57 protein-coding genes, 1 pseudogene and 1 other annotated feature (1 of these 59 cut by a window edge) are annotated in these 57,265 nt (G+C 51.5%); of the genes and pseudogenes, 26 read left to right on the forward strand and 32 right to left on the reverse strand.

Annotation, left to right across the window (positions count from 1 at the left end):
* The coding region (gene adhE / locus ABVN36_RS20725; RefSeq protein WP_393921135.1) for a bifunctional acetaldehyde-CoA/alcohol dehydrogenase at window positions 1-2,546 on the reverse strand (2,546 nt) is incomplete at its 3' end.
* A 476-nt stretch (window positions 2,547-3,022) separates the two neighbouring features.
* Between adhE and ABVN36_RS20730 the strand changes: the two genes are divergently transcribed.
* The 7 genes from ABVN36_RS20730 to ABVN36_RS20760 all read left to right on the forward strand — a co-directional run bounded on the left by ABVN36_RS20730 (window position 3,023) and on the right by ABVN36_RS20760 (window position 10,946).
* On the forward strand, window positions 3,023-3,670 hold the full coding sequence (locus ABVN36_RS20730; RefSeq protein ID WP_000615840.1) for a YchE family NAAT transporter: 648 nt from the start codon (window positions 3,023-3,025) through the stop codon (window positions 3,668-3,670).
* Between the two features lie 775 nt (window positions 3,671-4,445).
* Window positions 4,446-6,077, forward strand: a complete 1,632-nt coding sequence (gene oppA, locus ABVN36_RS20735) for an oligopeptide ABC transporter substrate-binding protein OppA (protein ID WP_001521098.1) — start codon at window positions 4,446-4,448, stop codon at window positions 6,075-6,077.
* A gap of 121 nt (window positions 6,078-6,198) precedes the next feature.
* A complete protein-coding gene (gene oppB, locus ABVN36_RS20740; RefSeq protein ID WP_000911097.1) occupies window positions 6,199-7,119 on the forward strand; it encodes an oligopeptide ABC transporter permease OppB in 921 nt (306 codons plus the stop codon).
* Window positions 7,120-7,133: 14 nt separating this feature from the next.
* Window positions 7,134-8,042, forward strand: coding sequence for an oligopeptide ABC transporter permease OppC (gene oppC, locus ABVN36_RS20745; RefSeq protein WP_000979653.1), 909 nt, complete (start codon window positions 7,134-7,136; stop codon window positions 8,040-8,042).
* An 11-nt stretch (window positions 8,043-8,053) separates the two neighbouring features.
* Window positions 8,054-9,061: an ABC transporter ATP-binding protein gene (locus tag ABVN36_RS20750; RefSeq protein ID WP_000058857.1), complete on the forward strand. Its 1,008-nt coding sequence runs from the start codon at window positions 8,054-8,056 to the stop codon at window positions 9,059-9,061.
* Complete coding sequence (gene oppF, locus ABVN36_RS20755; RefSeq protein WP_112324605.1) at window positions 9,058-10,062, forward strand: murein tripeptide/oligopeptide ABC transporter ATP-binding protein OppF; 1,005 nt, start codon at window positions 9,058-9,060, stop codon at window positions 10,060-10,062. Before ABVN36_RS20750 ends, oppF begins: the two co-directional genes overlap by 4 nt.
* Before the next feature lie 47 nt (window positions 10,063-10,109).
* A complete protein-coding gene (locus ABVN36_RS20760; protein ID WP_000059074.1) occupies window positions 10,110-10,946 on the forward strand; it encodes an ion transporter in 837 nt (278 codons plus the stop codon).
* Between the two features lie 47 nt (window positions 10,947-10,993).
* On the opposite strand, the gene ABVN36_RS20765 is transcribed toward ABVN36_RS20760, so the two are convergent.
* Window positions 10,994-11,323, reverse strand: coding sequence for an HI1450 family dsDNA-mimic protein (locus ABVN36_RS20765; RefSeq protein WP_000425070.1), 330 nt, complete (start codon window positions 11,321-11,323; stop codon window positions 10,994-10,996).
* Window positions 11,324-11,356: 33 nt separating this feature from the next.
* Complete coding sequence (gene cls, locus ABVN36_RS20770) at window positions 11,357-12,817, reverse strand: cardiolipin synthase (protein ID WP_023138317.1); 1,461 nt, start codon at window positions 12,815-12,817, stop codon at window positions 11,357-11,359.
* Window positions 12,818-12,959: 142 nt separating this feature from the next.
* Between cls and ABVN36_RS20775 the strand changes: the two genes are divergently transcribed.
* Window positions 12,960-13,133: a YciY family protein gene (locus ABVN36_RS20775; protein ID WP_001531561.1), complete on the forward strand. Its 174-nt coding sequence runs from the start codon at window positions 12,960-12,962 to the stop codon at window positions 13,131-13,133.
* 43 nt (window positions 13,134-13,176) lie between these two features.
* Here the strand turns inward: ABVN36_RS20775 and ABVN36_RS20780 are convergent, their stop codons facing one another.
* Window positions 13,177-13,473 carry a YciI family protein gene (locus ABVN36_RS20780; protein WP_000967605.1) on the reverse strand — a complete coding sequence of 99 codons (297 nt, stop codon included), beginning with the start codon at window positions 13,471-13,473 and terminating at the stop codon, window positions 13,177-13,179.
* A 223-nt stretch (window positions 13,474-13,696) separates the two neighbouring features.
* On the opposite strand from ABVN36_RS20780, the gene tonB reads away from it, so the two are divergent.
* Window positions 13,697-14,419, forward strand: a complete 723-nt coding sequence (gene tonB, locus ABVN36_RS20785) for a TonB system transport protein TonB (RefSeq protein WP_001517937.1) — start codon at window positions 13,697-13,699, stop codon at window positions 14,417-14,419.
* Between the two features lie 59 nt (window positions 14,420-14,478).
* On the opposite strand, the gene yciA is transcribed toward tonB, so the two are convergent.
* The 4 genes from yciA to ABVN36_RS20805 all read right to left on the reverse strand — a co-directional run bounded on the left by yciA (window position 14,479) and on the right by ABVN36_RS20805 (window position 16,810).
* Window positions 14,479-14,880 (reverse strand): acyl-CoA thioester hydrolase YciA, encoded by a 402-nt coding sequence (gene yciA, locus ABVN36_RS20790; RefSeq protein ID WP_000210317.1) that lies wholly within the window; start codon window positions 14,878-14,880, stop codon window positions 14,479-14,481.
* A 160-nt stretch (window positions 14,881-15,040) separates the two neighbouring features.
* Entirely contained in the window at window positions 15,041-15,580 is a 540-nt protein-coding gene (locus tag ABVN36_RS20795) for a septation protein A (RefSeq protein ID WP_000808682.1), read from the reverse strand.
* A gap of 56 nt (window positions 15,581-15,636) precedes the next feature.
* Complete coding sequence (locus ABVN36_RS20800) at window positions 15,637-16,380, reverse strand: YciC family protein (protein ID WP_023138316.1); 744 nt, start codon at window positions 16,378-16,380, stop codon at window positions 15,637-15,639.
* 25 nt (window positions 16,381-16,405) lie between these two features.
* Window positions 16,406-16,810: a YkgJ family cysteine cluster protein gene (locus ABVN36_RS20805; RefSeq protein WP_000114955.1), complete on the reverse strand. Its 405-nt coding sequence runs from the start codon at window positions 16,808-16,810 to the stop codon at window positions 16,406-16,408.
* Window positions 16,811-17,147: 337 nt separating this feature from the next.
* Here ABVN36_RS20805 and ompW point away from each other — a divergent pair, with 337 nt between their 5' ends.
* Window positions 17,148-17,786: an outer membrane protein OmpW gene (gene ompW / locus ABVN36_RS20810; RefSeq protein ID WP_000714799.1), complete on the forward strand. Its 639-nt coding sequence runs from the start codon at window positions 17,148-17,150 to the stop codon at window positions 17,784-17,786.
* A gap of 81 nt (window positions 17,787-17,867) precedes the next feature.
* Here the strand turns inward: ompW and ABVN36_RS20815 are convergent, their stop codons facing one another.
* The 10 genes from ABVN36_RS20815 to trpL all read right to left on the reverse strand — a co-directional run bounded on the left by ABVN36_RS20815 (window position 17,868) and on the right by trpL (window position 27,268).
* Window positions 17,868-18,746 carry a manganese catalase family protein gene (locus tag ABVN36_RS20815; protein ID WP_000488354.1) on the reverse strand — a complete coding sequence of 293 codons (879 nt, stop codon included), beginning with the start codon at window positions 18,744-18,746 and terminating at the stop codon, window positions 17,868-17,870.
* 19 nt (window positions 18,747-18,765) lie between these two features.
* A complete protein-coding gene (locus tag ABVN36_RS20820; RefSeq protein ID WP_001109977.1) occupies window positions 18,766-19,272 on the reverse strand; it encodes a ferritin-like domain-containing protein in 507 nt (168 codons plus the stop codon).
* A gap of 73 nt (window positions 19,273-19,345) precedes the next feature.
* Window positions 19,346-19,849: a ferritin-like domain-containing protein gene (locus ABVN36_RS20825; protein ID WP_001022826.1), complete on the reverse strand. Its 504-nt coding sequence runs from the start codon at window positions 19,847-19,849 to the stop codon at window positions 19,346-19,348.
* Window positions 19,850-19,938: 89 nt separating this feature from the next.
* A complete protein-coding gene (locus ABVN36_RS20830) occupies window positions 19,939-20,121 on the reverse strand; it encodes a general stress protein (RefSeq protein ID WP_000807657.1) in 183 nt (60 codons plus the stop codon).
* A 479-nt stretch (window positions 20,122-20,600) separates the two neighbouring features.
* Window positions 20,601-21,407: a tryptophan synthase subunit alpha gene (gene trpA, locus ABVN36_RS20835; protein ID WP_000443031.1), complete on the reverse strand. Its 807-nt coding sequence runs from the start codon at window positions 21,405-21,407 to the stop codon at window positions 20,601-20,603.
* Window positions 21,407-22,600: a tryptophan synthase subunit beta gene (gene trpB, locus ABVN36_RS20840; RefSeq protein ID WP_000209485.1), complete on the reverse strand. Its 1,194-nt coding sequence runs from the start codon at window positions 22,598-22,600 to the stop codon at window positions 21,407-21,409. The genes trpA and trpB overlap by 1 nt, the downstream gene beginning before the upstream one ends.
* Window positions 22,601-22,609: 9 nt before the next feature.
* Window positions 22,610-23,968, reverse strand: coding sequence for a bifunctional indole-3-glycerol-phosphate synthase TrpC/phosphoribosylanthranilate isomerase TrpF (gene trpCF, locus ABVN36_RS20845; RefSeq protein WP_023138315.1), 1,359 nt, complete (start codon window positions 23,966-23,968; stop codon window positions 22,610-22,612).
* A gap of 3 nt (window positions 23,969-23,971) precedes the next feature.
* Complete coding sequence (trpD, locus tag ABVN36_RS20850) at window positions 23,972-25,567, reverse strand: bifunctional anthranilate synthase glutamate amidotransferase component TrpG/anthranilate phosphoribosyltransferase TrpD (protein WP_000763489.1); 1,596 nt, start codon at window positions 25,565-25,567, stop codon at window positions 23,972-23,974.
* Window positions 25,567-27,129, reverse strand: coding sequence for an anthranilate synthase component I (trpE, locus tag ABVN36_RS20855; RefSeq protein ID WP_112324604.1), 1,563 nt, complete (start codon window positions 27,127-27,129; stop codon window positions 25,567-25,569). The genes trpD and trpE overlap by 1 nt, the downstream gene beginning before the upstream one ends.
* Window positions 27,130-27,151: 22 nt before the next feature.
* Window positions 27,152-27,247, reverse strand: a sequence feature (Trp leader region).
* Window positions 27,224-27,268, reverse strand: a complete 45-nt coding sequence (gene trpL, locus ABVN36_RS20860; protein ID WP_010989026.1) for a trp operon leader peptide — start codon at window positions 27,266-27,268, stop codon at window positions 27,224-27,226. It overlaps the preceding feature by 24 nt.
* 121 nt (window positions 27,269-27,389) lie before the next feature.
* Here trpL and rnm point away from each other — a divergent pair, with 121 nt between their 5' ends.
* From rnm to rluB, 3 genes are all read left to right on the forward strand, one after another.
* Window positions 27,390-28,271 (forward strand): RNase AM, encoded by an 882-nt coding sequence (rnm, locus tag ABVN36_RS20865; RefSeq protein WP_000500435.1) that lies wholly within the window; start codon window positions 27,390-27,392, stop codon window positions 28,269-28,271.
* A gap of 7 nt (window positions 28,272-28,278) precedes the next feature.
* Window positions 28,279-28,899, forward strand: a complete 621-nt coding sequence (locus ABVN36_RS20870; protein ID WP_000077250.1) for an L-threonylcarbamoyladenylate synthase — start codon at window positions 28,279-28,281, stop codon at window positions 28,897-28,899.
* Between the two features lie 100 nt (window positions 28,900-28,999).
* Window positions 29,000-29,875 carry a 23S rRNA pseudouridine(2605) synthase RluB gene (gene rluB / locus ABVN36_RS20875; RefSeq protein ID WP_001291233.1) on the forward strand — a complete coding sequence of 292 codons (876 nt, stop codon included), beginning with the start codon at window positions 29,000-29,002 and terminating at the stop codon, window positions 29,873-29,875.
* Between the two features lie 86 nt (window positions 29,876-29,961).
* Here rluB and cobO read toward each other — a convergent pair whose 3' ends face one another.
* Together cobO and ABVN36_RS20885 are read right to left on the reverse strand one after the other, a co-directional pair.
* A complete protein-coding gene (gene cobO / locus ABVN36_RS20880) occupies window positions 29,962-30,552 on the reverse strand; it encodes a cob(I)yrinic acid a,c-diamide adenosyltransferase (protein WP_001278856.1) in 591 nt (196 codons plus the stop codon).
* Window positions 30,549-31,310: a YciK family oxidoreductase gene (locus ABVN36_RS20885; RefSeq protein ID WP_000559310.1), complete on the reverse strand. Its 762-nt coding sequence runs from the start codon at window positions 31,308-31,310 to the stop codon at window positions 30,549-30,551. The genes cobO and ABVN36_RS20885 overlap by 4 nt, the downstream gene beginning before the upstream one ends.
* Before the next feature lie 237 nt (window positions 31,311-31,547).
* On the opposite strand from ABVN36_RS20885, the gene sohB reads away from it, so the two are divergent.
* Window positions 31,548-32,594, forward strand: coding sequence for a protease SohB (gene sohB / locus ABVN36_RS20890; protein ID WP_000422082.1), 1,047 nt, complete (start codon window positions 31,548-31,550; stop codon window positions 32,592-32,594).
* A gap of 41 nt (window positions 32,595-32,635) precedes the next feature.
* Here sohB and ABVN36_RS20895 read toward each other — a convergent pair whose 3' ends face one another.
* A complete protein-coding gene (locus ABVN36_RS20895) occupies window positions 32,636-32,887 on the reverse strand; it encodes a YciN family protein (protein WP_000548616.1) in 252 nt (83 codons plus the stop codon).
* A 402-nt stretch (window positions 32,888-33,289) separates the two neighbouring features.
* Here ABVN36_RS20895 and topA point away from each other — a divergent pair, with 402 nt between their 5' ends.
* From topA to acnA, 5 genes are all read left to right on the forward strand, one after another.
* The gene (gene topA, locus ABVN36_RS20900; RefSeq protein ID WP_023138314.1) at window positions 33,290-35,887 is read left to right on the forward strand and encodes a type I DNA topoisomerase; all 2,598 of its coding nucleotides are present in this window, start codon (window positions 33,290-33,292) and stop codon (window positions 35,885-35,887) included.
* Between the two features lie 410 nt (window positions 35,888-36,297).
* A complete protein-coding gene (cysB, locus tag ABVN36_RS20905; protein WP_000776233.1) occupies window positions 36,298-37,272 on the forward strand; it encodes an HTH-type transcriptional regulator CysB in 975 nt (324 codons plus the stop codon).
* Window positions 37,273-37,552: 280 nt separating this feature from the next.
* Complete coding sequence (locus tag ABVN36_RS20910; protein WP_213083417.1) at window positions 37,553-37,693, forward strand: YmiA family putative membrane protein; 141 nt, start codon at window positions 37,553-37,555, stop codon at window positions 37,691-37,693.
* 280 nt (window positions 37,694-37,973) lie between these two features.
* Window positions 37,974-38,066 carry a small membrane protein YmiC gene (gene ymiC / locus ABVN36_RS20915; protein ID WP_223148964.1) on the forward strand — a complete coding sequence of 31 codons (93 nt, stop codon included), beginning with the start codon at window positions 37,974-37,976 and terminating at the stop codon, window positions 38,064-38,066.
* A gap of 182 nt (window positions 38,067-38,248) precedes the next feature.
* Window positions 38,249-40,924: an aconitate hydratase AcnA gene (gene acnA, locus ABVN36_RS20920; RefSeq protein ID WP_000099463.1), complete on the forward strand. Its 2,676-nt coding sequence runs from the start codon at window positions 38,249-38,251 to the stop codon at window positions 40,922-40,924.
* A gap of 55 nt (window positions 40,925-40,979) precedes the next feature.
* Here the strand turns inward: acnA and ribA are convergent, their stop codons facing one another.
* Window positions 40,980-41,570, reverse strand: a complete 591-nt coding sequence (ribA, locus tag ABVN36_RS20925; protein WP_001176284.1) for a GTP cyclohydrolase II — start codon at window positions 41,568-41,570, stop codon at window positions 40,980-40,982.
* A gap of 195 nt (window positions 41,571-41,765) precedes the next feature.
* Here ribA and pgpB point away from each other — a divergent pair, with 195 nt between their 5' ends.
* From pgpB to yciH, 5 genes are all read left to right on the forward strand, one after another.
* Entirely contained in the window at window positions 41,766-42,530 is a 765-nt protein-coding gene (gene pgpB, locus ABVN36_RS20930; protein ID WP_000948651.1) for a phosphatidylglycerophosphatase B, read from the forward strand.
* Between the two features lie 149 nt (window positions 42,531-42,679).
* A complete protein-coding gene (locus ABVN36_RS20935; RefSeq protein ID WP_000876301.1) occupies window positions 42,680-42,988 on the forward strand; it encodes a LapA family protein in 309 nt (102 codons plus the stop codon).
* A gap of 6 nt (window positions 42,989-42,994) precedes the next feature.
* Window positions 42,995-44,164 (forward strand): lipopolysaccharide assembly protein LapB, encoded by a 1,170-nt coding sequence (gene lapB / locus ABVN36_RS20940; RefSeq protein WP_000891378.1) that lies wholly within the window; start codon window positions 42,995-42,997, stop codon window positions 44,162-44,164.
* 190 nt (window positions 44,165-44,354) lie between these two features.
* Complete coding sequence (gene pyrF, locus ABVN36_RS20945) at window positions 44,355-45,092, forward strand: orotidine-5'-phosphate decarboxylase (RefSeq protein ID WP_001537903.1); 738 nt, start codon at window positions 44,355-44,357, stop codon at window positions 45,090-45,092.
* Entirely contained in the window at window positions 45,092-45,418 is a 327-nt protein-coding gene (gene yciH / locus ABVN36_RS20950; protein ID WP_001285199.1) for a stress response translation initiation inhibitor YciH, read from the forward strand. Before pyrF ends, yciH begins: the two co-directional genes overlap by 1 nt.
* A gap of 119 nt (window positions 45,419-45,537) precedes the next feature.
* Here yciH and osmB read toward each other — a convergent pair whose 3' ends face one another.
* The 9 genes and pseudogenes from osmB to ABVN36_RS20995 form a co-directional block, all read right to left on the reverse strand.
* Window positions 45,538-45,756 (reverse strand): osmotically-inducible lipoprotein OsmB, encoded by a 219-nt coding sequence (gene osmB, locus ABVN36_RS20955; RefSeq protein WP_000481166.1) that lies wholly within the window; start codon window positions 45,754-45,756, stop codon window positions 45,538-45,540.
* Between the two features lie 258 nt (window positions 45,757-46,014).
* Window positions 46,015-46,767, reverse strand: coding sequence for a DNA-binding transcriptional regulator YciT (locus tag ABVN36_RS20960; protein ID WP_023138312.1), 753 nt, complete (start codon window positions 46,765-46,767; stop codon window positions 46,015-46,017).
* Window positions 46,768-46,853: 86 nt separating this feature from the next.
* A complete protein-coding gene (locus ABVN36_RS20965; protein ID WP_001279854.1) occupies window positions 46,854-47,033 on the reverse strand; it encodes a hypothetical protein in 180 nt (59 codons plus the stop codon).
* A 121-nt stretch (window positions 47,034-47,154) separates the two neighbouring features.
* Window positions 47,155-49,137 (reverse strand): cyclic di-GMP phosphodiesterase, encoded by a 1,983-nt coding sequence (pdeR, locus tag ABVN36_RS20970; RefSeq protein WP_077908608.1) that lies wholly within the window; start codon window positions 49,135-49,137, stop codon window positions 47,155-47,157.
* A 261-nt stretch (window positions 49,138-49,398) separates the two neighbouring features.
* Window positions 49,399-51,333 (reverse strand): exoribonuclease II, encoded by a 1,935-nt coding sequence (locus ABVN36_RS20975; protein ID WP_023138310.1) that lies wholly within the window; start codon window positions 51,331-51,333, stop codon window positions 49,399-49,401.
* Between the two features lie 244 nt (window positions 51,334-51,577).
* A pseudogene (locus ABVN36_RS20980) lies at window positions 51,578-52,555 on the reverse strand (CMD domain-containing protein); the annotation flags it as partial.
* Window positions 52,556-52,755: 200 nt separating this feature from the next.
* On the reverse strand, window positions 52,756-53,544 hold the full coding sequence (gene fabI, locus ABVN36_RS20985) for an enoyl-ACP reductase FabI (RefSeq protein WP_000506501.1): 789 nt from the start codon (window positions 53,542-53,544) through the stop codon (window positions 52,756-52,758).
* 117 nt (window positions 53,545-53,661) lie between these two features.
* Window positions 53,662-53,955: a hypothetical protein gene (locus tag ABVN36_RS20990; RefSeq protein ID WP_033903593.1), complete on the reverse strand. Its 294-nt coding sequence runs from the start codon at window positions 53,953-53,955 to the stop codon at window positions 53,662-53,664.
* 81 nt (window positions 53,956-54,036) lie between these two features.
* Window positions 54,037-54,240 carry a hypothetical protein gene (locus ABVN36_RS20995; protein WP_001518100.1) on the reverse strand — a complete coding sequence of 68 codons (204 nt, stop codon included), beginning with the start codon at window positions 54,238-54,240 and terminating at the stop codon, window positions 54,037-54,039.
* 34 nt (window positions 54,241-54,274) lie between these two features.
* On the opposite strand from ABVN36_RS20995, the gene steC reads away from it, so the two are divergent.
* Window positions 54,275-55,648 (forward strand): SPI-2 type III secretion system effector kinase SteC, encoded by a 1,374-nt coding sequence (gene steC, locus ABVN36_RS21000; protein WP_023138308.1) that lies wholly within the window; start codon window positions 54,275-54,277, stop codon window positions 55,646-55,648.
* A gap of 466 nt (window positions 55,649-56,114) precedes the next feature.
* Complete coding sequence (locus ABVN36_RS21005) at window positions 56,115-56,822, forward strand: EAL domain-containing protein (protein WP_023138307.1); 708 nt, start codon at window positions 56,115-56,117, stop codon at window positions 56,820-56,822.
* Window positions 56,823-56,837: 15 nt separating this feature from the next.
* Here ABVN36_RS21005 and sapF read toward each other — a convergent pair whose 3' ends face one another.
* Window positions 56,838-57,265, reverse strand: the 3' portion of a protein-coding gene (sapF, locus tag ABVN36_RS21010; RefSeq protein WP_000230462.1) for a peptide ABC transporter ATP-binding protein SapF. Its footprint extends 379 nt past the window's final position; 428 of the gene's 807 nt are visible here — the last part of the coding sequence; its start codon lies beyond the right edge, outside the window; its stop codon occupies window positions 56,838-56,840.

Raw genomic sequence — 57,265 nt, forward strand, 5'->3', positions numbered from 1 at the left:
GGATAACGCGGGTTAGCGCCGGTGCACTGGTCATCGAAGGCATCTTCAGACAGTTTGTCAACGTGTGCCAGGAAGTCAGCTTCCTGCACGCCTGCTTCACGGATAGACTTAGGAATGCCCAGCTCAGCTTTAATGCTTTCCAGCCATGCCAGCAGTTTTTCAATCTTAGCGGCGGTACGGTCGCCCGGCGCGCTCAGGCCCAGGTGGTCAGCAATTTCAGCGTAACGACGGCGTGCCTGCGGACGATCGTACTGGCTGAAAGCGGTCTGCTTGGTCGGGTTGTCATTCGCGTTATAGCGGATAACGTTACAAATCAGCAGGGCGTTCGCCAGACCGTGCGGAATGTGGAACTGAGAGCCCAGTTTGTGCGCCATGGAGTGACATACACCGAGGAAGGCGTTGGCAAACGCGATACCGGCGATAGTCGCTGCACTGTGAACACGTTCACGCGAAACCGGATTTTTAGACCCTTCGTGGTAAGACGCCGGCAGGTTTTCTTTCAGCAGTTTCAGGGCCTGCAGAGCCTGACCGTCAGAGAACTCAGAAGCCAGTACGGAAACATAAGCTTCCAGAGCGTGAGTTACCGCATCCAGACCACCGAACGCACACAGGGACTTCGGCATATCCATCACCAGGTTGGCGTCGACAATCGCCATATCCGGGGTCAGGGCGTAGTCAGCCAGCGGATATTTCTGACCGGTTGCATCGTCGGTCACAACCGCAAACGGTGTGACTTCAGAACCGGTACCGGAAGTGGTGGTGACGGCGATCATTTTCGCTTTCACGCCCATTTTCGGGAACTTGTAGATACGTTTACGGATGTCCATAAAGCGCAGCGCCAGCTCTTCAAAGTGGGTTTCCGGATGTTCGTACATGACCCACATGATTTTCGCGGCGTCCATCGGGGAACCACCGCCCAGCGCGATGATCACGTCCGGTTTGAAGGAGTTCGCCAGCTCAGCGCCTTTGCGAACAACGGAAAGCGTCGGGTCGGCTTCAACTTCGAAGAAGACTTCGGTTTCAACGCCAGCCGCTTTCAGCACAGAGGTGATCTGGTCTGCGTAGCCGTTGTTGAACAGGAAGCGGTCAGTCACGATCAGCGCACGTTTGTGGCCATCGGTAATCACTTCATCCAGCGCGATGGGCAAAGAGCCACGGCGGAAGTAGATAGATTTCGGAAGTTTGTGCCACAACATGTTTTCAGCTCGCTTAGCAACGGTTTTCTTGTTGATCAGGTGTTTCGGACCAACGTTTTCAGAGATGGAGTTACCACCCCAGGAACCACAACCCAACGTCAGGGAAGGTGCGAGTTTGAAGTTGTACAGGTCACCGATACCACCCTGAGAGGCCGGGGTGTTGATCAGGATACGCGCGGTTTTCATCATCTGACCGAAGTAAGCAACGCGTTCTGGCTGGTTATCCTGGTCAGTGTACAGGCAGGAGGTGTGACCGATACCGCCCATAGCGACCAGTTTTTCTGCTTTTTCTACCGCTTCTTCGAAATCTTTCGCACGATACATCGCCAGAGTCGGAGACAGTTTTTCGTGTGCGAACGGTTCGCTTTCGTCAACGACTGTAACTTCACCGATCAGAATCTTGGTGGTTTCTGGTACGGAGAAGCCTGCCAGTTCAGCGATTTTGTAGGCTGGCTGACCGACTATAGCGGCGTTCAGAGCGCCATTTTTCAGGATAACGTTTTGAACCGCTTTCAGCTCCTGGCCCTGCAGCATGTAGCCGCCGTGGCTGGCGAAACGTTCGCGAACGGCATCATAGACGGAATCAACAACGACAACAGACTGTTCAGAAGCACAGATTACGCCGTTATCAAAGGTTTTAGACATCAGAACAGACGCCACAGCGCGTTTGATATCAGCGGTTTCATCAATGACAACCGGGGTGTTGCCTGCGCCTACGCCGATTGCCGGTTTACCGGAGCTGTATGCAGCTTTAACCATGCCTGGACCGCCAGTGGCGAGGATCAGGTTAATATCCGGGTGGTGCATCAGCGCATTAGACAGTTCTACGGAAGGTTGATCGATCCAGCCAATCAGATCTTTCGGCGCGCCGGCAGCGATAGCCGCTTGCAGAACGATGTCTGCCGCTTTGTTGGTTGCCTCTTTAGCGCGCGGATGCGGAGAAAAGATGATGGCGTTACGGGTCTTCAGGCTAATCAGCGATTTGAAGATCGCGGTAGAGGTCGGGTTAGTGGTTGGAACGATACCGCAAATAATGCCGATAGGTTCAGCAATGGTGATGGTTCCGAAGGTGTCGTCTTCAGACAGCACGCCGCAGGTTTTTTCATCTTTATAGGCATTGTAAATATATTCAGAAGCGAAGTGGTTTTTAATCACTTTGTCTTCCACGATACCCATACCGGATTCGGCGACGGCCATTTTGGCCAGCGGAATGCGGGCATCAGCTGCTGCCAGAGCGGCGGCGCGGAAGATTTTGTCGACCTGTTCTTGAGTGAAACTGGCATATTCACGCTGGGCTTTTTTTACACGCTCTACGAGTGCGTTAAGTTCAGCGACATTAGTAACAGCCATAATGCTCTCCTGATAATGTTAAACTTTTTTAGTAAATCATCTGCGCGATACGTGAGTATAGACAGATCGACGATACTTTGTATAAATGCCTGAAATTCAGGTGGTTACTTAACGTCCGTTTCGCTCTGATTTACTAAAAGAGCTTCTGCGTTAGTATCATTTAACTCTAACGCGTTACGTCCAGGTGGCGTAAGCAAGATTACTCACTTCTGAGTAGCGATTGTGTGATCTAAATCAAGATTACGCAAAGCTGACACCTTTCAGCAGGCCATTTTAGCCTTTTATGTAAATTGTTAAGAAATCGTTATCATGAAGAGTAAGTGGATTAGCATAACGAGTACATATAAATAACAGCGATGAATGGATGAAATTAGGTGTAGATAAGAGGTGAACTATGCGAATAAAAGGCGTATCTTCTGCGCGTTTTGATCATTAACGAACATTGACTTCATCCGGCTAACGCTTCGGAGCTAACCGTGATTCAACCGCTTTTTGATTTTCCTGTTTACTTTAAGTTCTTTATCGGGCTCTTTGCGCTGGTTAACCCGGTGGGGATTATCCCCGTTTTCATCAGCATGACCAGCTACCAGACGGCCACGGCGCGTAATAAAACTAACCTCACCGCGAATCTGTCGGTTGCGATTATCTTGTGGAGTTCCTTATTCCTCGGCGATGGCATCCTGCAGCTGTTTGGTATTTCTATTGACTCGTTCAGAATTGCGGGCGGTATCCTGGTTGTCACCATTGCAATGTCGATGATCAGCGGGAAGCTGGGGGAAGATAAACAAAACAAGCAAGAAAAGTCAGAGACGGCCATACGCGAGAGCATTGGCGTTGTGCCGTTAGCGCTGCCGTTAATGGCGGGGCCAGGGGCGATTAGCTCCACTATCGTCTGGGGGACGCGTTATCACAGCATCGCGCATTTGCTTGGCTTTTCAGTTGCCATTGCGCTTTTTGCGCTTTGCTGCTGGGGCGTGTTCCGTATGGCGCCGTGGCTGGTTCGTTTGCTGGGGCAAACCGGTATCAACGTTATTACCCGAATCATGGGGTTGTTGTTAATGGCGCTCGGCATCGAATTTATTGTCACAGGAATAAAAGGCATTTTCCCCGGCTTGCTCAACTAAACTCCCACCTGTTGATTTACAGGCGGCGCCCTAAGGGGCCGCCTTGTGACATTCCCAGTGACATTCCCACGTAACACTTCTTACTTTGATAAGCATTCAGCGTTTAAATGATAAAAAATATTAATATAATCTAACGCTATTTATTTTTATTAATCAAACTATTATGAACATTACTGAGTCCGTGAGAAGCGGTAGGTCTGTTATTTTATTCACACCATACTCTGGGGCTTGATGAAGGATTATTGAAATGTTATTAGTTGTTTCAGCTCCATCGTAGATGAATGTGCTAAATAATGAGCATTTGTTAAATTTGTGTGTGTTTTCTGGCGCAGGTATATCCTACGATGTGACAGCGAGACGATTTTCTTTCAACTTATTGATTATAAAGAATAAATTAAAGCTTTTTAACATTCCTTAACTGTTTTTCTGGGCAGGAAATTTTCCATAAAAGAGAATTGGTTAACAAAATTGTAAAATGAATTGGCGGTTCAGAAACGCATTTGATACTTTTCGGCCAAACATTTTGCAGAAGATTTCACATTGTTGATAACTATTTTCATTTAGATGGTTGTCAGAAATAACATGCGACGTGGGCAGGTACGTCGTATACCGAATCGACGAAAGGCGATCGAACGAATCGTCAGAATAAATAAAGTCGGTGATAGCAAAAGCAGTGACAGACCTGGCAGTACACCACCAGTGCTGTACAGGAACCCTGACGGGATTAAACAGGCTGGTAAAAACCAGTAATTATAATGAGTGGAGTACAAACACAATGTCTAACATCACGAAAAAAAGTTTGATTGCAGCGGGAATACTCACTGCGCTCATCGCCGCCAGCGCCGCGACTGCGGCAGACGTGCCCGCCGGCGTTCAGTTAGCCGACAAGCAAACGTTGGTACGTAATAACGGATCAGAAGTGCAGTCTCTCGACCCGCATAAAATTGAAGGCGTGCCGGAATCGAACGTCAGCCGTGACCTCTTTGAAGGCTTATTAATTAGTGATGTCGAGGGGCATCCTTCACCGGGCGTCGCGGAAAAATGGGAAAATAAAGATTTTAAAGTCTGGACATTCCATCTACGTGAAAATGCGAAATGGTCAGATGGTACGCCCGTCACCGCCCATGATTTCGTTTATAGCTGGCAACGCCTGGCCGATCCTAATACGGCATCGCCGTACGCCAGCTATCTGCAATACGGTCATATCGCTAATATCGATGACATTATCGCCGGTAAAAAACCCGCCACCGATCTGGGGGTAAAAGCGCTTGATGATCACACCTTTGAAGTGACCTTAAGTGAGCCGGTGCCTTATTTCTACAAATTGTTGGTCCACCCTTCAGTGTCTCCTGTACCGAAATCGGCGGTCGAAAAATTTGGCGATAAATGGACACAACCAGCCAATATTGTCACTAACGGCGCTTATAAGTTAAAAAACTGGGTGGTGAACGAACGTATCGTGCTGGAGCGTAACCCGCAATACTGGGATAACGCCAAAACCGTCATCAATCAGGTGACTTATTTGCCTATCTCTTCGGAGGTGACGGATGTGAACCGCTACCGCAGCGGCGAGATCGATATGACTTATAACAATATGCCGATTGAATTATTCCAGAAACTGAAGAAAGAGATCCCGAATGAAGTCCGCGTAGACCCTTATTTGTGTACCTATTATTACGAAATTAATAATCAAAAAGCGCCGTTTAACGATGTCCGCGTGCGTACCGCGCTGAAACTGGCGTTAGATCGCGACATTATTGTTAATAAGGTTAAAAATCAGGGCGATTTACCCGCTTATAGCTATACGCCGCCGTATACCGATGGCGCAAAACTGGTAGAGCCTGAGTGGTTCAAATGGTCCCAGCAAAAGCGTAATGAAGAAGCGAAGAAATTGTTGGCTGAAGCCGGCTTTACGGCGGATAAGCCCTTAACATTCGACCTGCTGTATAACACCTCCGATCTGCATAAAAAACTGGCCATTGCCGTGGCGTCTATCTGGAAGAAAAATCTGGGCGTCAATGTGAATCTGGAGAATCAGGAATGGAAAACCTTCCTGGATACCCGTCATCAGGGCACCTTTGATGTCGCCAGAGCCGGGTGGTGCGCAGATTATAATGAACCGACCTCGTTCCTGAATACCATGTTGTCCGACAGTTCAAATAACACCGCGCATTATAAGAGCCCGGCGTTTGATAAGCTGATTGCCGACACGCTGAAAGTGGCGGACGATACGCAGCGCAGCGAACTCTACGCTAAAGCGGAGCAGCAGTTAGATAAAGACTCGGCTATTGTGCCGGTGTATTACTACGTTAACGCGCGCCTGGTGAAACCTTGGGTGGGCGGGTATACCGGTAAAGACCCGCTGGATAATATTTATGTGAAAAACTTATATATTATCAAACATTAATGGCAAGACATGGGACAACTGCGGTTGTCCCATGGTGTCTTTTTTCATCGCACTATAACTTTCCCTGGCGGATCTTTTGTCACGTCCGGGAAGTAAAGGCACAGGCCAGAAGGTACGGGCAATGTTGAAATTTATTTTACGCCGCTGTCTGGAAGCGATTCCGACGCTGTTTATTCTTATTACCATCTCTTTCTTTATGATGCGCCTCGCGCCGGGGAGTCCTTTTACCGGCGAGCGCGCATTGCCGCCGGAAGTGCTGGCCAATATTGAAGCAAAATATCATCTGAACGATCCCATCATGACGCAGTACTTCAGCTACCTGAAGCAGCTGGCGCATGGCGATTTTGGACCATCGTTTAAATATAAAGATTACACGGTCAACGATCTGGTTGCCGCCAGCTTCCCCGTTTCGGCGAAACTTGGCGCCGCCGCTTTTTTGCTGGCGGTCATTATTGGTGTCAGCGCTGGCGTGATTGCCGCGCTAAAGCAAAATACGCGATGGGATTATACGGTGATGGGATTTGCCATGACCGGCGTCGTTATCCCCAGTTTTGTGGTAGCGCCGCTACTGGTGATGGTCTTTGCAATAACCTTGCAATGGCTGCCTGGCGGCGGCTGGAACGGCGGGGCGTTAAAATTTATGATCCTGCCGATGGTCGCGCTTTCACTGGCCTATATTGCCAGCATCGCTCGTATTACGCGCGGCTCAATGATTGAAGTTCTGCATTCGAACTTTATTCGTACCGCGCGGGCAAAAGGATTACCGATGCGCAGAATCATCTTCCGCCATGCGTTAAAACCTGCGCTGCTGCCGGTTTTATCCTATATGGGGCCAGCCTTTGTCGGCATTATTACCGGCTCAATGGTGATTGAAACGATTTATGGCTTACCGGGCATTGGGCAGCTTTTCGTTAATGGCGCGCTCAACCGCGATTACTCGCTGGTGTTAAGTTTGACCATTCTGGTCGGGGCGCTGACCATATTATTTAACGCCATTGTCGATGTGCTCTATGCCGTTATCGACCCGAAAATTCGCTATTGATACTGGAGCTCGCGATGATGTTAAGTAAGAAAAACAGCGAGACGCTGGAAAATTTCAGTGAAAAGCTGGAGGTGGAAGGTCGCAGCCTTTGGCAAGATGCCCGCCGGCGCTTTATGCATAACCGTGCGGCGGTGGCCAGTCTTATTGTCCTGTTTCTGATAGCCCTGTTCGTGACAGTGGCGCCTATGCTGTCGCAATTTACCTATTTCGATACCGACTGGGGCATGATGTCCAGCGCGCCGGATATGGCGTCCGGCCACTATTTCGGCACTGACTCTTCCGGGCGCGATCTGTTGGTGCGCGTTGCCATCGGCGGGCGTATCTCATTGATGGTCGGGATTGCCGCCGCGCTGGTGGCGGTCATTGTCGGAACGCTGTATGGCTCGCTGTCCGGGTATCTGGGCGGCAAAATTGATTCTGTGATGATGCGTTTGTTGGAGATCCTCAACTCGTTCCCGTTTATGTTCTTTGTGATTTTGCTGGTGACGTTTTTTGGGCAGAACATTCTGTTGATTTTCGTCGCCATCGGCATGGTCTCCTGGCTTGATATGGCGCGTATCGTGCGTGGCCAAACCCTAAGTCTTAAACGTAAAGAGTTCATCGAAGCCGCGCAGGTGGGAGGTGTGTCGACCGCCAGCATTGTGATCCGCCATATTGTGCCTAACGTCCTGGGCGTAGTGGTAGTGTATGCATCGTTGCTGGTGCCCAGCATGATTCTGTTTGAGTCTTTCCTCAGTTTCCTGGGGCTTGGGACGCAGGAACCGTTAAGCAGTTGGGGAGCGTTATTGAGCGATGGCGCAAATTCAATGGAAGTCTCACCGTGGCTGCTGCTGTTTCCGGCTGGCTTTCTCGTGGTGACGTTATTCTGTTTTAACTTTATTGGCGATGGCCTGCGTGATGCCCTCGACCCGAAAGATCGTTAAGGAGTACAGCCATGAGCTTATCAGAAACCGCAACTCAGGCGCCGCAACCGGCGAATGTACTGCTGGAGGTAAACGATCTTCGTGTTACGTTCGCTACGCCTGATGGTGATGTGACGGCGGTCAACGATCTGAACTTTACGCTTCGCGCTGGAGAAACGTTAGGTATTGTTGGCGAGTCTGGATCGGGGAAATCGCAAACGGCGTTCGCATTAATGGGACTGCTGGCGACGAATGGTCGAATCGGCGGTTCCGCGACCTTTAACGGACGTGAAATTCTTAATCTACCTGAGCGCGAACTGAATACGCTGCGCGCAGAACAGATTTCGATGATTTTTCAGGACCCGATGACCTCGTTAAATCCTTATATGCGCGTTGGGGAGCAGTTAATGGAAGTCCTGATGCTGCATAAAGGGATGAGCAAAGCGGAAGCTTTTGAAGAGTCCGTCAGAATGCTGGATGCCGTAAAAATGCCGGAAGCGCGCAAACGGATGAAAATGTACCCGCACGAATTTTCCGGCGGAATGCGTCAACGTGTGATGATTGCGATGGCGCTGTTGTGCAGGCCGAAACTGCTTATTGCCGATGAGCCTACCACCGCGCTTGATGTTACCGTGCAGGCGCAGATTATGACCTTGCTTAATGAGCTAAAGCGCGAATTTAATACCGCCATTATCATGATTACCCACGATCTGGGCGTGGTCGCGGGTATTTGCGATAAGGTCCTGGTAATGTATGCCGGGCGTACCATGGAATACGGTAAGGCGCGCGATGTCTTTTATCAGCCCGTTCATCCGTATTCGATAGGCCTGCTTAATGCGGTGCCGCGTCTGGATAGCGAGGGGGCGGAAATGCTGACGATTCCGGGCAATCCTCCCAATTTATTGCGTTTGCCTAAAGGTTGTCCGTTCCAGCCGCGTTGTCCTCATGCGATGGAGATCTGCAATAATGCGCCGCCACTTGAAGCGTTTAGTCCTGGTCGCTTGCGCGCCTGTTTTAAACCGGTGGAGGAACTGCTATGAATGCTGTGATTGAACAACGTAAAGTTCTCCTCGAAATCGCCGATCTGAAAGTACATTTTGATATCAAAGAAGGGAAGCAGTGGTTCTGGCAACCGCCGAAAACTCTGAAAGCGGTGGACGGCGTTACACTACGCCTGTATGAAGGCGAAACGCTTGGCGTGGTGGGTGAATCCGGCTGCGGCAAGTCGACGTTTGCGCGCGCCATTATTGGTCTGGTGAAGGCGACAGACGGTAAAGTCGCCTGGCTGGGAAAAGATCTGTTGGGCATGAAAGCGGATGAGTGGCGCGAAGTGCGCAGCGATATCCAGATGATTTTCCAGGACCCGCTGGCGTCACTCAACCCGCGAATGACGATTGACGAAATTATCGCGGAACCGCTGCGCACTTATCATCCTAAACTTTCGCGCCAGGACGTGCGTGACCGCGTGAAAGCCATGATGCTGAAAGTGGGGCTGCTGCCGAATCTCATCAACCGTTATCCCCATGAATTTTCCGGGGGGCAGTGCCAGCGCATCGGTATCGCCCGGGCGTTGATCCTGGAACCTAAGCTCATTATTTGCGATGAGCCGGTGTCGGCGCTGGACGTTTCTATTCAGGCGCAGGTGGTGAATTTGCTCCAGCAGTTACAGCGAGAGATGGGGCTGTCGTTGATTTTTATTGCGCACGATCTGGCGGTCGTAAAGCACATATCCGATCGTGTCCTGGTGATGTATCTCGGTCATGCAGTAGAATTGGGCACCTATGATGAGGTGTACCATAATCCACTGCATCCTTATACCAAAGCGCTGATGTCGGCGGTACCGATTCCCGATCCCGATCTGGAGCGAAATAAGAAGATACAATTGCTGGAGGGCGAATTACCTTCGCCCATTAACCCGCCTTCCGGCTGCGTGTTCCGTACACGCTGTCCGCTAGCCGGGCCAGAATGCGCGCAAACGCGACCGGTGCTGGAAGGGAGTTTTCGCCATGCCGTTTCCTGCCTTAAAGTAGACCCGTTATAATCGCAAGGGCTGACAATTCGTCAGCCCTTCTTTTAGGTGAGGTTACCGTGTCACTTTCTTTGTCGTCGGTTCGCCGTCGTCTTTATCATAATCTGTTCGATTTGACTACGCGCTCAGGTCGCCGTTTTGAAGGGTTATGCGCGCTGTTTGCGCTGCTTAGCGTACTGGTCATTTTTGTTGAATCAGGCGTAGGAACGGAATATCACCTGACATTTGATGAATGGCATATTTTTGTCTGGCTGGAGCTCTGCGTTACCCTGATATTTACCGGTGAATACTTGCTCAGACTGTTTAGCTGGCCCGAACCGGCAAAATACGTTTTTAGTTTCTGGGGATTTATTGATCTGGTGACGATTTTGCCGCTGTACGTCATGTGGCTGTGGCCGGAAATTAGCCTGAACTATATGTTTGCCTGGCGCGCAATGCGAGCGATTCGCGTGCTGCGTATTCTTAAACTGCTACGCTTTATGCCATCTCTGCGGGTATTCTGGAGCGCCATTATTAGCGCGCGTCATCAGCTTATTCTGTTCTATTCATTTATTGCGATCGTGATGATTATTTTCGGTGCCCTGATGTATCTTATTGAAGGACCGAAATATGGCTTTACGACGCTTAATGCCTCGGTGTATTGGGCGATAGTGACAGTCACAACCGTGGGGTACGGTGATATTACGCCGCATACGCCGCTGGGACGTATTGTCGCGTCGGTGCTTATTTTGATTGGTTATTCGGTGATTGCGATTCCTACAGGACTGATTACCACGCACATGAGCAGCGCGTTTCAAAAACGTCACTGGCAGCGAAAATGTCCGCAGTGCCAGCAAAGCCAGCATGAACATAGCGCGCAATATTGTAACCGATGCGGCAGTAAGCTACCGGATTAAACAGGCTTGCCGGAGGGCGCAATCAGACGCCATCCGGCCTGAACCGCTTATTCGCGCCAGAGAATATGGCACAGCTTGTGGTCCTTTTCCCGGCACAGCAGAACGCGGGCAAAAATGTCGTTAATTTCGCCGTCTTCGGTATCCGCCAGGCCAATCACCACCTCGGCAAAAAAGTCTGGATTCAGGTCAAAATCGACGTGCTCTTGCCAGTCTTCAGCGGGATCAAACAACTCCGCGCCGCCGCGCTCCTCGAATTGCAAATTGAACAGAATGATATCAGCCGGATCAAGATTATCCGCCGCCAGCTCAAGAAAAATATCGTAAGCCTGCTCAAGCGTTTCGTCTTCAGTCAGGCGATTGTTCAGATCCATTTCCATAGTGACTACCTGTTTACTCATGTTGGTCACGTTTTACAGCAATGGACTAAAGAAGTAAAACAATCGCTCGGTAATACGCTGCCATAACGGACGTTTTACCCACAAACGCGCATCTAACAGGCGGGAGCGCGAAATATAATCGTCCTGTACCGCAGCCAGATCGGCGCCGAAACCCATATCATCAATGACCAGCGTAATCTCGAAATTAAGCCACAGGCTACGCATGTCGAGATTCACGGTACCGACCAGGCTCAGTTCGCCATCGACCAGCACGCTTTTGGTATGTAACAGCCCGCCTTCGAACTGATAGATTTTCACGCCCGCCGCCAGTAACTCGCTAAAAAAGGCGCGACTGGCCCAGCCGACGAGCAGTGAATCATTTTTACGGGGCAGGATAATACTGACATCCACGCCGCGCTGCGCAGCGGTACAAATAGCGTGCAGCAGATCGTCGCTGGGGACGAAATATGGCGTGGTCATAATTAAATATTCGCGCGCAGCATAGGTGGCGGTTAATAGTGCCTGGTGAATGAGATCTTCCGGAAAACCAGGTCCGGAAGCAATGGTATGAATGGTATGCCCGCTGGCCTGCTCAAACGGCATAATATTCACATCCGGCGGGGGCGGCAGAATGCGTTTACCCGTCTCGATTTCCCAATCGCAGGAGTAAACAATCCCCATTGCTGTCGCCACGGGGCCCTCCATCCGCGCCATCAAATCGACCCATTGTCCAACGCCGGCATCCTGTTTGAAAAAACGCGGATCCACCATATTCATACTGCCGGTATAGGCGATGTAATTGTCAATCATCACCATTTTACGGTGCTGGCGAAGATCCATACGGCGTAAAAAGACGCGCATCAGATTCACCTTCAACGCCTCTACGACTTCAATGCCAGCGTTACGCATCATGGCCGCCCAGGGGCTGCGGAAGAAAGCGACGCTACCCGCGGAATCCAGCATAAGCCGGCAGTGGATGCCGCGGCGGGCGGCGGCCATTAACGATTCAGCGACCTGATCCGCCATGCCGCCTGGCTGCCAGATGTAAAACACCATTTCGATATTATGCCGCGCCAGTTGGATATCGCGAATAAGCGCCTGCATGACATCATCGGAGTCGGTAAGCAATTGCAACTGGTTGCCTTTGACGCCCGCAATCCCCTGACGTCGTTCGCACAGCTTAAACAAGGACGATGCGACGCTACTGTTTTCTTGCGCGAAAATGTGTTTGCAGGCTTTGAGGTCATTCAACCATTTGGCGGTAGACGGCCACATGGCGCGGGCACGCTCGGCGCGACGTTTGCCTAAATGCAATTCGCCCACGGACAAATAGGCGATGATCCCAACCAGCGGAAGGATATAGATGATTAACAACCAGGCCATTGCGGAGGGAACTGCGCGCCGTTTCATTAGAATACGTAATGTGACGCCGGCAATGAGAACCCAGTATCCCAAAATGACCAGCCAACTCACCACGGTGTAGAAGGTTGTCATAACTTTAAAAATCCTTTAGAAAGCGTGTTGTTAAGAGTTTACGCGTCAGGATTCACATGGCAAATAAAAACACGGGAAAAGCGCTGGTCTGCATCCGGCGAGGGGGTATAATGGCGCTTCTGTTACAGTGAGAGTCGTAAACATGAAGCGTAGTAGAACGGAAGTGGGGCGCTGGCGAATGCTACGTCAGGCGAGCCGCCGTAAAGCGCGTTGGCTTGAAGGGCAATCACGCCGTAATATGCGTATCCATACTATCAGGAAATGCATCTTTAATCGTCAGCGTAATTCATTACTCTTTGCGATTCACGGTGTGTGAGCCAGAAAGGGCACCGTATGCGGTGCCCAACAGGCCATACTTTTCAAAAGATCTTCTTATACGGTTTGACCGAAACCTGCGCATAGACGCCCGCTGCGACGTAGGGATCCGCATCAGCCCAGGATTGCGCTGCTTCTAAAGATTCAAATTCAGCAATCACCGTTGACCCGGTAAATCCGGCTACCCCAGGATCGTTACTGTCCACTGCGGGCATCGGCCCGGCAGTTAATAATCGCCCTTCATCATGCAGAAGTTGCAGGCGCGCCAGATGCGCGGGCCGTACCGAGAGGCGTTTTTCAAGCGAGTTGGCATTATCCTGAGCGTAAATAACATACAGCACGGGTAGAGCTCCTTAATCGGTAAAAGTTGCTGATTACGTTATTGGAAAGGGCATTTAACTGCAATGTAAAGATACCGACTTTGTTAAACATGCACATTTTGTGTGGTGTTTTTGCGCGATATCATCTTTTAAATGCCGCTATCGGCAATGCCTTATTGAATATGATTGCTATTTGCATTTAAAATTCAGCTCTGGTTTTTCAACTGAAACGATTATGACTTCAATGACCCTTGATTTACCTCGTCGCTTTCCCTGGCCGACACTCCTTTCCGTAGGCATTCATGGTGCTGTAGTGGCAGGTTTGCTCTATACCTCGGTACATCAGGTTATTGAATTGCCTGCGCCAGCGCAGCCTATCACGGTGACAATGGTTTCACCCGCCGACCTGGAGCCGCCCCAGGCGGTTCAGCCGCCGCCGGAGCCGGTGGTTGAACCCGAACCGGAGCCAGAGCCGATCCCTGAACCGCCTAAAGAAGCGCCCGTGGTGATTGAGAAACCCAAACCTAAGCCAAAACCCAAGCCGAAACCGAAACCGGTGAAAAAGGTTGAAGAGCAGCCGAAGCGGGAAGTCAAACCAGCCGCGCCGCGTCCTGCCTCACCGTTTGAAAATAGCGCCCCGGCGCGGCCAACAAGCAGCACCGCCTCGGCGACCAGCAAGCCGGCGGTGAGCGTACCCACTGGACCTCGCGCTCTGAGCCGTAACCAGCCGCAATATCCGGCGCGAGCACAGGCGTTACGTATTGAAGGCCGCGTAAAGGTGAAGTTTGACGTGACCTCTGCTGGGCGAGTGGAAAATGTACAGATTCTGTCCGCGCAGCCAGCCAATATGTTTGAGCGTGAAGTTAAGAATGCGATGCGCAAATGGCGCTATGAAGCAGGCAAGCCGGGTTCCGGGCTGGTGGTCAATATTATCTTCCGTCTGAACGGTACGGCGCAGATTGAGTAATCTCTGGCGCCGCCAGCCAGGAATATACCATCACCTGCTGGCGGCGTAAGCGGGTATACTTAACCCTGAACCGGGAGCGGGCGAGGTTTACCGTCCGGATCGACGGCAACATAAATAAACAGCGCCTCGGTGGCCTTGTAGCGCTGTCCAATCGGTTCTGACGCGACTTTTTTCACCCAGACTTCAATATTGATGCTAATAGACGTCGTACCGCGTTTAACGCAGCGCGCGTAGCAGCATACGACATCGCCAACCGCGACGGGGCGCAGAAATGTCATTCCTTCCACGCGTACGGTTACAACCCGACCGTGCGCGATCTCTTTGGCCAGTATCGCGCCGCCAATATCCATTTGCGACATCAGCCAGCCGCCAAAAATATCGCCGTTCGCATTGGTATCGGCAGGCATGGCCAATGTACGTAAAACCAGCTCGCCCTGAGGAGTATTATCCATTGTTGTCATTGTAAAACCGACTATCAGAAAAAATTACAGCCGCGATGCTACTATGAATTTTGTGTGGAGAATAGTGGGAATAAAGGTACTGACGGGAAAGCACAGGGCGTAAAGGCGGAGAAAATATCGCCAGGCGTTCGCAGTCTGGCGATGATAAGTCACGGGAGGGTTATGATTTATCTTCCTGTGGCAGATGCCGGTAGATATAGACGCCGCTCAGCAGGGTAAAAATGAGCGTCAGCGCCGTGAGTCCAAAGACCTTAAAGTTGACCCAGATATTTTGCGGCAACCAGAAGGCGATATAAATGTTAGCCAGACCGCACGCAATAAAAAACAGCGCCCACGCCAGGTTCAGCTTTGACCAGACCTGCTGCGGCAACGCCAGTTCTTTACCTAACATACGTTGGATTAACGGTTTTTTCATCACCCACTGGCTTATTAACAGCGCGCCGGCGAACAGCGCATAAATAACCGTCACCTTCCATTTAATAAATTCATCGTTATGGAAGAAGAGCGTCAGACCGCCGAAGACGGCAACCAGAACAAAGGTAATCAGCGCCATCTTCTCTATTTTCCGATAGCGCACCCAGCTATAAATCAGCACGATTGCCGTCGCGACAATCAGTGCGGAGGTCGCCGCATAGATGTCATAAAGTTTATAAAACGCAAAAAAGACAACCAGCGGTAAAAAATCCAGAAACTGCTTCATTCTTCGATTCCATCATCAACGAGCGTCGAATGCGCCGCGTAACGGCGCATTGCGGATTATTGGCGAATCAACATATACAGGCGGAATAAGTAGATAAGCAATACTGCGGAAATCAGATTGCTCAACGTATTCGCCAGTACAGCGCCTACATTTGGGGTCAGTACAGCGAAGCTGGGCGCGAACAGCAATAGCAATGTTTTAGCCAGTAACCAGCCTATCACCGCAGGCGCGACCAGTCTCATGTTAGCCCAGGCTAAACGCATACTGCTGCGCATTGCGGCAAACACGCCCATTTTCTCTTCAACCAACATCACTGGCGCAAGCGCCAGCACAATGGCCATAATAATCCCCGGAACGACAATCATCATTATACCGATTTGCACTAACAGGGTAGTCAGAAAAATGAGAATAAACAGTTTAGGCAATGCAGGGGCGCTGGCGCCGATAGCGCGCAGCGCGCTAACCCGATGTCCCGCTGAAACTAACTGAATCATCAGGATGATACCGCCGGCCAGAATAGCGTTGCCGATAAGCCCGGAAAACGTCGAGGCGGCAGAGGCGCGCAACAGGATCTGCTGCTGCTCCGGCGTCATATTTTGTACCAGCTCAAACAGGCCAGCGCTGCCTGCCAGATGTTCTCCTTCACTGAGTTGCGCGATTTGCGCATCGCTGGGTGAAAAGGCATGACCTAAGACCACCGTGATAAATGCGCACAGCAACGAAACCAGCAAGATAGTAATAAATTGATTTCGGAAAAAATTTCCGGCGTCACGGTAAACGGACTTCGCCGTGATAGACATGCACTCTCCTTGAGTTTTGCAGGTGTTAATTTGCGGGCAATTGTACCCTGGATAACTCTACAGTGGCAGCATCAGCAGTTGTATGGAAAAGCATATCTTTGTAAAGCGGCGGTAATCCGTATCGCGCGCGGGCGCGATTGCACGCCTCATTCACTTCGCCTCCTTCGCCCGATATCGAAAATTCGCGACAGGTTGAAGGGCGGTTTTCATAAATAGCGCAACTGACGTTTTCACCCGGCGTGCCAATTAGCGCTTTACAGTGCGGCTGTTTTTGGTTGGTGCCGGCCATACAACGTAAAAAAGGGGTAACAGGCTCGGTTAATGACGCCGGAACGCGTCCGCTGGCGTCGTCGCCTTCCGCCCAATAAAAGGAGACACGAAAATAGGCACAACAGGCACCGCATGTCATGCATGGGTTAAGAACGCTCATGATTCACCTGCAAAAAACTCACGTATCAATAGATTACAACGGAAATTAATCTGTCCCGCAGTGTTCGCGAATCTTAACGCCACGCGCCATTGCGGGACATTGATTACCTTAGCCAGCCTTTATCGCCAGGGCAACAGGAGCAGACAAATATTTGCATAGCGTGAATATGTCAAAATTGATCTGAACTCCTATAACCAGGATTTTCAATACAAGTTCTAAATTAATCTGGATCAATAAATGTTAAATTATAAGAACAAATGTGATCTGTGTTAGATCACTTATTACTTCATTGTGGGTATATTCATCACGCTTTTATAACCATAACGATGGAGCGGGTATGAAAAAATTTACAGTGGCGGCACTGGCGTTAACAACTCTTCTCTCAGGCAGCGCGTTCGCGCACGAAGCCGGAGAATTCTTTATGCGTGCAGGTCCGGCAACCGTCAGACCTACAGAAGGGGCGGGTGGTACGCTGGGGCATTTAAACGGGTTTGATGTGAGTAATAACACGCAACTCGGCCTGACATTCACTTACATGGCGACGGACAATATCGGGGTTGAATTGCTGGCGGCCACGCCGTTCCGCCATAAGGTGGGTACGGGCGCGACGGGCGATATCGCCACGGTCCACCTGTTACCGCCAACGTTAATGGCGCAGTGGTACTTCGGCGATTCCAGCAGCAAAGTGCGTCCTTATGTCGGCGTGGGGGTGAACTACACCACCTTCTTCGATAACGACTTTAACGATAATGGTAAAAATGCCGGGTTGTCCGATCTGAGCTTTAAGGATTCCTGGGGCGCGGCAGGGCAAGTTGGGGTAGATTACCTGATTAACCGCGACTGGTTAATTGGCGCCTCTGTCTGGTACATGGATATTGATACTACCGCCAATTATAAAATGGGCGGCGTTCAGCATCATGACAGCGTGCGTCTGGACCCATGGGTATTTATGTTCTCGGCAGGCTATCGTTTCTAATCGCGTGATGTTGTGACGAAAAAAGACCCCGCCAGGCGGGGTCAAAAAAGGACATGACACACGGATTTTACTTGTCGGAACTCACTTGTCTTCTTTCGGTTCGCCGCAGCCTAGTTCTGCGCCAGTGAGAGGATCAACGGTGGGGTCCGATTTCGTTCTTTCTGCCATCGCTTTGAGCAGCGCCATCTGCTCGCGCGGCAATTTCACTGTCGCCAGGCCATCGCCGCCATCAACAGCAGGCATCGGTTCTGCGACATAGTTGAAGTTCTCATCGCTATTCCAGCTACCTCGCGGATCGTCGCCTTGCGACATGTTGTAGTACACGTCGGTATACTGTTCTACCGGCGGTAATTTACCCGGCGGGAAGTTGTTACGAATCGAATACAGCGCCTTTTCAAAAGAGAGCTGGTGCGCGACTTCACGGGTCATTAAGAAACTGAGCGTGTCTTTTACGCCAGGATCGTCGGTCAGGTTAATCAGGCGTTCATAAATGATCTTCGCTCGCGCCTCTGCCGCGATGTTTGAGCGTAGATCGGCTGTGACTTCGCCGATAGTATCAATATAAGCCGCGGTCCACGGTACGCCGCCGGAGTTCGTCAACGCCGGGCCGCCGCCATACAGCAGAGAGGTGATATGGCTGTCATTACCATTCTGCGTCAGCGAGCGATAAAGTTCCGCTTCGCTTTCGGTACCTTCCGCCAGCTCGCCTTTAGCGCCTTTATTAAGCATTCCTACCAGTGAGCCGATAATTTCCAGATGACTTAGCTCCTCGGTGGCGATGTCCATTAACATCTCTCTACGACCGGCATCATCATCGCTTAAACCTTGCGTGAAGTAGCGGCAGGCGGCCGCCAGTTCGCCCTGCGGGCCGCCAAACTGTTCCAGCAGCAGGTTCGCTAATCCAGGATTAGGTTCGCTCACTCGCACAGTATATTGAAGTTGTTTTACGTGTCGAAACATATTGCCTCCTGCTTATTATTTATTTTTTGGCTTCAACGCCATCTGCTTCAGATCGCAGTAAAAATTGTTCCGTTGTCTGCGGAATATGTTTGATAAGCCAGTCAGCCATTTGCATTTCTTCTTTCAGAATGGCTTCAATCGTTGGAATTGAGGCAGTGTCGCCAGCTTTTTTTGCCGCCGCCAGCAGGGAGGTATAACAAGCAATTTCGAACTGCTCGAAAACATAACCGCTAATTGAGCCTTTGACAATTTCATCGGAAGGGAACATGCCACCGATAGATTGCCCCATTGCTGCCATTTTACTCATGGAGTCTTTCAACACCGAACGGGAAATGCCATTACGGTCCAACACTTCCTCGAGCATGGTAATTTGATGTTTGGTTTCACTAATATGTTGTTCAATTCTGGCTTTTATATCAGGATAATTTTCAATACGGCTGGCCATAGATTCAAGCATCGATTCTGCCTGTTTTTCCATGGCATGGGCGTCACGAAGCCAGTCATGATAATGTTCAGTATAATTCATTTTACATTCCTCAATGCGTGATAATCTGCTCCGATAATAAAATCGGAATCATGCAAGCTGATAATTAAAAATATTATTTCGATTTGCGTTCAGCACTTTTATTAACATTGCTGACTGCTAAATCGGTAAGTTTTAAATCAGTTTGTTTTTCCTCGTCGAGGGTTTCTTTGAGCAGTTTTAATGCTTTGCTATAGCCGAGCTGCTCGGCCAGGGTGGCTAGCGTGCCGTAGCTGGCGATTTCGTAATGCTCGACTTTTTGCGCCGCGGCGATAAGCGCTGCATCGCGTACTTCGTTTTTCTCCGTACTTTCGATGACTTCATTGGCTTCTTCGATCAGCCCTTCCATAGCGACGCATTTCATTCTTTTCAGTTTAATGCCAGATTCAGATTCGACGATCTGATCAATACGTTCAATCTGACCCTGGGTTTCTTCAAGATGAGATTGAAAGGCCTGGCTTAATTTTTCATTGGACGTGGCTCTGGCTAGTTTAGAAAGAGCCTTGGTTAATTGTTTTTCTGCACTATAGGTATCTGAAAGTAGATGGATAAAAAGGTCTTCAACGGTTTTGATATTCATAAATCTAATTCTCCTGGGCAAAATACTGCGAGCCAGAAGACTCGCAGATTGCTTGATAAAAGCATGTGTTATATTTACATTACAGTAAATCAGGAATTATCGGATTTACGTCCGCCGTGACTATTCTGACCACCTTTTTTACCGGCTTCAGAAGCTCGTTGCGGATCGTTTTTGAAATTCCCGCCGCTATGCTGACCGCCTTTGCGGCCCGCTTCAGATGCTTTTTCACGATTCTCGGCGAAATTTCCTGAACCACCACGATGTTCGGCCATATTATTTCTCCTGTCTCGTTGCTTGCTGAAAAAATCGGTTTTAACCGTGTCGACACCCTATTAAAATTAGTTGGTTAAACCGATTAGTCAAATTGACGGAAATAGTTGTGATTTGCCGCGTAAATAACGCACAAAAAATGGTTTAGAGATAATATATTCTATATTTTCTTTTAGAATAAGCGATTTAACAGAAAATGATTTGCATTGCTATTAATAACAAGCGTCACTATCTGCGGCCATAGAAACGTTAATGCATTGTTTATTGACATTTCTTTACATAAAGGTGGGGGAAATTGACGTGAAAACGCTAAATTTTTCGGCGTGATTAGGAGTTTTCTTAGCAAAAATTGACTTCAGACTTTTTGAAAGCTGGACGGGGAATAACACCAAAAAGATTGATGATGTACGCCTGAATCGTGATTCTGGTTCGGTGCAAACCTCTCATTAAGCCGCCAGCGTTATGCTGACGGCTTAACCCGTTATGCGCGGCTGGCGGCTTTCATCGCTGAGACAAAGGACCTGAGCTCCGCCAACATCTGTTCGGGAGACGCGTGGTTTTTCTCGATAATGTTGACAATGGCTGAGCCGGAGATAGCGCCAGCCGCCCCGGCACGCACGGCCGCAGACACCTGTTCCGGAGAGGAGATACCGAAGCCCTGTAACGCAGGCGCGGCATGGTACTCTTTAAGCTTCTCAATGAGATGATGCAACGGCAATGCGCCACGGTTTTCCGCGCCGGTGACGCCCGAACGCGAAAGCAGGTAGGTATAACCGCGGCCGTAAGATGCGACCTGGCGCAGAAGATCGTCATCCGCATTTGGCGGGCAGATGAAGATCGGCGCGATATTATGCCGTAACGCCGCCTGGCGGAAGGGGGCCGACTCTTCAACCGGGACATCTGCGACCAGCACGGAATCTACGCCAACCTGTTCACAACGGGCATAGAACGCATCTATGCCGTTATTGAACACCAGATTCGCGTACATTAGCAGGCCAATCGGAATGGTCGGGTGTTTTTCACGAATCAGCGCCAGCATTTCAAAACACTGAGCCGGCGTGACGCCAGCGGCGAAGGCGCGTAAGTTCGCATTCTGGATGGTAGGGCCATCGGCCAGCGGATCGGAGAAGGGAACCCCCAGTTCCAGAGCGTCGGCGCCAGCGTCAATCAGTGTGTCGATAATTTTCAGTGACTGTTCAATGCCAGGGTCGCCCAGAGTTACGAAGGGGACAAAAGCGCCTTCCCGGCGATCGTTGAGCTGTGCAAATAAATTTTCGTAGCGTTCCATCAGATTTCCCCTCGCGCTTTCAGGATATCGTGTACGGTAAAGATGTCTTTATCACCGCGGCCAGAGAGATTGACCACCAGCAGTTGCTCTTTTTCCGGCTGCTCGCGCATCATTTTCAGAGCGTGCGCCAACGCGTGGGAGGATTCCAGTGCCGGGATAATTCCCTCATGGCGGCACAACGTTTTGAAGGCTTCCAGCGCCTCATCATCGGTAATGGAGACATAATCCGCGCGTCCGATGCTGTTCAGGTACGCATGTTGCGGCCCAACGGACGGGAAATCGAGCCCGGCGGAAATGGAATAGGACTCTTCAATTTGCCCGTCCGCTGTTTGCATCATCGGCGCTTTCATCCCGAAATAGATGCCAACGCGACCATGTTTAAGCGGCGCGCCATGCTCGCCGGTTTCAATACCGTGACCGCCAGGTTCAACGCCTATTAGCCCGACGCTGGTATCATTAATAAAATCCGCAAACATCCCGATAGCGTTTGAGCCGCCACCGACGCAAGCGATAACGGCATCTGGCAGACGGCCCTCTTTGTCGAGGATTTGCGCTTTCGTCTCTTCGCCAATCATGCGTTGGAACTCGCGAACGATGGTGGGATAGGGATGCGGTCCTGCCGCCGTGCCGAGCATATAGTGCGCGGTTTCGTAACTACCGGACCAGTCGCGCAGCGCCTCGTTACAGGCATCTTTTAGCGTAGCGGAGCCGCTATGAACCGGGATAACCTCAGCGCCCATCAGACGCATACGGAAGACGTTCGGCGACTGGCGCTCAACGTCTTTGGCGCCCATATAGATACGGCATTTCAGACCCAGCAGGGCGCTGGCGAGCGCAGAGGCGACGCCGTGCTGACCGGCGCCGGTTTCAGCGATAATCTCGCTTTTCCCCATCCGTTTGGCCAGCAGCGCCTGACCCAGTACCTGATTGGTTTTGTGTGCGCCGCCGTGCAGTAAATCTTCGCGCTTTAAATACAACGTGGTACGCGTACCGGCGGTAATGTTCTGGCATTTCGTCAGCGCGGTGGGGCGTCCCGCGTAGTTTTTTAGCAGATCGGCGAATTGCGCCTGAAATTCAGGATCTTTTTGCGCGCTGACGAAGGCCTCTTCAAGCTGGTTCAGCGCAGGCATCAGGATCTGCGGCACATACATGCCGCCGAATTCACCAAAGTAGGGATTGAGAAGTGTTGTCATGTTTTTTCCTTAATATGCGCGCAGTGTCTGAAAAACTGAGGCCAGAAGACGAGCATCTTTGATGCCCGGCTGTGACTCCACACCTGAATTAAAATCGAGACCGGCACAGCCGACTTGCGCCGCCTGGACGCAGTTATCGGCCGCCAGCCCGCCCGCCAGTAACACATTATCCAGCGGTTGCCCCTGTAGCAGTGACCAGTCGAAGCGCTGCCCGCTGCCGCCTTGCCCATTGTCGAAAATGTATTTATCGACATGGTGATAATCGCGTGCGGGAAGGGCATTGCTAACGCTCAGCGCCTTCCAGATTTGCACATTGCGCGGCAACGCCTCGCGCAGCGCGTTGACATACGCCTGGTCTTCGCTGCCATGTAGCTGTACGGCAGAAAGCGACAGGACGGCGGCTTTCTGGCAAACATCGGCGATATCAGCGTTCTTGAAAACGCCGACATACTGCAATGGTGCGCCGCTTATCACTTCTCGCGCCTGCTCAACGCTCACCGCGCGTGGAGATGAGGGCACAAAAATCAACCCGCCATATATTGCGCCAGCGTCACAGGCCGCTTTAGCGTCCTGGGCGCGGGTCAGGCCGCAGACTTTATTCTCGCCAAACAGCACGCGACGGACGGCGGCGTTAAGATCGTCATGCGCCATTAACGCGGAGCCAATTAAAAAACCGTTGGCGAAGTGGCTCAGTTCGCGTACCTGACCATAGGTGTTAATCCCGGACTCGCTGATGACAGTCACGCCGTGGCCCAGTTTTGGCGCCAGCTGGCGGGTGCGATTCAAATCAATCGACAGATCGCGCAGATCGCGATTGTTGATACCTACCACTTTTGCGCCTAACGCTATCGCGCGCTCCCGTTCTTCGTCATTACTGACCTCCGTGAGCACGCCCATTTTCAGACTGTGCGCGACGGCGGAGAGTTGGCGATACTGTTCGTCATCCAGAACCGAGAGCATCAGTAAACAGGCATCGGCCTGATAGTAACGGGCAAGGTAGATCTGATAGGGATCGATAATAAAATCCTTACACAGAATCGGCTGCGGCGCGCTTTGGCTAACGACCGGCAGAAAATCGAAGCTCCCCTGAAAATATTTTTCGTCGGTGAGCACCGAGATCGCCGAGGCGTAATGTTGATAAATACTGGCAATACGCGCCGGATCGAAATCGTCGCGAATCACGCCTTTTGATGGCGATGCTTTCTTACACTCCAGAATAAAGGCGGTACGCGCGCCCTGGAGCGCATCATAAAAATGGCGTGTACTTGGCTGGATCTCATTTTGAAAGCTGGCCAGCGGCTGTTGCTGTTTGCGGGCTTCTACCCAAATCGCCTTGTCTGCGACGATTTTCGCTAAAACGGTTTGCATTATTTACCCTCTTGCCGCCAGTGCGGTGACTCTGTCATATGCGGTGCCGTTGCGCAGAACATCAAGCACGGTTTGCGCGTTGGCCTTGAGATCTTCCTGACCATGCAGACGCATCAGCATCGCCACGTTGGCGGCGACGGCGGCCTCATGCGCGGCATCGCCTTTACCTTGTAATAACCGCGTCAGAATGTCACGGTTTTCTTCCGGCGTGCCGCCAGCCAACTGATCCTGATGGTAAGGCGTCAGGCCAAAATCCTCCGCCGTAAGTTGATAGCTTTTAATTTCGCCGTCATGCAGCTCCGCGACAATCGTCGGCGCATGGAGCGAAACCTCATCCATGCCGCCGCTATGTACCACCGCCGCGCGCTGATAGCCCAGTACCCGTAAGGTTTCCGCAATCGGCAGCACCAGTTCCGGGCTATAGACGCCAATCAATGCCAGCGGCGGATGCGCCGGGTTGATCAGCGGGCCGAGTACGTTGAACAGGGTTCGCGTTTTTAACTGTTGGCGAACCGGCATCGCGTGACGGAATCCGGTGTGATATTTCGGCGCGAACAGGAAACAGACGCCCAGTTCATCTAACGCCTGACGTGATTTATCGGCGTTCATATCCAGATTAATACCGAACGCCGCCAGCAGATCGGATGACCCCGATTTGCTGGACACGCTACGGTTGCCGTGTTTCGCCACTTTCAGTCCACAGGCCGCTGCGACAAAGGCGCTGGCGGTAGAGATATTGATACTGTTACTGCCATCGCCGCCGGTACCAACGATATCCGCAAACAGGTAGTCCGGGCGCGGGAACGGGGCGGCATTTTCCAGCAACGCAGTGGCGGCGCCGGCAATTTCATTGGGATGCTCGCCGCGAATTTTCATGCTCACCAGCGCGGCGGCGAGCTGTTCAGGCTTAAGTTCGCCGCGGACGACCGCCGAAAACAACTGATGGCTCTCTTGTTGCGTCAGAGTTTGCGCCTGATAGAGTTTCTCCAGAATTGGCTGTAGGGTGTTGGTCGGTTCCAGCTTTTGCTGCGCCCAGGCTAATGTTTGCTCCAGTAGACGCGCACCCTGTGTCGTCAGGATGGACTCAGGATGAAATTGAAAACCGCAAACGCGATCCGCATCATGACGTACCGCCATCACCATGCCGTTGAAATGGGCGTTAATGGTTAGCCCGGCAGGAACATTACTGCCGACCAGCGAATGATAACGCGCGACCGGTAGCGGATTCGCCAGCCCGGCGAACATCGCCTGACCGTCATGTTCAATGCTGGAGGCTTTGCCATGCAGGATTTCTCCCGCCTGACCGACATAACCGCCGTAAGCTTCGACAATCGCCTGATGCCCCAGACAAATGCCGATGATCGGTAACTTGCCGCGTAGTCGGGTCAGCAGCTCCGGCATACAGCCTGCCTCGCTGGGAACGCCCGGACCGGGGGAGAGCATTAGCACCGGATTTTTCATTGTCGCCAGGCGATCGATAAGCGTCTGTGCCGGAATATGGTTACGGTAAATCACCACGTTATGACCGTTGGTCCGTAGCTGATCTGCCAGGTTCCAGGTAAACGAGTCGATGTTATCGAGCAGCAGAATATCAGCCATCAGAAGGTCTCCTGTGCATGATGCGCGGTGGCGATAGCACGCAATACGGCGCGCGCTTTATTACGGGTTTCATCGGCTTCAGACTGCGGAACAGAGTCCAGCACGATTCCGGCGCCCGCCTGTACGGTGGCGATACCGTTCTCCACCAGCGCGGAGCGGATAACAATACAGGTGTCCAGATCGCCGTGGGCGGTGAAGTAACCGACCGCGCCGCCATAGCTGCCGCGGCGCTGTCCTTCCGCATCGGCAATCAACTGCATGGCGCGTACTTTCGGCGCGCCGCTCAGGGTGCCCATGTTCATGCAGGCGCGATAGGCGTGCAGCGCGTCGAGATCGTGACGCAGTTCGCCCACCACCCGGGAAACCAGATGCATCACGTACGAATAGCGGTCAACTTTGGTCAGATCGGCAACGTAGCGACTGCCCGGCGTACAGATGCGCGCCAGGTCATTGCGCGCCAGATCGACCAGCATCAGATGTTCGGAAAGCTCTTTATGGTCGGTACGCATATCCAGCTCAATACGGCTGTCGAGATCTCTGTCCAGCGTACCATCGGCGCGGCGACCGCGTGGACGGGTACCCGCGATGGGATAAATCTCAATCTGACGGCTGGCGGCGTCATATTTCAGCGAGCTTTCCGGCGACGCGCCGAAAAGCGTGAAATCATTATCCTGCATAAAGAACATATACGGGCTGGGATTGCTCTTTTTCAGCACGTAGTAGGCAGCCAACGGCGACGGGCAGGGCTGTGAAAAGCGGCGCGACGGCACCACCTGAAATATCTCCCCCGCGCGGATGGCTTTTTGCAACTGGCGTACCACCGCGCCGAACGCGTCATCGCTCTGATTGCATTCGCAGCGCATGTCCGGCACCGGCGTGACCGGCAACGGCGGCGCAGGCTGGGTTAACTGTTGGCTAAGGTACGCCAGGCGGGCGTTCAGGCGCTGTTTTTCCCGGTCGCTGGCGGTGAACAGACTGGCCTGAATACGGGTGCTTTTTTTCTGATGGTCTATCACCATCAGCGTTTCCGCTAAATAAAAGCAGTAGTCCGGGCAGTTATTGCCAGCCTCAAGGTGTGGCAGCGCTTCAAAGCCAGCGACCAGGTCGTAGGCAAACAGACCGCCGAAAAACATAGCCTCCCGCTCGTGCGTCGGTATGTTCACCACTCCCTGTAACAGGCGGAACGCATCAAATACCGACAGAGAGCATAAACGGGCGTCTTCATCTAATAATGGGCTGACGGGCGGGAAGCGTAGAACGCGACCGGCAGGCAGGACTTCGTTCTCCACGCCAGCGGGCAGGGCGGTATCCAGTAGCGGCAATAACGAGGCGCCATTATCAGATAACGCCTGAATGGTGACAGTGTCACCTAAAGCGGTAATGCGCAGCGCGCTATCTACCAGCAGCAGGCTTTTTAAATCGTCTTTACTGTCGATATCCGCGGATTCCAGCAGCAGCGTTGCCGGGCGATCGCCGCAGACCTGATGAAAAAGCGCCGTTGGGTTTTCCCGGTAGGCGGCATCGCAGGTCAATAGTTCGAGCGTGGGTTTTGGTGTTTGCATGGTTATTCTCATTATTTTGTTCAAAAAAAAGCCCGCTTAACAGGCGGGCCGGGTATCGTTTGGCTGATTACAGCTGTTCATACACCGCCCGCTATCAGGAAGTGCGCCACCAACCGTGTAATGCAAATGTCGCTGCCATTTTAGATACCCTCTTCATGTGAACTTTCGTACTAGTTAACTAGTTCGATGGAATAATGTCAACACCTATTTCAGTATATTTGCCGGAACCGTTATGATGTACATGACATAACTTTATCTCTATGGGAGCCGCCTTGAGCGACACGAATTACGCAGTGATTTACGATCTGCACAGTCATACCACGGCGTCCGATGGACTGTTGACGCCAGAAACATTAGTACACCGTGCGGTAGAGATGCGAGTCGGCACGCTGGCGATTACCGATCATGACACCACAGCCGCGATCCCTGCGGCAAGAGAAGAAATTTCACGTTGCGGGCTGGCCCTGAATCTTATTCCCGGCGTGGAGATTTCAACGGTCTGGGAGAATCATGAGATTCACATTGTGGGTCTGAATATTGATATTGCGCACCCGGCAATGCGCGATTTTCTGGCGCAGCAGACACAGCGGCGTCAGGCGCGTGGTCGGCTCATTGCGGAGCGTCTGGAAAAAGCCCATATTCCCGGCGCGTGGGAAGGGGCATTGAGACTGGCCAATGGCGGCGCGGTGACGCGCGGCCACTTCGCCCGCTTTCTGGTGGAGTGCGGCAAAGCCGCGACCATGGCGGATGTTTTTAAAAAATATCTCGCGCGTGGGAAAACCGGTTACGTTCCGCCGCAGTGGTGTACAATAGAACAAGCTATTGATGTCATTCATCATTCTGGCGGTAAGGCGGTGTTGGCCCATCCGGGACGCTACGATCTTAGCGCTAAGTGGCTGAAAAGATTAGTGGCGCATTTTGCCGACCATCACGGCGACGCGATGGAAGTGGCGCAGTGCCAACAATCGCCCAATGAACGCACCCAACTGGCGACGCTTGCGCGTCAGCATCATTTATGGGCATCGCTTGGATCTGATTTCCATCAGCCCTGCCCGTGGATTGAGTTGGGGCGTAAACTCTGGCTGCCCGCTGGCGTTGAAGGCGTATGGCAGACATGGGAACAGCCGCAAATATCACAGTGAGGGAAGTATGAGCCAGTTTTTTTATATCCATCCGGATAACCCACAGCAACGGCTGATTAATCAGGCCGTCGACATTGTGCGTAAAGGCGGTGTTATTGTTTATCCAACCGATTCCGGCTATGCCCTTGGTTGTAAAATTGAAGACAAAGGCGCAATGGAGCGCATTTGCCGCATCCGTCATCTGCCGGACGGCCACAACTTCACGCTGATGTGCCGCGATTTGTCCGAGTTGTCGACCTACTCCTACGTCGACAACGTGGCATTTCGTCTGATGAAAAACAATACGCCGGGTAACTACACCTTTATCCTGAAGGGGACAAAAGAGGTGCCGCGCCGTCTGTTGCAGGAAAAGCGTAAAACTATCGGCCTGCGCGTACCGTCAAACCCGATTGCGCTGGCGTTATTGGATACGCTGGGCGAACCGATGCTCTCGACGTCGTTGATGCTGCCTGGCAGCGATTTTACCGAGTCGGACCCGGAGGAGATTAAAGATCGGCTGGAGAAGCAGGTGGATCTGATCATCCACGGCGGTTACCTCGGTCAACAGCCTACCACGGTAATCGATTTGACCAATGACTCCCCGGTGGTGCTGCGCGAAGGCGTCGGCGACGTTACACCTTTCTTATAAGGGCGTAAGCCTGTATACTACGCGGCCTTAAAATGGCGCGGCAACGCGCCGTTCATTCTCCTGTTCGACGCCTGTGAAGGCGACACCTGAAGGAAGCTCTATGAGCGAAAAGTTACAAAAAGTGCTGGCGCGCGCTGGCCACGGCTCTCGCCGTGAAATCGAATCCATTATTGAAGCGGGACGTGTCAGCGTTGACGGTAAAATCGCCACGCTTGGCGATCGTGTTGAAGTCACTCCCGGTTTGAAAATCCGTATCGACGGTCACCTGATTTCGGTGAAAGAGTCGGCGGAACAAATTTGCCGCGTTCTGGCCTATTACAAACCAGAAGGTGAACTGTGTACCCGCAATGACCCTGAAGGGCGGCCAACCGTTTTTGATCGCTTACCGAAACTGCGCGGCGCGCGGTGGATTGCGGTAGGACGTCTGGATGTCAACACCTGCGGGCTATTGTTGTTTACCACCGACGGTGAACTGGCGAACCGCCTGATGCACCCTAGTCGTGAAGTTGAACGTGAATATGCCGTGCGCGTGTTCGGTCAGGTGGATGAATCGAAACTGCGTGATTTAAGCCGTGGCGTACAGTTGGAAGATGGCCCGGCGGCATTTAAGACCATTAAATTCAGCGGCGGCGAAGGCATTAACCAGTGGTATAACGTGACGCTGACGGAAGGGCGCAACCGCGAAGTTCGCCGACTGTGGGAAGCGGTAGGCGTTCAGGTCAGCCGTCTGATCCGCGTTCGTTACGGCGATATCCCGCTGCCGAAAGGCCTGCCGCGCGGCGGCTGGACTGAGCTCGACCTCGCGCAAACGAACTATCTGCGTGGTCTGGTAGAGCTCCCGCCGGAAACCTCGTCGAAGGTTGCCGTCGAAAAAGACCGTCGTCGTATGAAAGCGAACCAGATCCGTCGGGCGGTAAAACGCCACAGCCAGATAGCTGGCGGACGCCGCTCCGGTGGGCGTAATAACAACGGGTAATCTCTACCGCGGTCTATAGGCCGAGAATCATCAGACAAGAGGGTTTGTGCCGGATGGCGGCGCAAACGCCTTAATCCGGCCTACGGTTAATAATCAATTCCCATCTGGGCTTTTACGCCCGCGTCGAAAGCATGTTTAACCGGACGCAGTTCGCTGACGGTATCCGCAAGATCAAGAATATCCCGGTGACAGCCGCGACCTGTAATAATCACCGTCTGGTGACCAGGGCGCGCGTTTAGCGCGCTTATGACCTCTTCCAGCGGCAAATAGTCATACGCCACCATATAGGTCAGCTCATCCAGTACCACCATATCAAGCAGCGGATCGGCCAGCATCCGTTTCCCATGCTGCCAAACGGCCATACATGCTGCAGTGTCTGCCTCGCGATTTTGCGTCTCCCAGGTAAATCCCGTTGCCATCACCTGAAATTCGACGCCATGCGGTTCCAGCAGATTACGCTCGCCGTTGGGCCAGGTGCCCTTAATAAATTGCACCACGCCTACGTTTTTACCGTGTCCTACGGCGCGGGCGGCAGTCCCGAAAGCCGCCGTGGTTTTGCCCTTACCATTGCCAGTAAACACGATAATAATACCGCGCTCTTCCTGTGCCTGGGCGACACGGGCGTCAACCCGATCTTTTACCTTCTGCTGGCGCTGCTGATAACGTTCATCACTCATTGGGCGATTCCTGGTTTACGGCCCGGTTGGGCGTCAAAGGTCATGCCGGTTTTACGGCGACTGTCGTCGCCCATAAGCCACAGGTAAAGCGGCATAATATCGGCAGGCGTTTTTAATTTCTGTGGATCTTCCGTTGGAAAGGCGCTGGCGCGCATACTGGTGCGCGTACCGCCCGGGTTAATGCAGTTAACACGCAGAGAACGGTTCTGATATTCGTCCGCCAGCACCTGCATCATTCCTTCAGTAGCAAACTTCGAGGTGGCATAGGCGCCCCAGTTGGCGCGTCCCTGACGGCCAACGCTTGATGACGTAAAGACCAGCGAGCCGGCATCGGACTTCAATAATAACGGTAACAGCGCCTGGGTGAGCATAAAGGTGGCGTTAACGTTTACCTGCATGACATCCTGCCAGATCTGCGGATCTTGTTCGCTCATTGGGCCGATTTCCCCCAGTAACCCGGCATTGTGCAGGACGCCATCCAGGCGGGGATAGTGCGCGGCGATGCGGTCGGCCACTTGCCGGCACTCTTCAGCGGTGCAGGTCAGCAGATCGAGCGTAAACCACTGTGGTTGAACATGTTGCTCGTCAGCAATGTGCTGCGCGACCCGACGCAGTTTCTCTTCGTTGCGTCCCAGCAGAATCACCGTTGCGCCGTAACGCGCATACGTGAGCGCGGCTTCCCGCCCAATGCCATCGCTGGCGCCAGTGACCAGAATAATGCGGTTTTGCAATAGATCTTGTTTCGGTTGGTAATGCATGGCTACTCCTCAACGGTGTGGTGCACCGTCCTGCCAGGTTGTCTTATCTTCGCGTTAACTTTTCGGGTTTATGCCTGAAAGCGCCTTTTTTTTCAATCAGACAGGGGCGATAACGCCGTAAAATGAACGTCTTGTCATACTTTTTCTTCCTCAACAGGCATACGGATGAAGAGAGACTGACTTCGATGCCTGTTGTACACTGAGCGCAAGTCGCGTTATTTAATCAAGGTGGGAGTCGTGGAATTGTTGTCTGAATATGGCTTATTTTTGGCAAAAATCGTCACCGTTGTGGTGGCCATTGCCGTCATTGTGCTGCTGATCGTGAATGCTACGCAACGCAAACGTCAGCGCGGCGAGCTGCGCGTGACCAATTTGAGCGAGCAGTATCAGGAGATGAAGGATGACCTTGCTGCGGCGTTGATGGATGGCCATCAGCAAAAACTGTGGCATAAAGCGCAGAAAAAAAAGCATAAGCAGGAGGCTAAAGCCGCCAAAGCAAAAGCGAAGCTGGGGGACATTGCGACATCGGACAAACCGCGTGTATGGGTGATAGATTTCAAAGGCAGTATGGATGCTCACGAAGTTAATGCGTTACGCGAAGAGGTCACGGCGGTGCTGGCAGTGGCGAAACCCGGCGATCGGGCGGTTGTGCGTCTGGAAAGCCCCGGTGGCGTTGTGCATGGCTATGGCCTGGCGGCATCGCAATTGCAGCGCCTGCGCGATAAAAATATTCCGCTGACCGTGACGGTGGATAAAGTCGCGGCAAGCGGAGGCTACATGATGGCCTGCGTGGCGGAAAAAATTATCGCGGCGCCGTTCGCTATTGTGGGGTCAATTGGTGTTGTCGCGCAAATCCCGAACTTTAACCGCTTTCTCAAAAGTAAAGACATTGATATTGAACTGCATACCGCAGGGCAGTACAAACGTACCCTGACCTTGTTAGGCGAGAATACGGAAGAAGGGCGGCAGAAGTTTCGTGAAGATCTCAACGAAACGCACCATCTGTTCAAAGAGTTTGTGCAGCGGATGCGTCCGGCTCTGGACATTGAACAGGTCGCCACGGGCGAACACTGGTACGGTCAGCAGGCGCTGGAGAAAGGACTGGTTGATGAGATTAACACCAGCGATGAGGTTATCCTCGGCCTGATGGAAGGGCGTGAGGTGCTGAATGTGCGCTATATGCAGCGTAAAAAACTGATCGATCGTGTTACCGGCAGCGCGGCGGAAAGCGCGGATCGGCTGCTGCTGCGCTGGTGGCAGCGTGGACAAAAACCGTTGATGTAAACCGCTATTGCCGGATGGCATTCAGCGCCATCCGGCATGGATTAATCCACCAGGTGATACTTCTCAGACAGCACATGCGCCAGGTGTTTAAACATGTTAAACACCGCGGTGCTTTTAGGGGTCGGTAACCCTTGCTCGTCTAAAAAGTAATCGCCGCTGAAAACCAGCACGCCATTTCTCTGCGTTACGCCGGTGGCGACAATACCTGCCATCGTGTCTTCATGTTCCCGAATAATTTTGTTGGCTTCAAGCAACAGTGTTTCGCGATCGATAGGTTGCGTCTCTTTATGCATTTTTTACTCCTTAAACAAGGAGATTAGTCTACGCTGAGCACTTCTGATGGGCAAATATTCTCACAGCAAATTGATGGATTTGTCATGTTGCGTTCACTGGCAAGATTTGTTTTTGCATGCTAATAAAGTTGCGTATCGAATTTTATCAGGTACAGTGTGACGCTTTCGTCAATCTGGCAACAGAATTGCTTGACATTCGACCAAAATTCCGTCGTGCTATAGCGCGTGTGTGCAAAAAAGCCTGTTAACTCAGTCACCTGAGGGTTACATTTCGTACACAAAGCCAGTACAAGGGGTTGATATCCGCAGACGCAGAGACCATATATCGTTGTCTCGTCGCCAGTGGAAGGTGAATCAACGTGCGACGCATTCCTGGAAGAATCAACTTAGGTAAAGGTGAATATGGGTAAAGCTCTTGTCATCGTTGAGTCCCCGGCAAAAGCCAAAACGATCAACAAGTATCTGGGTAATGACTACGTGGTGAAATCCAGCGTGGGTCATATCCGTGATTTGCCGACCAGTGGCTCAGCAGCTAAAAAGAGCGCCGACTCTACCTCCACCAAAACGGCTAAAAAGCCCAAAAAGGATGAACGTGGCGCTCTCGTCAACCGTATGGGGGTTGACCCGTGGCACAACTGGGATGCGCACTATGAAGTGCTGCCCGGTAAAGAGAAGGTCGTCTCTGAACTGAAACAGTTGGCGGAAAAAGCCGACCACATCTATCTCGCAACCGACCTTGACCGCGAAGGGGAAGCCATTGCATGGCACCTGCGGGAAGTGATCGGCGGCGATGACGCGCGCTACAGTCGCGTAGTCTTTAACGAAATAACCAAAAATGCCATTCGCCAGGCGTTTGAACAGCCGGGCGAGCTGAACATTAACAGGGTCAACGCCCAGCAAGCGCGCCGCTTTATGGATCGCGTGGTAGGCTATATGGTCTCGCCGCTGCTGTGGAAAAAGATCGCCCGTGGTTTGTCGGCAGGTCGCGTTCAGTCTGTCGCGGTCCGTCTGGTCGTTGAACGCGAGCGCGAGATTAAAGCGTTTGTTCCGGAAGAGTTCTGGGAAATTGACGCCAATACGACGACGCCGTCTGGCGAGGCGCTACCGCTACAGGTCACGCATCAGAACGACAAGCCATTCCGGCCGGTAAATCGCGAGCAGACGCTTGCCGCCGTCAGCTTGCTGGAAAAAGCGCGCTATAGCGTACTGGAGCGTGAAGACAAACCGACCAGCAGCAAACCTGGCGCGCCGTTTATCACCTCCACGCTACAACAGGCGGCCAGCACCCGGCTGGGCTTTGGCGTGAAGAAAACCATGATGATGGCGCAGCGTCTGTATGAGGCGGGCTACATCACCTATATGCGTACCGACTCCACCAACCTGAGTCAGGATGCGGTCAACATGGTGCGCGGCTATATTGGCGATAATTTCGGCAAGAAATACCTGCCGGATAACCCGAACCAGTACGCCAGCAAAGAAAACTCTCAGGAAGCGCACGAAGCGATCCGTCCTTCCGACGTTGCTGTCATGGCGGAGTCGCTGAAAGACATGGAGGCTGACGCGCAGAAGTTGTATCAACTAATTTGGCGTCAGTTTGTCGCCTGTCAGATGACGCCAGCACAATATGACTCTACTACGCTTACCGTTGGCGCAGGCGAGTTCCGCCTGAAAGCGCGTGGGCGTATTTTGCGCTTTGACGGCTGGACAAAAGTGATGCCGGCGCTGCGTAAAGGCGATGAAGATCGCACATTGCCTGCCGTGAATAAGGGCGATGCGCTGACGCTACTTGAATTGACGCCTGCTCAGCACTTTACTAAACCGCCAGCCCGTTTTAGCGAGGCTTCTCTGGTTAAAGAGCTTGAGAAGCGCGGTATTGGTCGTCCGTCTACCTATGCGTCGATTATCTCGACCATTCAGGATCGCGGCTATGTTCGCGTTGAAAACCGTCGTTTCTATGCGGAAAAAATGGGTGAAATCGTCACCGATCGGCTGGAAGAAAACTTCCGCGAATTGATGAACTACGATTTTACCGCGCAGATGGAAGATAGTCTGGATCAGGTTGCAAATCACCAGGCCGAGTGGAAAGCGGTACTGGATAACTTCTTCAGCGATTTTACTCAGCAGCTCGATAAAGCCGAGAAAGATCCGGAAGAAGGGGGGATGCGTCCTAACCAGATGGTGCTGACCAGCATCGACTGTCCAACCTGTGGCCGTAAAATGGGAATTCGTACTGCCAGTACGGGCGTTTTCCTTGGTTGTTCAGGTTATGCGCTTTCGCCGAAAGAACGTTGTAAAACAACCATTAACCTGGTGCCGGAAAATGAAGTTCTGAACGTGCTGGAAGGCGACGACGCCGAAATCAACGCCCTGCGCGCCAAGCGTCGCTGTCAGAAGTGCGGTACGGCGATGGACAGCTATCTGATCGATCCGAAGCGTAAATTGCATGTGTGTGGTAATAACCCGACCTGTGACGGCTACGAGATTGAAGAGGGCGAGTTCCGCATCAAAGGGTATGACGGCCCGATCGTTGAGTGTGAGAAATGTGGTTCCGAAATGCACCTGAAAATGGGACGTTTTGGTAAGTACATGGCCTGTACTAACGACGAATGTAAAAATACCCGTAAGATCTTGCGTAACGGCGAAGTTGCGCCGCCGAAGGAAGATCCTGTTCCATTGCCGGAACTGCCGTGTGAAAAATCGGACGCGTACTTTGTGCTGCGCGACGGCGCCGCAGGGATATTCCTGGCGGCCAATACGTTCCCGAAATCACGCGAAACGCGCGCGCCATTAGTCGAGGAGCTTTACCGGTTCCGCGATCGCCTGCCGGAAAAACTGCGGTATCTGGCGGATGCGCCGCAGCAGGATCCGGAAGGTAATAAAACCGTTGTTCGCTTTAGCCGCAAAACAAAACAGCAGTACGTTGCGGCGGAAAAAGACGGGAAGGCGACGGGATGGTCAGCGTTCTTCGTCGACGGCAAGTGGGTTGAAGGCAAGAAATAACCCCTGCCTGTCGCCACTGTAGTCAAGCGGGCCGCGTAAGCGGCCCTTTTTTATATCCCCTTCATATTTTAAGTGGCTTATGTATTGGCTACGGATTACTCGGCCCATCCATGGGCCTCGCCCTGACGGGCCGTCGCACGCGACGTTCGAATCTGCTCCCGGCAGATTTGTCGCTCACCCCAGTCACCCGGTTATCTATGCTACTGGGAACTCACTCGCTTGTTGCCTTTAATCACTCGAATTATTTTGGGTATAGCGGGCTTATTATTTTATCGCGCTGGCTATACAGTTCAGATATAAGTGATATAGTGGTTATAGTTAACACCTTTTTTATTATTAAATCGTATTAGCAGCCCGATTAAGTCTGCAGATAAACGATGGCCTGATGGCGCTAATCTGGATGATGTATTATGAAATTGCAGCAGCTTCGTTACATTGTTGAAGTGGTTAATCATAACCTTAACGTCTCCTCTACCGCTGAGGGGTTGTATACTTCCCAGCCGGGGATCAGCAAGCAGGTTAGGATGCTGGAAGATGAGCTTGGCATCCAGATTTTCGCCCGCAGCGGTAAGCATCTGACTCAGGTGACGCCCGCAGGTCAGGAGATTATTCGTATTGCGCGTGAGGTGCTTTCCAAAGTCGATGCCATTAAGTCGGTCGCCGGCGAGCATACCTGGCCGGATAAAGGCTCGCTCTATATTGCCACTACCCATACTCAGGCGCGTTACGCATTGCCAGGCGTGATTAAAGGCTTCATCGAGCGTTACCCGCGCGTTTCGCTGCATATGCACCAGGGGTCGCCAACGCAGATTGCGGAAGCGGTATCGAAAGGGAACGCCGATTTCGCGATTGCCACGGAAGCGCTGCATTTATATGACGATCTGGTGATGTTGCCATGCTATCACTGGAACCGTTCGATAGTGGTGACGCCGGATCATCCATTGGCGGCAACGTCTTCCGTAACGATTGAAGCGCTGGCGCAGTATCCGCTGGTGACGTATACCTTCGGCTTTACCGGGCGTTCCGAACTGGATACCGCTTTTAATCGCGCAGGATTAACGCCGCGGATCGTCTTTACTGCAACCGATGCGGATGTGATTAAAACGTATGTCAGGTTGGGACTGGGCGTTGGCGTCATTGCCAGCATGGCGGTCGATCCGCTTGCCGATCCTGATTTAGTGCGGATTGACGCGCACGATATTTTTAGCCACAGCACCACAAAAATTGGTTTTCGCCGTAGTACTTTTTTACGCAGCTATATGTATGATTTTATCCAGCGTTTTGCGCCACATTTGACGCGTGATGTGGTGGATACGGCGGTGGCGTTGCGTTCTAATGAAGAAATTGAAGCGATGTTTCAGGATATAAAGCTGCCTGAAAAGTAATAGCATCGTCGGTTTGTGTCGTAGTGGCATGGCAGACAAAGCCGCCTTTTGCAATATCCCTCGAAGTATTACGGGTAATGATCAGCAAAATAGTGTTGAATTACCCGTCCCGCCAGTTTCTTTTTCCAAATAGTTATCTTGAGTCAAAAGATTGATTTATTCACTGGCAACGATTCGTAAATTGACTGGATTTTTGACTAAAGTTTATTTAGGATTTGTCTCATCTGGTGATTAATTGTACCGATTGTTTGGTGCTGAAATGATAAGTGATACCGATAGCATGAGGTTAGTAATGCCTTCTGAAAACCAGGAACCGCGCCGCGACCCTGAGCTCAAACGTAAAGCATGGCTGGCGGTTTTTGTGGGTTCTGCGCTGTTCTGGGTAGTGGTAGCGCTTGTTATCTGGCATTGGTGGGGCTAAGTGAGCATTACGTCGGAACGCGAGCGCGTGGTCGCGCCCCCGATTCAATCTTGTGACGATGATAACACCCCGAATACGACCGTTTTTCGGTCTGTTCCGCAACACTGGACGCTCACACCGCAGCAGCGGGCATTTATTGATGCTTTTGCTGATGAGGTGTCACAAAAATAATATCCGTCTTTTTATTGGCGTTATTGTTTTATTAACGCTGTCTTATTACACCGCAGCAACCGTGTGCTGAGTGCCTCTCAGTATTGATTAAACACAGTTGGTGTCGCCTATGTTAACGTCAAATATAAAGTATTGGTCATGGACTGGCGCGTTTATATTATCGCTACTGTTCTGGGCCGAGTTAATCTGGATTGCCGTCTAATCTCGTCAAAGCCCGATAATGCGCTATTTATCGGGCTTTTTCATCTTCGCTCCTCGCCTGTTAGGTTTCTCCTCTTTTAGCAATTTGGGTTGTTATCAAAACGTTACATTTTGTTTGTGTTATCTTTAATACAACCCTGTGGAGAATCAGGGTAACGCAACCCTGTCATTTAAGGAGGAGCTATGTCGTCAACCCTACGAGAAGCCAGTAAGGATACATTGCAGGCCAAAGATAAAACGTATCATTACTACAGTCTGCCGCTGGCTGCCAAATCCCTGGGCGATATCGCCCGTTTGCCCAAATCACTTAAAGTGTTACTGGAAAACCTGTTGCGCTGGCAGGACGGCGAATCTGTGACTGATGAAGATATTCAGGCGCTGGCCGGTTGGCTTAAAAATGCCCATGCCGATCGTGAAATTGCCTGGCGGCCCGCCCGTGTCCTGATGCAGGACTTTACCGGCGTGCCTGCCGTTGTCGACCTGGCGGCGATGCGTGAAGCCGTTAAACGCCTTGGCGGCGATACGTCGAAAGTGAACCCGTTATCGCCGGTTGATCTGGTTATTGACCACTCTGTGACGGTCGATCATTTCGGCGATGACGATGCGTTTGAAGAAAACGTGCGGCTGGAAATGGAACGTAACCATGAGCGTTATATGTTTCTGAAATGGGGAAAGCAGGCATTCAGCCGTTTCAGCGTGGTGCCGCCCGGAACCGGCATTTGCCATCAGGTTAACCTGGAATACCTGGGTAAAGCCGTCTGGAGCGAATTACAGGACGGGGAGTGGATTGCTTACCCGGACTCGCTGGTGGGGACTGACTCCCATACGACCATGATTAATGGTCTGGGCGTATTGGGGTGGGGTGTGGGTGGTATCGAAGCGGAAGCGGCAATGCTTGGTCAGCCCGTGTCGATGCTTATCCCGGATGTCGTCGGCTTTAAGTTAACCGGTAAACTTCGGGAGGGAATCACCGCTACTGACCTGGTGCTCACCGTCACGCAAATGCTGCGTAAGCATGGCGTCGTGGGTAAATTTGTTGAATTTTATGGTGATGGTCTGGATTCGCTGCCGTTGGCGGATCGCGCGACCATCGCTAATATGTCGCCGGAATATGGCGCAACCTGTGGTTTCTTCCCCATTGACGCCATCACCCTGGAATATATGCGATTAAGCGGACGTAGCGACGATCTGGTCGAGCTGGTTGAAGCCTACGCGAAGGCGCAGGGAATGTGGCGCAATCCCGGAGACGAACCGGTATTTACCAGTACGCTGGAACTGGATATGGGCGATGTCGAGGCCAGTCTGGCCGGGCCGAAACGCCCGCAGGATCGCGTGGCGTTAGGCGATGTGCCGAAAGCCTTTGCCGCCAGCGCCGAGCTGGAGCTGAATACCGCGCAAAAAGATCGCCAGCCGATTGACTATACGATGAACGGACAGCCATATCAGCTTCCGGATGGCGCTGTCGTCATTGCCGCCATCACCTCCTGCACGAATACCTCGAATCCCAGCGTGCTGATGGCGGCGGGATTACTGGCGAAAAAAGCAGTAACGCTGGGGTTGAAGCGTCAACCGTGGGTCAAGGCTTCTCTGGCGCCGGGGTCAAAAGTGGTATCTGACTATCTGGCGCAGGCCAAACTTACGCCTTATCTGGATGAGCTCGGTTTTAACCTGGTCGGTTATGGCTGTACGACCTGTATCGGGAACTCCGGTCCGTTGCCTGAGCCTATTGAGACCGCGATTAAAAAAGGCGATCTGACGGTAGGGGCCGTGCTTTCCGGTAACCGAAATTTTGAAGGGCGTATCCATCCGTTGGTGAAAACGAACTGGCTGGCGTCGCCGCCGCTGGTGGTCGCGTATGCGCTGGCCGGAAACATGAATATTAACCTCGCGACAGACCCGCTGGGGTATGATCGTAAAGGCGATCCGGTATACCTGAAGGATATCTGGCCTTCAGCGCAGGAAATTGCCCGCGCCGTTGAACTGGTATCATCGGATATGTTCCGTAAAGAGTATGCGGAAGTGTTTGAGGGCACGGAAGAATGGAAATCGATTCAGGTTGAATCTTCCGATACCTACGGCTGGCAGTCGGATTCAACCTATATTCGCCTGTCGCCTTTCTTTGATGAAATGCAGGCCCAGCCTGCGCCAGTCAAAGATATCCACGGCGCGCGTATCCTGGCGATGCTGGGGGATTCGGTAACGACCGACCATATTTCTCCGGCCGGCAGTATCAAGCCGGACAGTCCCGCCGGACGCTATCTGCAAAACCACGGCGTTGAGCGGAAGGATTTTAACTCTTATGGATCACGGCGCGGCAACCATGAAGTGATGATGCGCGGTACGTTCGCCAATATTCGTATTCGCAACGAAATGCTGCCCGGCGTCGAAGGTGGGATGACGCGGCATTTGCCGGGCACGGAAGCGATGTCGATTTATGATGCCGCGATGCTCTACCAGCAGGAAAAAACGCCGCTGGCGGTAATTGCCGGGAAAGAGTATGGGTCGGGATCGAGCCGTGACTGGGCGGCAAAAGGTCCGCGGCTGTTAGGTATTCGCGTGGTGATCGCCGAGTCGTTCGAACGTATCCACCGCTCAAACCTGATTGGGATGGGGATCCTGCCGCTGGAGTTTCCACAGGGCGTAACGCGTAAAACGCTGGGACTGACCGGGGAAGAGGTGATTGATATCGCGGATCTGCAAAACCTGCGCCCTGGCGCGACCATTCCGGTGACGTTAACGAGATCGGACGGCAGCAAAGAAACGGTGCCTTGCCGCTGTCGCATTGATACCGCCACCGAGCTGACTTACTACCAGAATGACGGCATATTGCACTATGTCATTAGAAATATGCTGAACTAAAGCCGTTTATCGGGCCTGCCGTAAACAGGCAGGCCCGCGCTTTAATACCGGTGGCTTACTTGCTTAGTAGGTGGCCCATTTTGGCCGCTTTAGTATCGAGATAATGCTCATTATTTGGATTACGACCCACAATGAGCGGAACGCGTTCGACGATATTAATTCCCGCCTCGGTCAGTATTTCGACTTTCTTCGGATTATTGGTCAGCAGGCGAACTTCATCCACGCCCAGTAATTTGAACATATCCGCGCACAGGGTGAAATCACGCTCATCGGCGGCAAAGCCGAGCTGATGATTGGCCTCCACCGTGTCATAGCCTTGATCCTGTAACGCATAAGCGCGAATTTTATTAAGCAGGCCGATATTGCGGCCTTCCTGACGGTGGTAAATCAGAATACCGCGTCCTTCTTCCGCAATATGCGTCAGCGCGGCTTCCAGTTGAAAACCACAATCACAGCGCAGACTAAAAAGCGCGTCCCCGGTAAGACATTCGGAATGAACGCGAGCCAAGACCGGCGTTTTACCTGAAATATCGCCAAAAACCAGCGCGGCATGGTCGTGTCCGGTTGCCAGTTCTTCAAATCCCACCATCAGAAAGTCACCCAATGGGGTTGGCAGTTTGGCTTCTGCCACACGTTTAAGCTGCATGTATTTCTCCAGATTATGCTGACGCCTGCGGTGTCGTCGCCTGTTGGCTTGTATCCCGCTATTTTGCCATAAGGCGGCGGACATCACCTAATCACTACCACGTAATTGCTCAGGAATGGCACAAATTTGTCAATTTTCCAGTCCGGCGAGAATTTTCAGTTATGATTGTGATACTTACTTATAAAAGGAGCATCCATGCTTTCAATTGCGAGGCGCACCGCGGCAGGCGCCGCCCTGTTGCTTATCATGCCGCTTGCCGTATGGGTATCAGGCTGGCAGTGGCAGCCAGGACATCAGGTCTGGTGGCTAAAAACGCTATTCTGGATAACGGAAACCGTGACCAAACCCTGGGGCGTTATCACGCATGTGATTCTTTGTGGATGGTTCTTATGGTGCCTGCGATTTCGCCTGCGCGCCGCCATTATGCTGTTTGCGATTCTCGGTGGGGCGATTATCGTCGGGCAGGGCGTGAAGTCATGGGTAAAGGAGCGCGTACAGGAGCCGCGGCCATTTGTGGTCTGGCTTGAAAAAACGCACCATATTCCCGTCGATGAGTTCTACACTTTAAAGCGTACAGAACGCGGACATTTAGTGAAAGAGCAGTTGGCCGGGCAACAGAACATCCCCGTTTTCCTGCGTCAGCACTGGCAAAAAGAGACGGGCTTTGCGTTTCCCTCCGGACACACCATGTTTGCAGCGAGCTGGGCGCTTTTGGCCGTGGGTCTGTTATGGCCGCGCAGACGGACTTTCACCATCGCGTTTTTGTTAGTCTGGGCGACCGGCGTAATGGGCAGCCGTTTGCTTCTGGGAATGCACTGGCCGCGAGATTTAGTGGTCGCCACGCTTATCTCCTGGCTATTAGTTACCCTGGCGACCTGGCTGGCGCAGCGAATTTGCGGGCCGCTTATGCCGCCTCGTGAAGAAGCGCAAGAAATTGCTGAACGCGAGCAGGAAAGCTGACAACGGTTGATTTTCTGACTATTGCCCTTAAATCATCTGATGGCGGGCGCATTTCCATTTCGCGCGAGGCGGGAAAATGGTAATTTAGAAGGCTGGATGCGGTAAGTTGGACACGATTTATTCGCGCAAACCACATAACGGGAAGTAATGTGAAATATTTACTCATTTTCTTACTGGTATTGGCGATTTTTGTTATTTCGGTGACGCTGGGCGCGCAGAATGATCAACAGGTGACGTTTAACTACCTGCTGGCGCAAGGGGAGTATCGTATCTCCACGTTGCTTGCTGTGTTGTTCGCCGTCGGTTTTGCGATTGGCTGGCTGATTTGCGGCCTGTTCTGGCTGCGGGTCCGCGTTTCCCTTGCCCGTGCTGAACGTAAAATTAAACGACTGGAAAACAAGCTTTCGCCAGCAACCGACGTTGCGGTCCCTGCCGATTCGTCGGTTGTAAAGGAATAATCATTTATGTTGGAGTTGTTATTTCTGCTGTTGCCTGTAGCCGCTGCCTATGGGTGGTATATGGGTCGCAGAAGTGCGCAACAAACAAAACAGGATGAAGCTAACCGCCTGTCGCGCGATTATGTCGCAGGGGTTAACTTCCTGCTGAGTAACCAACAAGATAAAGCGGTGGATCTGTTCCTCGATATGCTTAAAGAGGATACGGGCACCGTTGAGGCTCATCTCACTCTCGGTAATCTGTTTCGCTCTCGCGGCGAAGTCGATCGCGCCATTCGTATTCATCAAACGCTCATGGAAAGCGCTTCATTGACCTATGAACAGCGTTTACTGGCTGTTCAGCAACTGGGGCGCGACTATATGGCCGCCGGTTTATATGACCGCGCGGAAGATATGTTTAACCAACTTACCGACGAAACGGAATTTCGCGTAGGCGCGTTACAGCAGCTCTTGCAAATCTATCAGCTAACCAGCGACTGGCAAAAGGCGATCGAAGTCGCAGAACGGCTGGTGAAACTGGGCAAAGATAAACAGCGTATCGAAATCGCCCATTTTTACTGTGAGTTAGCGTTACAGCAGATGGGCAACGACGACATGGATCGCGCGATGGCGTTGCTGAAAAAAGGTGCCGCCGCAGATAAAAATAGCGCCCGGGTGTCTATCATGATGGGGCGCGTTTATATGGCGAGAGGGGATTACGCCAAAGCGGTCGAAAGCCTGCAACGTGTGATCGTTCAGGATAAAGAGCTGGTCAGCGAAACGCTGGAGATGCTGCAAACCTGTTATCAACAGCTCGGTAAAAATGCCGAGTGGGCGGAGTTTTTACGTCGCGCCGTTGAGGAGAATACCGGTGCTGGCGCTGAGTTAATGCTTGCCGATATTCTGGAAGCGCGTGAAGGTAGTGACGCAGCTCAAGTCTATATCACGCGTCAGCTACAGCGACATCCTACCATGCGGGTGTTCCATAAGCTGATGGATTACCATCTCAATGAGGCGGAAGAAGGGCGAGCGAAAGAAAGCCTGATGGTACTGCGTGATATGGTTGGCGAGCAGGTGCGCAGTAAACCGCGGTATCGTTGTCAGAAATGCGGTTTTACCGCCTATACCTTGTACTGGCACTGTCCGTCCTGCCGGGCATGGTCGACCATTAAACCTATTCGCGGACTTGATGGGCAGTAGTATATAAAAAAAGCCTCACTTTAGTTACAACATACTTAATGACGTAAAGCTAGAAACGACGCTGGCATCGGCAGGCAGGGCTTATCAGGTTGTCAATCGAACCTGTTAATTTCCCTGCGCCGCAGGTAGAATGCACGCCGTTTATCCAATTTGCGCCACTTCCGGTGCCCATCATCAAGAAGGTCTGGTCATGACGTTTACTGCTTCATCTTCTTCCTGCGCTATTACTGAATCGCCTGTCGTTGTGGCGTTGGATTACCATGAACGCGATAAAGCCCTGGCGTTTGTCGATAAAATCGATCCTCGCGATTGTCGCTTAAAAGTGGGCAAAGAGATGTTTACGCTGTTTGGTCCACAGCTCGTTCGGGATCTCCAGCAACGTGGGTTTGATGTCTTTCTTGATCTAAAATTTCATGATATTCCCAACACCACGGCCCGGGCGGTCGCCGCAGCGGCAGACCTGGGCGTCTGGATGGTAAACGTTCATGCGTCTGGCGGGGCGAGAATGATGGCCGCAGCGCGCGACGCGCTGGCGCCATTCGGTAAGGATGCGCCGTTACTCATTGCCGTGACCGTGTTGACCAGTATGGAAACCAGCGATCTGCGCGATCTGGGCGTGACGTTGTCACCGGCGGAACATGCGGAGCGGCTGGCGCGCCTGACGCAGCAATGCGGGCTGGATGGCGTGGTCTGTTCCGCTCAGGAAGCGGTCAGATTTAAACAGGCCTTTGGCGCTGCATTTAAGCTGGTGACGCCGGGCATTCGGCCCGCAGGCAGCGAGGCAGGCGACCAGCGACGCATTATGACGCCCGAACAGGCATTATCCGCCGGCGTCGACTATATGGTGATTGGCCGCCCGGTTACGCAATCGGTAGATCCGGCGCAAACGCTGAAGGATATTAACGCGTCACTAAAACGGGAGGCATAATGAGCGATTCCAATAGCCGTCTGGTTTATTCAACACAGACAGGGCGCATTGAAGAACCTAAAACGGCACCAGTTCGTCCCAAAGGGGATGGTATCGTTCGCATTCAGCGTCAAACCAGTGGCCGTAAGGGTAAAGGCGTATGTTTGATTACCGGTATCGAGATGAATGATGCGGAATTAACCAAACTGGCGGCTGAACTGAAGAAAAAATGCGGCTGTGGCGGGGCAGTAAAAGAAGGGATTATTGAAATTCAGGGTGATAAACGCGACTTGATAAAATCATTGCTGGAAGCTAAAGGAATGAAAGTAAAATTAGCTGGCGGCTAATGAAAACGCCACGGTTGTAAATTACCGTGGCGTAAAAGTCAACTTTGTCTATTTTTGTAATCCAGACCTGAAAAGAATAAACATATTATTTTGAGCCGTTCAATATTTAAACGTCTGGATTATTTTCCAACCTGGTGACCAATCACGCCGCCGACCGCCGCGCCGCCCAGGGTGCCTAATGTACTGCCGTCCGTTAACACTGCGCCGCCTAACGCCCCCGCACCTGCGCCAATAGCCGTGTTGCGATCGCGCTTGGACCAGTTTGAGCAGGCGCTCAGAGACATTGCTACGGTGATTGCCAGCACAGCAGCGGCCATTTTTTTGCTCGTCATAAACATAATACTCTCTCCTGAATTAACGATTCACGGAATTAAGCTCACTATAACTATAGTTAAAATAAAACCTGTTAAGAGATTTTCCGTAAAACCTGATTGCGCAGGGGTATATCACGCAGGTGATAGTCACTTCCTGTTATTTCGCTAATATTAATTTTACGACGTTACGCTCGTTACAACAGGTAAATAGTCTTAATTGGGATGTCAGAAAAGTCTTAGAGAGAGGATGATTTGCCATAGGGCAAACCATCGGGAAATATTTTAAACGGATGAGCCAATAACATTGACTAGCAGCCCCGCATGTTCTAACTGCATTTGATCGCTGGCGGAAATTTTGGAATCCGTAATGACACGATGGAAGCGAGAGAGCGGGCCCAGGGGATAGGGATGCACACAGCCAAATTTGGAGCTGTCGGTGAGGACAATCGCTTCTGAGCCTTTTTCCAGAACAGCGTTAACCACATCCGATCGCATCATATCGCGTCCGGTAAAGCCGGTATCAGCCTGCCAGCCATCAATACCGATAAATGCTTTGCTGAAATGCACTTGATGGATAAACTGTCGCGTCAACGGCCCTACCATGCTTTCACTTTTTTTCTGATAGATTCCACCGAGGAGAATGACTTCGCAAGGGGTCTCTTTGAGCAGGTGCGCGATATAACTGCTCACGGTGATGATCGTGACATCTTTTTGTTCCGCCAGCGTCCGGGCCAATAGCGCATTGCTACTGCCATTTTCAATAAAAATGGATTCCCCTGGACTGACCAGCGAGGCGGCGAACTCCGCCAGTCGGCGTTTTAGCGTGTAGTTCGTCATCATGCGAGTCTCTACGTCATCGCTCTCAAGCGAAACGGCGAAACCATGCGCACGGCGTAAATAGCTCTGTTTTTCCAGGGTATTCAGATCCTGACGAATCGTGACTTCAGATACGCCGGTAATTTTCGCCAGTTCAGCAACGCTCATCTGGCCTTTATCAACCACCATTTGCAAAATTGATTGTTGTCGGGAGTTCATAGTATTAATTTTATACGTTAAGAGGAGTCAACAGACAGTCAGAGAGCCGGGAAGGGCTAACGGCCATCCCGGACAAATAATCGCTATCAGATTTCCCAGGGCGACCCGGGAGCCTGGGATGGCGAGATACCGTCTTTAACCTGATCTAACAGCTCTGCTCTCAATATTTCAAGGTTATTGATGGCCGAGTGGTAATCGCCAGCAACAAGGATATCCAGCACGGTATCAATGCGTGCGGCAATTCGTTGTGCTTCGATATCAGACATGTTTGTCATCCTTAATGTCAGAAAAGGTTTCAATTCATGATGCAGAAATTAATCTGAAAAGAGAAGGGAAAAATAGGGCTATACCTGTCTGCACAGGCTGTTCTCCCTATTATCGCCGCCATTAACGCATTTTTCTCGTCTGATAACGTTTGTACCAGCGTTCAAAAGAAACGGCGGGCATAGGTTTAGCGAATAAAAAGCCCTGTCGTTCATTGACACCGTTTTTTGTCAGGAAGGCATCTTCTTTAGCATTTTCTACGCCTTCGGCAATCACTTGTAAATTTAGCGCCTGAGCCACCGCGACAATCGCCCGAACCAGAGATTGCGACAGCGGTTGCTTATGGATATCTCTGACGAAAGCCTGATCCAGTTTAACGGCATCAATAGGGAACCGTGCGAGTTGGGAAAGCGAAGAATACCCGGTGCCAAAATCATCCAGATGAATCTGAGCGCCGAGCTGACTAAATTGCTGGATAACCGATAGCGCCAGCGTGTCGTTTTCGATCAGGCAGCTTTCCGTTAGCTCGACATCGATCGGGCAATACTCAAAATTCAGATCGTACAAAGCCTGTTTAAGCGCAGTAAAAAGCGTCTGGTCGGCCAGTTGTCGCGCCGAAAAGTTAACGGCTACGCGCAAGTTAATCCCCTTATCGCGCCATCTCGCAATCTGGCGAACCACATCCAGAATCACCCAGCGGCCCAGCGGGACGATGAGTCCTGACTCTTCGGCATATGAGATGAACTCCAGCGGCGGAATTAATCCGCGTTCCGGCGATTGCCAGCGTACCAGCGCTTCCAGGCTACGTACTTCGCCGCGCCAGGTAATTTTGGGCTGATAGTGAATAAGTAACTGGTCGTTTTCCAGCGCTTTTCGCAGGTTTGTATCCAGCCAGTGATAGTCAAATACGCGCTGATTCATTTCCGGCGAAAAAACGCAGAACTGACCGCGGCCGCCTTCTTTGGCGTTATACATTGCGGTGTAGGCAGTGCGAATGAGACTGTCGCTGTCCTGTCCGTGCCGGGGGGCCAACGAAATGCCAATGGCGCATCCCGTGTAAACTTCAATGAGTCCAATACGAAACGGTTGCCGCAGACGGGTAAGGATTCGTGAGGCTACTGCTTCCAGCGCGGCCTGAGACGTATGGGCAGCGAGGACAATGAATTCATCTCCCCCCAGTCTGGCCAGCAATTGATCTTCCTCCAGACAACTCAACAGCGCCAGCGAAACGGCCTGTAAGAGCTGATCGCCAAACATATGCCCATAGGCGTCATTAATTTTCTTGAAGTTATCCAGATCGAGATAAACGATACCCACTTGCGACTCGCCAGCCGAGGCAATAGCATGATTAATAAATTCATGAATAGCATTGCGATTGGGCAGGCCGGTGACGGTGTCTGTATTCGCCAGTATGCGTAAACGCTCCTGAGCCCGCCTTTCTTCGGTGATATCCGTGCCTGCGCAGATCAGGAAAATTTCGTTTTTTCCGCTACCGTTATGGACGAATTTATTACGAAATAAGAACAGGCGTTGGCCTTTACGGGTCTTTATCCAGCGTTCGATTTCATAGGCATTGCCATTGCGAAAAAAATTCTCAATGTAGTGCCGGGAGGCAACCGCCTCCCGGCGACTCATAAATAATTTAAAGACGCTTTGACCAATTACATCTCGCTCTTTTAAGCCCGTGTACTCTTCGCATAACCGATTAAATCGACAGATTTTTCCCCGACTATCCAGTATCGCAATGACTGAGTTGGCTTCTGATACGATTTGCTCGGCAAAAGAGAGCTCCTGCGCCTGCGTTGGCGCGACGGCAGGCGTATCAGGCCAGGTTGCCAGGCTGCCAGCCCATTCACGGTTATTAATCTTACGGCCTACCAGGTGCACAGCGGTAACCTGTTTTTCTATCAACAACGTTATCAGCAGACTGGACGTAATCGCCGTTATTTCCCGGATACGCCCGGCTTGTTCCGGCGATAGCTCGACCGTTTTTTCTGTATCCGTTTCACCTGTCGGGGAGAGATACAGCACGTTGCGGTCATCAGCCAGACGCCAGTGAGAGTGAAGGGGATTTAGCGCCGTTTGTTCCTGAATCTGTTTCATCATGCGTACCATCCCATTTAAGCGCCAGGTGCCCGAAAAGAAAGGTTAGCCATGTTATAAATAAGGGTAATTATGGCTGAACGTATTGTTTTATCTATGTATTCATATGTAATCCAGATTCTGGAAAAAGCATAGTCGCCAGCTAAAAATAACAAGAAATGGGGCGCTTGAATAAGATTAAACTTAGAGCATGACGGAAGGGAGAAGAAGAAAAGAAACGGCCTTTGCCTTCTCAGCAAAGGCCGTTGAGCGAGCTAAGCGTGGTTACGCTGCCGGTCGGGCAATAATGCTGCGGGTTTCCATGCGAACTTCCGCAATAGTGACATCAATGACATCCGTCACTTTATAAACCGTCTCACCTTTAATCTGTACCGTACCGCTTTCCTGGCTGCATACCAGTTCATCGCGAACGGCGTGCAGGAACGGGGCAGGGATAAAGGCGATAGCGCCGTTATCGACCAGTCGCACACGCATACCACCGCGGCTGACGTCAATAATTTCTGCCGCGAAACGGGTATTTGTCCCCGCCTTATCGTTAAGGAAGCGTGCATATAACCAGTCGCCGACATCGCGCTCCGCCATACGGTTCAGGCGACGGCGTTCCGCCATTTGCTGGGTGATATCTTCCTGCGGACGCGCAATAGCTTCCCCCTTGATGACCGCTTTCAGCAGGCGATGGTTAATCATATCGCCATACTTACGGATGGGAGAAGTCCAGGTGGCGTAAGCCTCAAGACCAAGACCGAAATGCGGCCCCGGCTCGGTGCTGATTTCCGCAAAAGACTGGAAGCGACGAATGCGGCTGTCAAGGAAACCGGAGGGCTGCGCATCCAGTTCGCGACGCAGTTTACAGAAGCCTTCCAGCGTCAGCACCTCTTCGGCATCGACATGCAGACCATGCGTTTTCAGCAGTGCGGCCAGCGCGTCGGCATTCGCGGGATCGAAGCCCGTATGTACGTTGTAAATACCGAAACCGAGCTTATCGCGCAGTACGCGCGCGGCGCAAAGGTTAGCGGCGATCATCGATTCTTCTACGATACGGTTAGCGATACGGCGCGGTTCCGCCACAATATCCAGTACTTCGCCTTTTTCGCCAAGCACAAAGCGGTAATCCGGGCGGTCTTTAAAGACTAACGCATGATGATGACGCCACTCACTGCGGTTTAGACAAATACGGTGCAACAGACGAATCTGCTGGGCAATGCCTTCGTTATCCGGCTGCCAGGTGCCGTTATTTTCCAGCCAGTCGGAGACATTGTCGTACGCTAGCTTGGCCTTCGATTCGATCGTGGCCGCAAAAAAGGCGATATCATCGTCAATGGTGCCGTCCGCGGCGATTATCATGCGACAGGCGAGCGCCGGACGCACTTCGTTGGCGCGCAGTGAGCACAGATCGTCAGACAGCTCACGTGGCAGCATAGGAATATTGAAGCCCGGCAGGTAGTTGGTGAAGGCGCGAATTTTCGCGGCGTTATCCAGCTTACTGCCTTCGGCAATCCAGGCGGTAGGATCGGCGATAGCCACCGTAAGCTGGAGTCTGCCGTCCGCTAATTCCTCAGCATAAAGCGCGTCATCCATATCTTCAGTGCTGGCGCTATCGATAGTGACGAAATTCAGCGCGGTCAGATCCTGGCGCTCCAGCCCTTCGTCAAGCATCTCCGTCGCTACGCCGTTCGGCGCTTCTTTTTCCAGGTTGTGGCGAGCAAGCGTAACCCACCAGGGAACAAAGTGATCGTCGGCAAAGGTGATGTACTGCGTTAAATCGGCGTAAAACGAACGGTCGCCTTTAAGCGGATGGCGGCGCATTTCGGCAACCGCCCAGTCACCTTCTTTGAACTCATGCTGAACGCCGCGCGCGGCGCGGCAGGGAATCGCGTCTTTCAGCAACGGATGATCCGGCACGATGGACAGGCGGTCATTTTTACCCTGAACTTTTCCCACAAAACGCGTCAGGAACGGTTCGATCAGTTCTTCCGGCTCGGCAGACTCCCGTTCTTTTTCCGTGTGGATGACCGCGACGATACGATCGCCATGCATCACTTTTTTCATCTGCGGCGGAGGAATGAAATAGCTTTTTTGCGCGTCAACCTCAAGGAAGCCAAAGCCTTTTTCCGTGGCTTTTACGACCCCTTCAGCGCGCGGCGTCTGGGAATGCAGTTGCTGTTTAAGCTGCGCTAGCAGCGGGTTGTCCTGAAACATATTCGTCTATTTTCGTAGCCAAAAGAGCGGCTGACAGTTTTACGCGATTCTGCCTGGCGCAGCAAGCGCTCTTTCAGTAATGGATGAGTTAATAGGTTTCGCCCAACGCGATTTTTAAACGATTTAACCATCCGCACACGCCGCACCAGCCTAACATATTAATGGCCTGCTCCGATGAAACTCCCCTGGTGAGTAGCGGGAAAAAATGCGCGGCGCTAAAGCGATCGGGCGCTCTGGTGAGCCATTGTATCGCCTGTGTCAGCGCAGGCTCAAGTTCCCAACGAGCGATGTCGTCGTCTTCCTGGCGTAACGTGATGACAGCGCGACGCCACGCGTCAGGTTGGGTTGCCTGTTCGTTAAAGCAGGCGGCGCTGCCGTTGATACGTGATGTGAGGAGCGTGATAAGTGGAAGTAAAGAAGGGGGCGACGCAGTGTGTAATGTGCTGGTCAGTATGCGTTCGAGTAACGCGAATGAAGACGGATCGCGGATGAGTACCGGCGCCATCATTTGGCATTGTGAAGACGAATATTGCCGCCGAATTTTGGTATGGGCTGGAGGATATTCTACCAGACTGGCGGCGGGCCGCCATATCGTCTGGGGGTTTTGAAACCGCGCGGCCCTGGCAAAGCGCTGCATCTCCTGGCCGGGCAGTTCGCGCACGGGCAGACGGCAAAACGCCTGAAATATCGCCGCTACCCGCGCCTGAAAACCGATAAACCCAATGATCTGATTGATGAGTACGGTATCCCGGGCGGTTAATCCCACCTCTGCAAGCTGTTCGCGGGCCTGCGTATTGATAACGGAGGGGGAGCCGGCAAGCTGACGAGCGTATTGCGTAATTTGCGCCAGCCGTTGATTGCTCTCTCTTGAGGCGTCAGGGCCAGGTAGCGGCGCCAGACGCGCGGCATAATGGCGGCACAAACGCTGAACCCCAAATACCTGAGCGGCGGTCAGCGCGGTGCTCATACGTTCATAGGCGCTAAACGTATGAAGCCGGTCGTTGAGAACCGTGCGGGGAAATAAGACATCCGCCAACTGGCGAGCGGGCTTTAACCATGATTCAAAAGGCGTCAACGCGGTTTCTGCTACCGCTAAATCCAGTAAAAATCGATCGTTAACATACGCGGCTTCCGGCATTAGCGAAAGCGGGGTTTGTGACGACATAGTGGATTGTGTTTCATGATACCAGTGGCTTTTACCCGCTTTTCGGCATTGTTCCATAGGGTTTCCCGAGGATGAAATGGCGATTGATAATGATTCGGCGTCGGATCGTTTATGCTGGATTATCCTGGCGTATGCGGGAAAGGGATGAAAGATTGTTAGGTGATAACAAATATCAGAACGCTATATAACGAGATGAGTGGTGAGTGAGGGGAATGGGGGCAGCACAGCCGTGCCGCCCGCTAATAAACTTAATGCGCTTACTTCAGTTCCAGTTCATTCATTGCCGCAATGCTGAACCCGCCGTCAACATGGACGACTTCGCCAGAAATGCCTGCCGAGAGATCGGAACACAGAAACGCCGCTGAGTTACCCACATCTTCAATGGTCACGGTGCGACGAATTGGCGTAACGGCTTCACAATGCGCCAGCATTTTACGGAAGTCTTTAATACCGGACGCCGCCAGCGTGCGGATTGGACCCGCAGAGATGGCGTTGACGCGAACCCCTTCCGGTCCCATAGCGTTTGCCATATAACGCACGTTGGCTTCCAGAGAGGCTTTCGCCAGACCCATGACATTGTAGTTCGGGATGGCGCGCTCCGCTCCCAGATAAGACAAGGTCAACAGCGCAGAACCCGGATTCAGCATGGTGCGGCAGGCTTTCGCCATGGCAACAAAGCTGTAAGAGCTAATATCGTGAGCGATTTTAAAGCCTTCGCGGGTAACCGCATTAACATAATCGCCGTCCAGCTGATCGCCAGGCGCGAAACCGATCGAGTGTACGAAACCGTCAAATTTCGGCCAAACGTTACCCAGCTCTGCAAACATAGCGTCAATGCTGGCATCTTCAGCGACATCACACGGTAAAACGATGCTGGAACCCAGCTGGGCAGCAAATTCTTCTACGCGGCCTTTCAGTTTGTCGTTCTGGTAGGTGAACGCCAGTTCAGCTCCTTCGCGGTGCATCGCCTGTGCGATACCGTAGGCGATGGACAGTTTACTGGCCACGCCAGTGACCAGAATGCGCTTACCGGAAAGAAAACCCATAGCTTTAATCCTTATAGTCATTGCTTATTTTTTGCTTTTACGAACAATGGTTAACAGCAACTTTTCAACATTATTCGAAATTAGTCTGAAATTATATCCCACTCCTGGCCCCGTGTGTCACGCTATTTTTCCGCCGCTATCTCCGGCAGGTGACGTTCTAAAACCACACGGTAACGAAGTCCCTGAGGATTTTGAGCACTCCCCAGGGCCAAACTGGCAAATCAAAGAGTCTAATGGGACAGGCCCTACGGTGCAGTATACCAGCTGGTGTAAGGTTCGCCTCATCCAACCAGAGACACCGGGACGGATAGCAAGTACGATAGCGATGCGCCTTCCACCAGACAAATAAAGGTTCTGTAGGAAGCCAGAATATTCATCCGAATGGTTTACCTCACCTATTAGCGATGTTATATACCCTTCATACTTCAAGTTGCTTATGTGTTGGCTACACTCGCTCACCCCAGTCACATAGTTATCTATGCTCCTGGGGACTCACTCCCTTGCCGCCTGTAAGCAACTCGAATTATTTTGGGTATAGACATGTAATTTTAACCAGCAAATGCTTAACAAAAATAATTTCTTTTTTAGGCGCTGTAAGTTTTCTCTATTTATTGATGCAGAGTAATACTGGATATGAAAAATTTTGGAAATCAGGTGATTACAGTAGTTACAAATCAGGTTTTTATATGTTTGCATGTGTATTATAATAAATTTTCAGAGGATGAGACATATGCCGTTTACATTTCATATCGGAAATCATAGTTGTCAGATATCAGAAAAGTATTTAAGAGATATCATCGATAATAAAAGAGAGCATGTTTTTTCAACGTATGAGAAATTCATAGATTTTTTCAGAAATATATTTACCAGTCGAAGTTTAATTTCTGATTATAGAGAGATATATAATCTACTGTGCCAAAAAAACGAGCGTCCAGATATTACGAAGCCTTTCTCGCTACGACCATTTTCGAGGCGAGATGAAGACTGTACACGATGGCGCCCCCTTCTGGGATATATTAAACTTATTGATGCCTCCAGACCTGAAACAATAGACAAATACACTGTAGAGGTATTAGCACATCAAGAAAATATGTTACTACTACAGATGTTTTACGATGGAGTATTAGTGACCGAGACGGAGTGTTCTGAACATTGCGTCGATTTTTTAAAAGAAACGATGTTTAATTATAATTCCGGGGAAATTACGCTTGCCGCTTTGGGTAATAATCACCTGACGCCGAGCGAAGCAGGTAGTAATGGGATCTATGAGGCTTTTGAGCATCGTTTGATAGACTTCCTGACCACGCCCGCCACGGCGTCTGGTGATGAGAGTTGCGCTACTGATCAGACGGATGCATCACAACCAGCGGCAATAGAGGCGTTTATTAACTCGCCGGAGTTTCAGAAAAATATTCGCATGCGTGATATTGAAAAAAATAAAATAGGTAGCGGAAGTTATGGGACAGTCTATCGGTTACATGAAGACTTTGTTGTTAAAATTCCAATTAATGAGCGGGGAATAAAAGTGGATGTTAACTCTCCGGAACATCGTAATTGTCATCCTGATCGTGTCAGTAAGTATTTGAACATGGCCAATGGCGACAAGGATTTTTCTCGTTCGGCCTCCATGAATATTAATGGTAAAGACGTTACGGTTTTAGTTTCAAAATATATTCAAGGTCGGGAGTTCGATATTGAAGATGAAGACAACTATCGAATGGCGGAGGAGCTTCTTAAATCCCGGGGGGTTTTTATGCATGATATAAATATCTTAGGTAATATTCTGGTTAAAGGAGGGGTTCTTTTCTTTGTGGATGGCGATCAAATCGTGCTGTCACAAGAATCCCGGCAACAGCGAAGCGTTTCTCTTGCAACAAGGCAACTGGAAGAGCAAATTAAGGCCCATCACCTGATAAAATTAAAGCGGGCCGAGACCGAAGGAAATACTGAAGATGTTGAATATTATAAGTCACTTATTGCGGATCTTGATGCGTTAATCGGAGAGGAAGAACAGACACCTGCGCCAGGAAGACGTTTTAAACTAGCCGCGCCTGAGGAAGGGACTCTTGTGGCTAAGGTATTAAAGAATGAATTAAAAAAATAGCATTTAGTTCAGTTCTTTTCTGCGAATCGCCGGGGGCTCATTCGCTACAGATTTGCCGATCAATTATTGAGAGTTGCTATTCGCTTAAAGGTCGTTCGGGGGATCTGGACAGCCTGTAGCGGAGATGCAACTCGCCATTAGGGTTGGCGATGCCGCGCTGCCATAGTGGGTGAAATGCCACGCGATGGTGCAACACCATTAACTCGCCTTGATTTTTCCCCTCTGCCTGACAAGAAAAACATGGCTTTACGGATGGTCTAATGCCGTCATATTAGCGTTGTTCGGCTTAGTATGTAAATTTCCTTATAGCAATAGAAGAACATTCTCAAAACATAAAATTAGCAAGTTATCATGAAGTTAACATATATTGTTTTTTTCGATCATTTTTTATATATTGATCGTTTTTATTGATTGATTTGCGTTAAAAGCGCATTATCAGGGAGTTAAGATCAAGTGGAGTGGTCACATGCGCTATTTTTTTATGGCAGAGCCGATAAGGGCAATGGAGGGGGATTTACTGGGTGTCGAAATCACTACCCATTTTGCATCGTCGCCCGCTCGTCCGCTACACCCTGAGTTTGTTATCTCGTCATGGGACAATTCGCAGAAGCGCCGTTTTCTGCTTGATCTGTTGCGGACAATCGCGGCCAAACATGGCTGGTTTCTACGCCACGGCCTGTTCTGTATCGTAAATATCGATCGGGGTATGGCGCAGCTTGTCCTTCAGGACAAAGATATTCGCGCGTTACTACACGCCATGCTATTTGTGGAGCTGCAGGTCGCTGAACATTTTTCATGTCAAGATAACGCCTTAATCGATCCTTTAATACACGCGCTTCATAAGCAACCTAATCCATTATGGCTGGGCGACCTGGGCGTAGGGAACGCAACCGCTGCGCCATTAGTTTGCGGGTGTTTTAGCGGCGTAAAACTTGATCGCAGCTTTTTTATCTCACAAATTGAAAAAATGACGTTTCCGCTGCTCGTCAAACATATCCGGCGTTATTGTGACAAGATCGTGGTGGGTGGCCAGGAAAACACACGCTATTTGCCGGCGTTAAAAACGGCAGGCATTTGGGCAACCCAGGGCACGTTATTTCCTTCCGTTGCGTTAGAAGAGGTTGAAACATTGCTGTTGGGCAGTCGCATGAACACCCTCAGAGAATCGAACTGAGGGTATTTGTTTCGCTTAGCGATCCTTTCGCCATGCGTCAGCGGTCAGCGCCTCGCCAAAATGGCCTGCGATTAAACGGCGGGTAAGCTCATGTAGCGGAGAGGCGAGCACATCGGCGGTGCTGCCGCGTTCAACCACTTCCCCCTGATGCATCACTAATACCTGATCGCTAATATGCTTCATCATGCCGATATGCTGCGTGACATAGATATAGGAGATGCCTTGCTTTTCCTGCAATTCAAGCATCAGATTGATGAGCTGCGAGCGCATGGACATATCAAGCGAAGCCAGCGCTTCGTCCGCGATAATGACTTTAGGGCGTAAAATCAGCGCGCGGGCCAGGCCCAGACGCTGTTTCTGCCCCGGCGCCAGCATATGCGGGTAGTAGCTCACGTGATCGGGCAATAGACCCACCATACGCATCGTCTCGACAATCTGTTTGC

This window comes from Salmonella sp. SJTUF15581 (assembly GCF_043356775.1).
GTDB lineage: Bacteria > Pseudomonadota > Gammaproteobacteria > Enterobacterales > Enterobacteriaceae > Salmonella > Salmonella enterica.

Bases quoted from the DNA above. Each gene is read 5' to 3' on its own strand.
- oppA (WP_001521098.1), top strand. From the start codon at position 4,446: ATGTCTAACATCACGAAAAAAAGTTTGATTGCAGCGGGAATACTCACT.
- oppB (WP_000911097.1), top strand. From the start codon at position 6,199: ATGTTGAAATTTATTTTACGCCGCTGTCTGGAAGCGATTCCGACGCTG.
- oppC (WP_000979653.1), top strand. From the start codon at position 7,134: ATGATGTTAAGTAAGAAAAACAGCGAGACGCTGGAAAATTTCAGTGAA.
- ABVN36_RS20750 (WP_000058857.1), top strand. From the start codon at position 8,054: ATGAGCTTATCAGAAACCGCAACTCAGGCGCCGCAACCGGCGAATGTA.
- oppF (WP_112324605.1), top strand. From the start codon at position 9,058: ATGAATGCTGTGATTGAACAACGTAAAGTTCTCCTCGAAATCGCCGAT.
- ABVN36_RS20765 (WP_000425070.1), bottom strand. From the start codon at position 11,323: ATGGAAATGGATCTGAACAATCGCCTGACTGAAGACGAAACGCTTGAG.
- cls (WP_023138317.1), bottom strand. From the start codon at position 12,817: ATGACAACCTTCTACACCGTGGTGAGTTGGCTGGTCATTTTGGGATAC.
- ABVN36_RS20775 (WP_001531561.1), top strand. From the start codon at position 12,960: ATGAAGCGTAGTAGAACGGAAGTGGGGCGCTGGCGAATGCTACGTCAG.
- tonB (WP_001517937.1), top strand. From the start codon at position 13,697: ATGACCCTTGATTTACCTCGTCGCTTTCCCTGGCCGACACTCCTTTCC.
- yciA (WP_000210317.1), bottom strand. From the start codon at position 14,880: ATGACAACAATGGATAATACTCCTCAGGGCGAGCTGGTTTTACGTACA.
- ABVN36_RS20795 (WP_000808682.1), bottom strand. From the start codon at position 15,580: ATGAAGCAGTTTCTGGATTTTTTACCGCTGGTTGTCTTTTTTGCGTTT.
- ABVN36_RS20800 (WP_023138316.1), bottom strand. From the start codon at position 16,380: ATGTCTATCACGGCGAAGTCCGTTTACCGTGACGCCGGAAATTTTTTC.
- ABVN36_RS20805 (WP_000114955.1), bottom strand. From the start codon at position 16,810: ATGAGCGTTCTTAACCCATGCATGACATGCGGTGCCTGTTGTGCCTAT.
- ompW (WP_000714799.1), top strand. From the start codon at position 17,148: ATGAAAAAATTTACAGTGGCGGCACTGGCGTTAACAACTCTTCTCTCA.
- ABVN36_RS20815 (WP_000488354.1), bottom strand. From the start codon at position 18,746: ATGTTTCGACACGTAAAACAACTTCAATATACTGTGCGAGTGAGCGAA.
- ABVN36_RS20820 (WP_001109977.1), bottom strand. From the start codon at position 19,272: ATGAATTATACTGAACATTATCATGACTGGCTTCGTGACGCCCATGCC.
- ABVN36_RS20825 (WP_001022826.1), bottom strand. From the start codon at position 19,849: ATGAATATCAAAACCGTTGAAGACCTTTTTATCCATCTACTTTCAGAT.
- ABVN36_RS20830 (WP_000807657.1), bottom strand. From the start codon at position 20,121: ATGGCCGAACATCGTGGTGGTTCAGGAAATTTCGCCGAGAATCGTGAA.
- trpA (WP_000443031.1), bottom strand. From the start codon at position 21,407: ATGGAACGCTACGAAAATTTATTTGCACAGCTCAACGATCGCCGGGAA.
- trpB (WP_000209485.1), bottom strand. From the start codon at position 22,600: ATGACAACACTTCTCAATCCCTACTTTGGTGAATTCGGCGGCATGTAT.
- trpCF (WP_023138315.1), bottom strand. From the start codon at position 23,968: ATGCAAACCGTTTTAGCGAAAATCGTCGCAGACAAGGCGATTTGGGTA.
- trpD (WP_000763489.1), bottom strand. From the start codon at position 25,567: ATGGCTGATATTCTGCTGCTCGATAACATCGACTCGTTTACCTGGAAC.
- trpE (WP_112324604.1), bottom strand. From the start codon at position 27,129: ATGCAAACACCAAAACCCACGCTCGAACTATTGACCTGCGATGCCGCC.
- rnm (WP_000500435.1), top strand. From the start codon at position 27,390: ATGGGAGCCGCCTTGAGCGACACGAATTACGCAGTGATTTACGATCTG.
- ABVN36_RS20870 (WP_000077250.1), top strand. From the start codon at position 28,279: ATGAGCCAGTTTTTTTATATCCATCCGGATAACCCACAGCAACGGCTG.
- rluB (WP_001291233.1), top strand. From the start codon at position 29,000: ATGAGCGAAAAGTTACAAAAAGTGCTGGCGCGCGCTGGCCACGGCTCT.
- cobO (WP_001278856.1), bottom strand. From the start codon at position 30,552: ATGAGTGATGAACGTTATCAGCAGCGCCAGCAGAAGGTAAAAGATCGG.
- ABVN36_RS20885 (WP_000559310.1), bottom strand. From the start codon at position 31,310: ATGCATTACCAACCGAAACAAGATCTATTGCAAAACCGCATTATTCTG.
- ABVN36_RS20895 (WP_000548616.1), bottom strand. From the start codon at position 32,887: ATGCATAAAGAGACGCAACCTATCGATCGCGAAACACTGTTGCTTGAA.
- topA (WP_023138314.1), top strand. From the start codon at position 33,290: ATGGGTAAAGCTCTTGTCATCGTTGAGTCCCCGGCAAAAGCCAAAACG.
- cysB (WP_000776233.1), top strand. From the start codon at position 36,298: ATGAAATTGCAGCAGCTTCGTTACATTGTTGAAGTGGTTAATCATAAC.
- ABVN36_RS20910 (WP_213083417.1), top strand. From the start codon at position 37,553: ATGAGGTTAGTAATGCCTTCTGAAAACCAGGAACCGCGCCGCGACCCT.
- ymiC (WP_223148964.1), top strand. From the start codon at position 37,974: ATGTTAACGTCAAATATAAAGTATTGGTCATGGACTGGCGCGTTTATA.
- acnA (WP_000099463.1), top strand. From the start codon at position 38,249: ATGTCGTCAACCCTACGAGAAGCCAGTAAGGATACATTGCAGGCCAAA.
- ribA (WP_001176284.1), bottom strand. From the start codon at position 41,570: ATGCAGCTTAAACGTGTGGCAGAAGCCAAACTGCCAACCCCATTGGGT.
- pgpB (WP_000948651.1), top strand. From the start codon at position 41,766: ATGCTTTCAATTGCGAGGCGCACCGCGGCAGGCGCCGCCCTGTTGCTT.
- lapB (WP_000891378.1), top strand. From the start codon at position 42,995: ATGTTGGAGTTGTTATTTCTGCTGTTGCCTGTAGCCGCTGCCTATGGG.
- pyrF (WP_001537903.1), top strand. From the start codon at position 44,355: ATGACGTTTACTGCTTCATCTTCTTCCTGCGCTATTACTGAATCGCCT.
- yciH (WP_001285199.1), top strand. From the start codon at position 45,092: ATGAGCGATTCCAATAGCCGTCTGGTTTATTCAACACAGACAGGGCGC.
- osmB (WP_000481166.1), bottom strand. From the start codon at position 45,756: ATGTTTATGACGAGCAAAAAAATGGCCGCTGCTGTGCTGGCAATCACC.
- ABVN36_RS20960 (WP_023138312.1), bottom strand. From the start codon at position 46,767: ATGAACTCCCGACAACAATCAATTTTGCAAATGGTGGTTGATAAAGGC.
- ABVN36_RS20965 (WP_001279854.1), bottom strand. From the start codon at position 47,033: ATGTCTGATATCGAAGCACAACGAATTGCCGCACGCATTGATACCGTG.
- pdeR (WP_077908608.1), bottom strand. From the start codon at position 49,137: ATGATGAAACAGATTCAGGAACAAACGGCGCTAAATCCCCTTCACTCT.
- ABVN36_RS20975 (WP_023138310.1), bottom strand. From the start codon at position 51,333: ATGTTTCAGGACAACCCGCTGCTAGCGCAGCTTAAACAGCAACTGCAT.
- fabI (WP_000506501.1), bottom strand. From the start codon at position 53,544: ATGGGTTTTCTTTCCGGTAAGCGCATTCTGGTCACTGGCGTGGCCAGT.
- ABVN36_RS20995 (WP_001518100.1), bottom strand. From the start codon at position 54,240: ATGCAAACATATAAAAACCTGATTTGTAACTACTGTAATCACCTGATT.
- steC (WP_023138308.1), top strand. From the start codon at position 54,275: ATGCCGTTTACATTTCATATCGGAAATCATAGTTGTCAGATATCAGAA.
- ABVN36_RS21005 (WP_023138307.1), top strand. From the start codon at position 56,115: ATGCGCTATTTTTTTATGGCAGAGCCGATAAGGGCAATGGAGGGGGAT.